This window comes from Bacillus cereus group sp. BfR-BA-01310 (genome assembly GCF_022664325.1).
GTDB classification, from domain to species: Bacteria; Bacillota; Bacilli; order Bacillales; family Bacillaceae_G; genus Bacillus_A; species Bacillus_A paramycoides.
Window position 1 is genome coordinate 1 of the sequence record NZ_JAKUHD010000012.1, and the last position, 57,671, is coordinate 57,671.

A 57,671-nucleotide genomic window follows, 5' to 3' on the forward strand; every position below is an offset into this window, starting at 1 on the left:
AGTACGTTCTAAATATATATTTTTTTGTTATAAGTTAACACAAAATTTCGTTCTGGGGGTACTATAAAATTTTAGCTTGATAGCGATGTGGTACTACCCCATGCCCATCAACTTAAGAAATTGGTTGTTCCCCAAAACGAAAAAAACAAGTTGAATTCTCATAAATAACTGTAAAATAATAAAATTTTACGTTTTTTGGAGACTTCAAAGTATTAGCTTGATGGACATTGGTACTAACCCTAGAAGGAATGAGTTTTTTGTTTTACTACTGATAATGGGTGTTATGTAAAAGAAGACCAGTACATAACAAAGAAATCTTTATCATATTTTACTATAAATAATTTGTATATTATGTAAAATAAAGAGGTGCCTGGAATAAGGTATCTCTTTATTTTGTTAGTATGTTTAAAAATTTTGTATATGGTAGGTGTAAAGATGTTAGGTAATTTAATCCATTCAATTTTAGTTTTTTTAGAAGGGCTTGGTTATTGGGGAGTTATGCTTGGACTAATGATTGAAATAATCCCAAGTGAAATTGTGCTAGCTTATGCTGGATATTTAGTATCATCAGGAAATATATCGTTTTTCGGTGCTGTTGTATTCGGTACAATTGGTGGAGTTATAGCACAGCTATTTATATACTGGATTGGTCGTTATGGAGGAAGACCAGTACTTGAGCGTTATGGAAAATATATTTTCATTCAAAAAAAGCATATTGATCATGCGGAAGCATGGTTCAATCGTTATGGAACTGGTGTAATATTTACAGCACGTTTTATTCCTTTTGTGCGCCATGCTATTTCAATACCTGCAGGTATTGCTAAAATGTCACATGTTAGATTTATTACACTTACTACGCTTGCAATTATTCCTTGGTCGGCATTATTTGTATATTTAGGTTGGAAACTGGGTGAAAAGTGGGAGAATATAAATGAAGTAGCAGGACCCTACGTTAAATATTTTGCTATTATTGCAGTGGCTCTTGCTGTTTTCTATTTTGTTGTAAAAAAATTAATGAGAAGACGTGGCTAGTAATTTATTATTAGGAATCACCATATATTTCTATTAACTTAGGATGAATTTATATCTACAATTCATAGAAAGCGTTATTCTTTTTGTAGAAGTATACAGAAAGGATAGCGTTTTTGTATGTCTATTTCTGTATCTGATGGATTACAACTCTTCGCTCAGGAAATTCGTAATCAAATTGTAGAAGCAGGAATAAAAGTTTGGGATTGGACAATAGACTCAAATGATTGGAAATTAAAAGATAATCCAACTCAGATTATAGAAGATGTAAAAAAACAGACAACAGAAGATGTAGAAGTTGTTTTAATGCATGAAAAGGCGCAAACATTACAAGCTCTTCCTGAAATTATTAAATTTTATAAAGAAAAAGGATATGAATTTGTTATTTACAATGATGCGGATCATTTCCGACTAAATTTCCAGAAAGATCAACGTCTATAGTATTTACATGGTTATCTTTAAAAAGTGGTTTTTATCAGTCAAAATGTTATCTAATTTTACTAATAAAAGCACTGGTGATTTTTTATTACTAAATCAATAACTAAGCCAAAAGTCGATTTCCTATACGATAAAGAAATCGGCTTTTTTGTTTATATACTATATTACAATTGTCCCTTTATTTTCTCCGGAATATCCTTTTCAGAAATGACCTCATAAGAATAAACATACCTGCCTTTCACATGAATTTTTAAGTAAGTTTTTCTTATAAAGTCATTAGGAGTGTTAGTTCCTACTGTATATTCTTTCTCATTCCTTGATTCATCAACACATTTTAATGAGTACATAGCTCTTCCATTATGATTATAATCCGGAACGCCATATCCCTTCGCAATGGCGTATACATTTTTTTCTTCAGCAATCGGATTAAATCTGTCCAAATCCCCGCGTAACATGAAAGGTAGTAAGTATATAGGAAGGCTTATTCCTATTATGCAAAGTGCAAATTTCTTCATTATTGTTTCTCCTTTTGCGTATTTACATTTTTCAGTATAGAAAAAACTTCTTATGAATATAGAGGGAAATTCCTTAAGTTTTTCTTAAAACAGGTTTTTAAAGTACGGTTATTTTAACCAAAATTTTCATGGAAATACCTTTTAAAAGAACATAAGTTCGTATATAATAAGAACAAACGTTCTTTTGTTAGGAGTGATTCCCTTGTATGATTATTCTCTATTGCCAAATCGAATTATTCTTTGTGTAGATCTTCGTAGCTTTTATGCGAGTGTTTCATGTATTAAAAGAGGACTTGATCCACGTTATACAAAATTGGCTGTCGTAGGAGATGTAAATCGGAGTGGGTCGATCGTATTAGCGGCAACACCACCATTAAAAGCATTAGGAATAAAGAAGATGGCACGTTTGTACGAAATACCAAATCGGCCAGATATTATTATTGTGAACCCGATTATGCATACGTATATGAAGTGTTCAACTTACATAACAGGTTTAGCTTTGCAATATGTTGCACCGGAAGATTTTCATCAATATAGTATTGACAACAGAATAGATGAGTTTTTCATGGATATGACTGCAAGTATTCATTTGTTTGCGAGTAACCCGTGCGAGTTCGCATTAAAGTTCAAGCGAGAAATATATGAACGTACAAGGATTGAAAGTACGATTGGTATCGGGCCGAATTTATTATTGAGTAAAGTAGCAATGGATATTGAAGCAAAAAAGAATAAAGATGGAATAGCGCATTGGACATATGACGATATACCCGAGAAGTTATGGAGTATTAGACCGCTCAGTAAATTTTGGGGTATATCGTATAAAACAGAAATGAAATTGAATCGAAAAGGTATACATACAATTGGAGAATTAGCGCAGTATCCTTTGAAATATTTAAAGCAATCTTTCGGTGTAATAGGAGAAGAATTACATCTACATAGTAACGGGATTGATTTTAGCAGAATCGCAGAGAAATATGTTCCAGCGACAACATCTATAGCGAAGAGCCAAATATTATTTCGTGATTACTCGATAGCAGAGTTCGTCGTTATTTTATTAGAGCATGTAGAAGAAGTTTGTTATAGGTTGAGAAGAGAAAAGAAATGCGCTCAAACAATCCATTTTTCAGTTGGATATAGCAAGGAATATGGCGGGGGAATAAGAAAGGCACATACGTTAAACCGGGCAACAAATTTAACGCTGGATATTTATAATGTTTGTACATATTTTTTATACGAGCGTCATACAGGGGAGCCGATTCGATCGATAAGTATTTCGTTAACAAATTTAATAAATGAAGGAGAAGAGCAAATTTCACTTTTCGATAACATTATACAAAGAGAAAAAGAAATGCGATTAACGAAAGTCATGGACGAGATTCGAACACGATTTGGTAAGAACAGTATTTTACGGGGGATTTCCTACACGAGCGTCGCAACAGCAAGATATAGAAACACATTATTAGGAGGTCATAAATCGTGAAGAATGCTAATATGCCAAAAGGAAGAGGTATGGTAAAGTGGCAACCGTTTGCTAGTATGCCAGAGCAGTTCGTAGCTATTAAAGAAATGATACATGAGCAAACGAAAGTCCCGCGTCCAATCTTAACGCAGGATGCAAAAGAAATGATTGAAAATAAGCTATTATGTTCATTTTTAGGTGAGGAAGAGGTTTTACTTACATATTATAAAGATGGCTATCTATATAAAAATTACATAACAGTAGCTGATATAAATCCATTAAATGAGATGATTACTTGTACTGATACTTTTCGTAATAAGAAGATTTTTAAGTTTGTTGATGTAATTGAGATTGACTAGAGTGGGAATCTATCTTGGTTCGCTTTACATAAAGAAGTGAAGTGTGCCGTATGAGAGAATCTACGTCTTTTATATACGGCCGTCCTAAGTATCACAAAAAACACGTTCATTTTTCACAAATTTCACACAAAAAATTGGTATTCTTTTTTATAGTGATAACTAATAGCTTTGAGAGAAGTGAACTGTATATGAAAAAGATTTGTTCTTCTCTTTTTTTATTGTTAGTTTTTTGTAGTCTAGGAGTAAGTATTCATGCTGAGTCTACATTGCAATCAAAAATTGATGCGGCTTCCCCATATGAAACAATTAAATTAGAAAGTAGAACTTATAATGAAACGATAAAAATATCGAAACCGATTACAATACAAGGGGATAAAAATACTAAAATAATCTCTTGTGGTAAGGATCCTATTATTACAATGAAAAAGGAAAACATTATTCTTAAAGATTTGAAAATAGAACAATGTAATGATAATACAGATCAGCCAGCGATATTTGTATCGGGAGATAAGCACTACATCAGTGGATTGGAGGTTCACGCGTCATACATGGGGATTAAGTTAGAAGATGCTAGCAATATAAAAATTGAGAACAGTAGGATTGTTGGACAAAGACGGGCTAATGGAATTGATTTATGGAAATCAAATCGCACTCTTATTGAGAACATCAAAATCCAAAATGTTCGTGATGGCATTTATTTAGAACAAAGCGACAATAATACAATAAAGGACAATACAATTTGGCAGTCGCGTTATGGTATTCATCTTATGTATTCTGATAAAACGGTTCTTGAAAATAATACATCAAAAGAAAATACAACAGGTGCTATGATTATGGGAACAAAGGAAACATCTGTAGTAGGAAATCACTTTATTGATAATAAAAGTAATGTTCATGCACAAGGTATATTATTATATGATGCTACAAAAACAAAAGTTTTACAAAATGAAATTGCTAATAATAGAGTCGGGATATATGTAGAAAAGGCAAGTCATAATACGATTATGAGTAACTCGATTTCTAATAATTTTATTGGTTTACAATTTAAAGATGCCAGTGCAAATGAATTAACTCAAAATGTAATGATAGGGAATGTTAATGAGTCACAAGCTACACAAAGTAGGGAAAATAACATTTATAAAAATTATTGGGACGCTTCTTTAAAAGTAGATACAGATGGTTCAAGTACTAGTAAAATTCCATACAAAGCAGATGCTTATTTTCTTTTGCTAACACAAGATATTCCAGAATATCAGTTGTTCTTTCAATCACCAGGGATGCGTATTTTGCAAAGTTTCATAAAAATTCCAGAGCAATCTTTATTGCTAGACAAAGAGCCTAGTATGAGGCCCGAAATTGTTCCGCAAAAAGGCGGGGAGATGGGATTTCAGTTTAACATTTTGGTTGTAAGTGTAAGTATGTTACTAATGGGAAGTATATTGTTCTTTTTAGGGAGGAAAAATTGATGAAGGTAAAGTATACGTTATTTGCTATTTGTTTATGTTTTGTATTTGCTGTAGTAGGGTGTGGTAAGAAAGAAACGAAGCCGGTTGCTATTAATGAAAAAAATGATAAGTGTGATGTTTGTAATATGGCAGTAATGGATAATCAATTTGCAACTGAGGTTATTTTAGAAAATGGAAAAGCATTAAAATTTGATGATATTGGTTGTATGTATAAATGGATGGATGAACATAAAAATGAAAAAACACAAGAAAAATTTGTAAGAGATTACAATACAAAAGATTGGGTTGCAGTGGATAAATCTACATATGTATATGATAAATCAATTAAGACGCCAATGGCTTATAATGTAATTTCTTTTAAAGAGAAGAAAGATGCAGAGAGCTTTGTAGAAAAACATACTGGGAAAATCCTTTCTTATAAAGAACTAGCAGAACATAAATGGGAAATGAATAAAGAGATGATGGGAAAAGAAAAGAAAGATCATGGTAGTGGTGGACATTCTCATTAAAAAGAGACTATCGTTATGAACAAAATAGTTAGAAAAAGACAACCAACTATGGTTGTCTTTTTCGGTAGAGAGGTGAGTAGGTATGTGGAATATATTGTATTCAGAATGGCGTAGTGCAGTAAGAGGTAAATTTGCATACATGTTTTTGTTTCTTTGGATAACTATGTTTTCGTTACTATTTGTTATGGAAAGAAATACTCCGTCTTTAGCAGGTTATACAAATGTAACGGGGACAATGGTAAACCTTATTTTATATATTGTGCCTTTACTTATGTTAATTATAGGAGCATTTTCTATTGCAGGTGAGGTGGAAAATGGGAAATGGAGACTCTTATGTACGTATCCTTTGCCGAGTACTTCATATGTAGTAGGTAAAACAATCGGTCAATTTATAGCGCAAACAGCTATTTTTTCAATGAGTTTTGGTGTAAGTATAATAATTGGGTTAGTAAGCGGTAGTAATTTTGATATGTTTTGGTTGGTAGCAACGTATATCTTCTCTGTTTTACTAATCTATTTATTTTTATTACTGGGAATAACAATTGGTTCTTTTTCTATAACAAGGTGGCAAGCTTTAGCGATAAGTATTGGAGTTTGGTTCCTTCTTATTATGATGTGGCCAACGGTGTTAATTAGTGTCCTTAATTTGGTTCCATATTCAATAATTGCACCATTAATAAAAATATTATTGTTTTGCAACCCAGCTGAATTCCTTCGAATTATATTTGTAATTCAATTAGGTGGTGGAGCAATATTTGGACAAGTATATGATCAACTAGTAATGTTTTTGCAAAGTAAAGCTATTATTTGGGTTCTATTCATATACTTTATTACCTATACAACCGTGTTCTTGCTTGTGGCAAGCTGGAAAATGGAGAGGAGAAGAAAAAAATGACAGTATTAAATCTTAACGAAGTATGTAAACGATATAAAAAGAAAATAGCATTATCTCCAATTTCATTTCAAAGCAAAGAAGGAGAGTGTATCGTATTATGTGGTGGGAATGGAGCGGGGAAAAGTACGCTCCTTGATATAATAGCTGGAATTAAAACTCCTACATCGGGTACAGTTCAATTAGGTAATATAGAATTACAGAAAGATAGAAAACAGTATGTGAGTAAAATAGGCTATATGCCAGATGATTTTCATGCACAGCAAGACATGACAGTTCAAGAATTTTTGTTGTTTTATGCCGCCTTTCGAAAAATAGGAAAAGAAAAAGTACAAGCCATTATTAAAACAATAGGATTAAATGAAAAACAAAATGAACGCTTACATAGGTTATCTAAAGGGATGAGACAGAGGCTTTTATTTGGACAAGCGTGTCTCGGAAATCCTAAAATTTTAATACTAGACGAACCGACAAATGGGCTGGATCCGTATTGGGTAGATGAGTTTTTAACAATATTAAAAACATTAAAAAGAAATGGTACAATGATTATTTTTTCCACACATATGATGGATGTAGCTGCTGAAATTAGTGATCGGATACTCTTTATGAAAGAAGGAAAAATCATAAAGGAAATAAAAAATGATGGAGACTTAGAAAATTTAACGATAACATTACTAAAAATGCATAGGAGATGAATAAATTAGGGAACAGCTACTTTAAGAATGGTAGCTGTTCCCTAATTTATTAATAGCTATCTATATAGAAATTACATAACAGTAGTCGAAATAAATCCATTAAATAAGACGATTATTTGATGTTTTCATAATAAGAGGGTTTTTTAAGTTTATTGATGTAATTGAAGTGAATTAGAGGGGGAGAAATAAAATAATTATCTCTTCCTAACTTAATTATACCACGTAATTAACGGTCAAAATAGACTGTTTATTCTCATTTACTCTTGCTACAATCAATAGCACACGAATAGTAAGGAGAGGTGCCAAATGAGTTCTTTCGTTCTCGATTTTCAGGAAATACAAAAAACGCAGCTTTCGCTCGTTGGTGGAAAAGGATTGAATTTAGGGGAATTATCAAACATTCAAGGTATACAAGTGCCAGAAGGATTTTGTGTTACAACGGTAGGATATGAAAAAGCAATCGAGCAAAATGAAGCGTTTCAAGCTTTGTTGAATCAATTAACAAGGCTAAAAATTGAGGACCGAGATCAAATTGGTGAAATCAGTAAGAAGATTAGAGAAACCATTATGGAAGTAGAAATTCCTTCTAATGTAGCGGAAGTGGTAGCTCGTTATCTCTCTCGTTTTGGAAATGAACATGCTTATGCAGTACGTTCTAGTGCTACTGCTGAAGATTTACCATATGCCTCGTTTGCAGGTCAACAAGATACGTATTTAAATATCATCGGAAAAGAAGACATCTTGCAGCATGTAAGAAAGTGTTGGGCTTCTTTATTTACAGATCGAGCGGTCATTTACCGAATGCAAAATGGTTTTGAACATAGTCAAGTTTCTATATGTGTTGTCGTTCAAAGGATGGTTTTCCCGCAGGCTTCGGGAATTTTATTTACTGCTGACCCGATTACTTCTAATCGAAAGGTGCTATCAATTGATGCCAGTTTTGGACTTGGTGAGGCATTAGTATCAGGACTGGTCTCTGCTGATAATTATAAAGTAAAAGAAGGGGAAATCGTCGATAAGATGATCGCAACTAAAAAATTGGCTATCTATGCCTTAAAAGAGGGCGGAACAGAGACAAAACAGATCGATCTCACTCAGCAAAAGATTCAAACACTTACGGAACAACAAATATTACAACTAGCACAGATCGGCAGACAGATTGAAGCTTATTTTGGTTGTCCGCAAGATATTGAATGGTGTTTAGTTGATGATACATTTTATATTGTCCAAAGTCGACCTATCACGACTTTATATCCAATTCCAGAAGCAAATGATCAAGAAAATCATGTATATATATCGGTTGGTCACCAACAAATGATGACTGATCCTTTGAAGCCATTAGGAATGTCTTTATTCCAGTTAACATCCTTTGGACCGAGGTTTCAAGCTGGGGGAAGGCTGTTTGTTGATGTTACACAAAGATTGGCTTCGCCTGCTAGTAGAGAATCTTTATTAAATACAATAGGGGAATCGGAGCCACTTATAAAAGATGCATTAACGACTGTAATAGAGCGAGATGATTTTATCAAATTGTTACCGGATGATGAAAAAGAAAAGCGTCTTGGTAAAAGTGTGCCACCTGCAAGTTCACAACCACAAATCGAAAACAATCCGGCAATCGTTACGGATTTAATAAAGAATAGTCAGGCATCAATCGAAGAGTTAAAAGAAAACATTCAAACGAAATCAGGGTTGGATGTACTTGATTTTATTTTAGAAGATATCCAGCAATTAAAGAAAATATTATTTCACCCGCAAAGTATGGCTGTAATTATGGCAGGTATGAATGCTTCATCATGGATGAATGAAAAGATGAAGCAATGGCTAGGTGAAAAAAGCGTAGCAGACACACTTTCTCAATCAGTACAAAATAATATTACGTCAGAAATGGGTCTAGCATTATTGGATGTTGCAGATGTGATTCGGCCGTATCCAGAAGTCATTGAGTATTTACAGTATGTAGAAGATGACAGCTTTTTAGATGAACTAGTTCAGTTTAAAGGTGGGGAAAAAGCTCGAGATGCAATTTATGCTTTTCTGAATAAATACGGAATGAGATGCAGTGGAGAAATCGATATTACGAAAACGCGCTGGAGTGAAAAGCCAACTACAATTATCCCGATGATTTTAAATAACATAAGAGACTTTGAAGCTGGTGCTAGTAAGCGGAAATTTGAAGAAGGGCTGCAGGAGGCTTTGAAAAAGCAAGAAGAGTTATTAGACCGATTGCAGCATGTACCAGATGGCGAACAAAAAGTAGAAGAGACGAAGCAAATGATTAGTAACATCCGAAATTTTATCGGTTATCGTGAATACCCGAAATACGGCATGATTAATCGCTATTTCATATATAAGCAGGCGTTACTGAAAGAAGCTGAGCAACTCGTGCAAAATAGCGTTATCGATGAAATAGAAGATATATACTATCTGACTTTTGAAGAACTCCACGAAGTCGTCCGCACGAATAAACTGGATTACGAGGTTATTAATAAACGAAAAAATGAGTACAAATTATATGAAAAACTAACGCCCCCGCGTGTTATCACGTCTGATGGTGAAATTATTATAGGTAAATATAAACGAGAAAATCTACCAGCCGAAGCAATAGTAGGTTTGCCTGTTTCTTCTGGAGTGATTGAGGGGAGAGCTCGTGTTATTTTAAACATGGAAGATGCGAATTTAGAAGATGGAGATATATTAGTTACTTCCTTTACTGACCCTGGCTGGACACCATTGTTTGTGTCTATAAAAGGGTTAGTCACCGAAGTTGGTGGCCTGATGACACATGGAGCAGTGATTGCACGTGAATATGGATTACCCGCAGTAGTCGGGGTAGAGCATGCTACGAAACTAATAAAAGATGGGCAACGAATTCGGGTACATGGAACAGAAGGGTATATTGAGATACTGTAGTTGTGCCTTAGATAAATAAAGAGATCATCCACTAAATATAGTGGATGATCTCTTTATTTTTTTAAGCCAGCTGCTATCACCTGAAACTGAAAATAAAAATGAGCATGTGAATTGGATTTCTTTGAATGTCTCTGTCGTAGAAGAAAACATACATGCCACGATTCGAATTCATATGCAAGAAGCAACCATAGAATTAGATGTACCTTTTACTCCGCAAGTGCTCTTACAAGTCATGCAGACGATGAAACAACAATGATATCAGAAATCGCAATTGAAAAAGTATATATTGCAATTATATACAGAAATTTTAATAGTTTTATCAGCTTTCATCAATATATTCCCGAAATATCGATTAATCAGAATAGATAGCAATCTAAAATATAGGATATTTTCAAAAATATTACAAATTAAGACAATATCTTGTAAATTTATAGAATTTTCTTTATTATCAAAATATTGTTACGTATTTAAGATTAGGGAGGAATAGGGATGAAGAAAAAGCCTTTTAAAGCGCTATCTACGCTTGCGGCGGCAGCTGTGCTTAGTTGCACATTTGGGGTTGGTAGTCAATCTGTTTATGCGGCAACGCCGTCTAAAGTGGGATCTTTAAGTCCAATTGATGAAAATTTAATTCAAGAGGATCGTTTAGCAGACGCGTTGAAGCAGCGTGGTGTAATTAGTGAATCTGTGTCGAAAGAAGACACATTAAAAGCTGTTGAAAAATACGTAGAGAAGAAAAAAGGCAGGAATGCTGGAAAAGAACCAGCAGCGGGGGACAGTGTCTCGAGAGAAGCTTCTGACTTTTTGAAAAAAGTGAAAGATGCAAAAGCAGATATGAAAGAAAAAGCTGAACAACCTGCTGGTGGTCCGGTAGCTGGGCAAGAGCAGGTTAAAGGTGGATTAAACGGAAAAGTACCAACTAGTTCAGCGAAGCAAAAAGAATATAATGGGCCTGTTCGTAAAGATAAAGTACTTGTATTGCTAGTAGAGTTTGCTGACTTTAAGCATAACAATATTGATCAAGTACCAGGTTATATGTATTCAAATGATTTTAATCCAGAACATTATCAAAAAATGTTATTTGGTGATGAGCCATTTACACTCTTTGATGGTTCAAAAATCCCAACATTTAAACAATATTATGAACAGCAATCAGGCGGCAGTTATACCGTCGATGGAACAGTAACAAAGTGGTTAACAGTTCCTGGTAAAGCAGCGGATTATGGTGCAGATGCTGGCGATGGCGGTCATGATAATAAAGGACCAAAAGGACCTCGTGATTTTGTAAAAGAGGCATTAGATGCAGCTGTAGCAAGCGGTATGGATTTATCAGAATTTGACCAATACGATCAATATGACAGTAATGGAGACGGAAATAAAAACGAACCAGATGGTCTTATTGATCACTTAATGGTCATTCACGCTGGAGTTGGTCAAGATGGAGGCGGTGGTAGATTAGGTGACGACGCAATTTGGTCACATCGCTGGAACCTTGGAAACCCATATCCAATTGATGGAACAAAATCAAAAGTTGATAACTATGGCGGTAAAATGGCTGCATACGATTATACAATTGAGCCAGAAGACGGAGCAGTTGGTGTATTCGCACATGAGTTTGGTCATGATTTAGGTCTTCCAGATGAGTATGATACGCAATACTCTGGATCAGGTGAGCCGATTAACTCTTGGTCTGTTATGAGCGGCGGCAGCTGGGCAGGTAAAATTGCAGGTTCAACGCCACCAAGTTTCTCTCCGCAAAACAAAGAGTTCTTTCAAAAGAACATTGGCGGAAACTGGGCGAATATTGTAGAGGCTGACTATGATAAATTAAATCGCGGTATCGGTTTTGCGACATACTTAGATCAAAGTGTAACGAAATCAGCTCGTCCTGGTCTGGTTCGTGTTAACTTACCAGATAAAGATGTAAAAGGTATTGAGCCTGCATTTGGTAAGAAATATTACTTTAGTACAAAAGGCGATGATCTTCATACGACACTAGAAACGCCAGTGTTTGATTTAACAAATGCAACAAATGCGAAGTTTGATTACAAATCATTGTATGAAATTGAAACTGGTTGGGACTTCCTTGAAGTACATGCAGTGACAGAAGATGGTACGAAAACGTTAGTGGATCGAATTGGTGAAAAGAATGTTAAAAATGGTCTAGACACAACAGAAGGAAAATGGATAGATAAATCATATGACTTAAGCAAATTCAAAGGTCAAAAAGTAAAATTAGTATTCGAATACATTACAGATGGCGCTACGGCACCAAGTGGTTTTACTCTTGATAATGCAACATTAACTGTCGATGGAAAAGTTGTGTTTTCTGATGATGCAGAAGGTGAACCACAATTTAAATTAAACGGTTTCGTTGTATCAGACGGCTTTTATAAGAAGAAACATAACTACTATTTAGAGTGGAGAAACTATGCTGGTGCTGATGAAGCGTTAAAATATAGCAGCGGTGTACCGTACAATACAGGTCTTGTTGTATGGTATGCAGACTCTAGCTTTACAGATAACTGGGTTGGTATTCATCCAGGCGAAGGTTTCTTAGGTGTTGTTGACTCTCACCCAGAGGCAATTGTTGGAACGTTAAACGGTAAACCAACTGTTAAAAATAGTACACGATATCAAATTGCAGATGCTGCGTTCTCCTTTAACCAAACACCAGCGTGGAAAGTTGTATCTCCATCACGCGGAACATTTGAGTCTAAGGGATTACCAGGTGTAACGAAGTTTGATGATTCGAAATCTTATATGAACAACTTAATCCCAGATGCAGGGCGTAATGTACCGAAACTTGGATTGAAATTTGAAGTCGTTGGACAAGCAGATGATAATTCTGCAGGTGCAGTTCGTTTATATCGTTAATAATGGAAAAGCTGTTGAAGGGGATTCCTTTCAACAGCTTTTTTCATAGAAACATACATTTCAAGTTATTAATAAAATAATAGTAACTACTCAGCCTAGAAGTTTGGTAAAGGGTATTATTCCAATGAAAATACGCTTACATTTATATGAAAATTACATAACAGTAGTTGATATAAACCCATTAAATGAGACGATTACTTGTACGGATGTTTTTCGTAATAAAAGAATTTTTAAGTTTATTGATGTAATTGAGATTGATTAAAACATGTTTCTATGCAGCTGGCTTATTTCTTTAAGCCAGCTGCATAGAAAGGACCATGAATTGCGATTGTTGATAAAATATGAGCAATTTCCTTTGGTGTTTCTTTTTGTCCATTATTTAACCATTGTTGAATGACACCTATATGAGCAGATGCCATATAAGAAGCTAAGTATTGGCTTGGAACAAGTAAATTCTCCTTATTAATGAGAGCACCATTCGTATCTTCAAATAGTGTTTTCCACATAAAGTCTTTCAATTTTGTTTGGAAAGATAAATCTCCTTTTGGACTTAATACAGCTTTCATAAAATCACTATTTTCATTTAGAAATTCAAGAATAGAAGCGATAAGTACAAACGGCGTCGTTGGGGAAGGATTTGATCCAAGGTCAGCAATAACTTCTGGAAATTTCCGTTTTGCAATGCTAGAAAACTCATGCATAATTTCTTCTTGGCATTTCGTCATTAAATCGAATTTATCTTGATAATGTGTATAAAAAGTACCTCGATTTATGTTCGCTTTCGTTGTAATATCTTTCACTGTAATTGCTTCAAAACCTTTTTCCTCAATTAACTCCACTAATGCATTTCGTATGGCAGTTTTTGTGCGAATAACACGCAAATCTAAATTACTATCGCGCAAAGCATGTCCCTCCTTAATTTTAGTCAACACATTTCAAAAATGTGTCTTATAACCGACACATTTACGATTTTTGATTATTGAATAAGATTTAGCTCAAACATATAATTCAAAATATAAATAAACAACACGTTGTTCATTTATTGTAACTAAAATTAAAGGAGGAGAACAGAAAATGTTTAAAAATAAGCTTTTATATTTGTCACCAGTCATTACGCTGGTCGTTGTTTTTATTTTTTCATTAACATTATTTCCAACAGTTCAACCTAAGCCGAAAAACTTGCCAATAGCAATTGTGAATGAGGATCAAGGAGTGGAAATTCCGAATCAAGCGAAAATGGATATGGGGCAAACAATCGTTGATACGATTAAAAAAACATCGAAATCAGATGAAGAACCTGCGGTAAAGTGGGTAGAAGTAAAAAATAAGGAATTAGTTCAAAAAGGTTTAAATAATCAAGAGTATTACGCAGCATTAGTCATTCCGAAAGACTTTAGCGCAAAACAAGCATCGTTACGAACACCACAGCCATCTTCGCCAGAGGTAGAAATATATATTAATCAAGGGATGAATATGGCTGCTTCAACTATGGCAGGGCAAATGTTAAATGGCGTAGTTGATAATATGAACAATAATGTTCGTACACAACTATTAGAAGGGTTTAAAGCAAAAGGAACTACATTAACAGCAGATCAAGTTTCAAATGTAGTAACACCAATTACGAAGAAAGTGACAAATGTAAATGAAATCGGAAAAAATAGTGCGAACGGTAACTCGCCAATTTCTTTATTCCAACCGTTATGGATTGCAAGTTTAGCGAGCGCAGCAATCATCTTTATTGCCATTAGTAAAATGCCGGTAGGTACAAGAAAAGAAAACTTTGTATTAAAAGTAAAACAAATAGTAACAGGAGCAGTTGCAGCGCTTGTAATTGGATTTGGTCTTACATGGATAGCGGATGGAATGGTAGGATTAAATATCCCGAATTTCTCGGATACGGCTTTATTTTTATCCATTACTTCTTTTAGCTTCTTCTTAATGATTTCTGCGGTACTTTCATTAGTCGGACTAAAGGGAATCGGGTTATTCGCTCTATTACTATTCTTTGGAGCACCGTTATTATCGTTAGCACCTGAAATGTTGTCGTCATTTTATCAAGATTGGGTGCACTCATGGTTGCCAATGCGGTTTATGATCGAAGGACTCAGGGAAATATTCTTCTTTGGAAAAGGGTTAAGCTGGAATACACCTGTTATTGTGCTCGTTTGGATTGGTGTGGCAAGTATGGTTATCATTTTAGCAACTGCTTTCAAACGTAGTGCAATAAAGGAGCATAAAACTGAATTAAACGCTTAAAAGATAAAGAACGTTTCACTAGTAGTGAAGCGTTTTTTGTGTGAAATCATTATAGAATGTTTAATCGATAGGAAACGAAAACAGTGATAACTAGGCTTTTTCAATATTTTTAAAGGGGGATTGGAGTAAAGGATTATAAGAATGGGTCCATCCTGTCCCTGTATATATACATGCTCCTACTATTTCAAATTGCATAAAATGTTATGCGAAATAATGGAGGGGATACGATGTATAATTCGAATTATCATGACTGGTATAGACAGAATGATAAGCTGATTAGTGATATTGAAAAAGCAATTAATGGAGAGTATAGCGCTATAAATTGCTATGCTAAATTAGCTAACATGGCTCCAAATGAGGTGGAACGAAAACAAATTCTTGAAATCCGTAATGATGAAATAAGACATTTTCATCATTTTGTACAAATCTATACGAATTTAACTGGCAGACAGCCGAAACCACAGATTACAGAAGATTGCCCTAATACGTACTTACAAGGATTAGAATTCGCTATACAAGATGAACAAAAGACAGTGGATTTTTATTTAGAAATTTCAGACGAAACATCGGATGCGCATCTGAAAGAGTTGTTGCGTAGAATAGCTGCCGATGAACAAAATCATGCGGTATGGTTTTTATATTATTTTGTGAAAACGAAGTGAATTACTAAAAAAATAAATAAAAGAAAAAGCACCTCAGTTATGTTTAACCGCTGAGGTGCTTTTATATATTTAATTTAAAACTGGAGCGAACCATTGGGAATTACTTGCTTTTCAACGAATAATATGCTTGATTAGGTAATAATTACTGTTTTTATTTGAGAAAAAGAGATGATTATTCATGGTCCATAAAGAAGGTGCAAACAAATGAAAAGAGGAATTACAGTAGATATTCCAGGTGGATACGATAATCTACTTTGGAAAGTGTTAAAGCCAATTGATATTACTGCGTTTGATTGGAAAGTGGGAAATGAGGAGTCTTATTTAATAGTGGGGAATGGATTAGGTCCAGAATTATTTTCAGAAGATAACGAGGTCATGAAAGGCTCAGAATTAAAAAAACTATTAAAGGACAACATATATTATCTTATATTTGTAGATTTAAAAGCATATCCAAAAGGAGAAGTACTAGGGGAAATTGAAACATATGAAGAATTTAAAGAGAGTATGTGTGAAGTAGTCGTTCTAGTGGCGGATGGTGATTACATACAAATTTATGCGAAAGACCAAGAAGTGATTGAAATGATGTATGAAAACGCACTTAATCAAGGGTTATATGTAGAATACATTACAGATGAAAACGACGGTAGAACGCGTTTGTCAGTATGGTAGTAATATGAAAGGGGAACAGAAATATGGAGAGAAATACAGTTCCAGAATATACAATTCGAATTGCCACTGAAGATGAAAGTGAAAGCATTATTACTCTATTAAAAGAAGTAGCACAGTGGTTACAAGATAAAGAAGTGGATCAATGGCAGTATCTTTTAGGAGAAGAAGCTACAGCTGAAATACTAGAAGGTATAAGAGAGAAATATACGTATGTTGTTTTAAAAGAAGATGAAATTGTCGGTACGGTTACAGCATCTCCTAAACAAAATGAATGGGATGAACGTATTTATGGTAAAGAGGAAGTTTCGGATTCATTATATATTCATAGATTTGCGGTGAAACGGGAGTATAAGGGGAATGAAATAGGAGAATGGATTTTACAGTGGATAGACGAGAATGTACAATGTGATAAAAATTATTTAAAGTTAGATTGTGTTGGGCATAATCGTACGTTGAATGATTTTTATAAACGATGTAGTTTTGAATATATCGGTAGTACGGATGGACTTAGTAAGTTTCAAAAGAAAAGAGGAAAGTGAATGAATCCAATTAACACAGAGTTAGCTAAAAGGTTAGTACAAGAACAGTTTCCTGAATGGGCACATTTAGAAATTAAGCCGGTAAAATGTAGCGGGCATGATAATAGAACGTTTCATTTAGGGAAACAGATGAGTGTAAGATTACCAAGTGATGCAGCGTATGCACCGCAAGTAGAGAAAGAAAACAGGTGGCTTCCTATATTAAGTAAGGAACTTTCTTTACCAATTTCTGCACCAATTGCGAAAGGGAATCCGTCTGAAGAGTATCCGTGGCCTTGGTCTATTAATAAATGGATAGAAGGAGAGACGGTTACGAAAGAAAATGTTCGTGACTTAGATGAATTTGCAGCGGACTTAGGAGCATTTTTAATAGAATTACAATCAATTGATGCGAGTAACGGCCCAAAAGCTGGAGCACATAATTTTTACCGAGGCGGGCTTATATCTGTATACGATGAAGAAGCGAGAGTAGCTATTGAAAATAATAAGGACGTTTTTGATGAAACATTATTAAAGCACCTTTGGGATTTAGCACTTCGGTCAACATGGGAACGCACACCAGTTTGGGTTCATGGAGATATAGCGCCGGAGAACTTACTCATTAAAGATGGAAAGCTTTGTGCCGTAATTGATTTTGGTATTTTAGGAGTAGGAGATCCTGCCTGTGATGCAGCGATGGCATGGACGTTTTTTGATAAAAATAGTAGAAACGTATTTAAAGAAGTATTGTGTATGGATGAAGAAACTTGGAATAGAGCGAGAGGATGGGCGCTTTGGAAGGCGTTAATTACATATGATGCGAATAGAAATAGTAATAAAAGAATGGCAGAAGAATCTTGTCGTGTGATTCAAGTGATTGTGGATGATTATGAGAGGTAATAGAAAAAGCCTATTTTGAATCATATGATCAAAATAGGCTTTTTACATTATTAATCGATACTTAAAGCTTTTTTACCCATTTGATTATAACTGTGCTCAAATCGGGATTTTACCATTGGTTGGTCTTTTTTACCTTCTAATGGGTCATTATAGTAAATGTTACGATCATCTACACCAGTTATGATAATAGTATGTGCATTTCTGTATCCATTTACGGTCTTTCCTTGAGGTGTTTGCCAAGTATGTTCTAGTTGCGGAGAAGTTATTTTGTTCCCTACCCACGCTACAACTGGTTTACCATTACGTACATAACTTTCTAATACAGAGAAATCCTGTCCTGTTAAATCTGTACCTCTTGCATGTTTATCAAGTAATTGTTTCAATGGTGCTGGATTAATAGAGTAACCATAGCTCTTTCCACTTACGTCACCAACGAATCCGATGTCTGGATCACCCCAAATTGTAACTTTTCCGTTTCCATCAGTCTTGCGTCGCGTTGTATCAAATGGCATTTGATTAGCGAATTCTACTTTATTTAATGAACGTCCTGTGTAGTATTCTAAAAGCATTTGTAGTGAAACAACTGTACTTCCTTTTTGTAGTTCCGGTAATTGATTAATGGCAGGAACATTTAAGAGAAGTTTTGGACGTAAGAGATAAGACATATTTACCCATTTTGGTCCTTTGTCTGTACGAATTTGTACCCATCCGTCATCTCCCTTAGCTAATTCTTCTACGCCACCTTGTGGAGCGTATTTTCCAGATACTCTAGAAGAAAAATTAGGGCTATCGTAGGCGAAAAATTCTCTCGGTATGTATGTAAGTTCTTTTCCTTCACCCTCTTCTAAGTATGGATTCATCCATTGAAGACCTTCGCTAGTGCGAATTTTTAACCAAATGCTATTCTCTTCAACGACTGTTACAGTTTGAGGAGGATATTTACCAACCACATATCCTGTTCTTGACGGTCTATCAAAGGTAACAAAATTTTTATCAATATAAACTTGTTTTTCTTGTAATGGTGTCCACTTTAACCCATGATCCGTAGCGATTTTAATCCATCCATTTTCAGATTCATCGAATACAGTAACGGTTTGTGGTGCATATTCAGCAATTATACCTGAATGAAGAGAGGATTCAGGGTATATAAAATAGCTTTGTTTCATAGTAACTTGCTTTAATTTAATTTCTTTATCTTTTGATTGATCTGTGCGAGCAACTAAACTTGCAGCTTCTGCACGGGTAATAGTGTTATCTGGATACCAATGACTACCACCATAACCAGCTGAAATACGAAGAGCAACAAGAAGATTTGCCGACTTTTCACTCCAATGTCCTTTTAAATCTTGAAATACAGTAGGTAATAGATCAGTAGTTTTTTTGTCTAAGTTATATGAATGAACAAGCATAGAAGCCATAGCAGCTCTTGTTAGTTTTCCAGAAGGATTGAAATTCCCATTACCTACGCCTTTAATAATCCCAGCTTTTTCAACTGCAGCAATATAAGGAGTAGCCCAATGGTCTTGAGAGTCCTTAAATGATGGTTTAGCTGAAGTGTCTATTTGTAAGTTTAATATTTTTGCCATAATAATTGCGGCAGAAGCTCTATCGATTTCAAGGTTAGGTCCAAATGTACCGTCTGGCAGGCCAGATAAAACTTTTTTCTTTACTAAATAATCAACGGACGGCTTTGCCCATCCAATAACATCCGGAAACTGATAGTAGTAATCGTCTTCGTCTTCGTGAATTGCAGGCTGTGCATTACTTTTTTGTGTTACAGTTTCACTCACAGCTAAAGAACTAGATGGAGCGATGAAAGCGCCAAGAAGCAGTGCACTTGTAATAGTTATTTTTAGTGTTTTCAATTGTACATTCTCCTTTTATTTTATGTATGCTAAGTTAATGAATAAATTAACGAAAGGAAATGATTTGTTACTAATTATATGCTTTTAATATGTATATGTAACATTCCTGAAGAACATTATATGCTAATTTTCGGAGACTGACAATGAAAAAGTAAGATTATTACTCGTTTAATTTTCATTTAACAAAGAAGGAATTTGATATTATTATACAGAATATTTAGATAATAGGAGGTGTCGAATTTTGAGTGAAATTGAATTAAAAAGTAATGTAATTAAGACAGGGCGAGAGAGGGGGATTATTCTTCGGTTTGTACTCGCTAGTCTAGTTGGTGTGTTTATGTTTTTCGTACCAGTTACGATTAACGGTGCATCGTCTATTATGATTGATCATATCGTATCTTGGATAAGAGCTACTGTTCCTTCTGTAGTACCTTATTATGCACTGCTTGTTATGGTAATCGGTGCGATTTATCCATTTTATACGAAGAAATGGAATGCATCTATTGTAGACATTTGTTTTTCTATTTTAAAAGTAGTCGGTGTTGTTTTTGGTGTACTATATTGTTTAAAAGTGGGACCGGCTTGGTTCTTTGCGCCAGATGTTGGGCCATTTTTGTACGAGAAGTTAGTTATATCAGTGAGTTTACTCGTTCCAATTGGTTCGGCATTTTTAGCGTTATTAGTCGGATACGGATTGCTTGAGTTTATCGGTACGTTTTGCCGTCCGATTATGAGACCGTTATGGAATACACCAGGACGATCAGCAATTGATGCGGTTGCTTCCTTCGTTGGAAGCTATTCACTTGCGCTTCTTATTACTAACCGCGTGTATAAAGAAGGGAAGTATACGACAAAAGAAGCAGCAATCATCGCCACAGGTTTCTCAACAGTGTCCGCAACATTTATGATCATCATCGCAAAAACATTAGATATTATGCATCTATGGAATATGTACTTTTGGACTACGCTTGTTGTAACATTCATTGTGACTGCTATCACCGTAAGAATCCCGCCACTTAGCAAAAAGCCAGATACATATATTACGAAAGAAGGGTTCCCAGAGCCCGTTTATAAAGAGAAAATGTTAGAGAGAGCTTGGGAAGATGCATTAGAAGTATCAAAAACTGCACCGAGTATTATGAAAAATATCGCAGTGAATTTAAAAGATGGATTTATTATGACGATGGGAATTTTACCATCGATTATGTCAGTAGGGTTAATTGGTATCGTCTTAGCAAAGTTTACGCCAATATTTGATTGGATTAGTTATATTTTTTACCCATTCACTTGGTTACTACAACTTCCAGAAGCGGAACTAGCTGCTAAAGCAGCATCAGTTGGTATTGCAGAAATGTTTTTACCTTCACTTTTAGTTGTAAGTGCACCGCTCGTGACAAAGTTTGTAATTGCGGTTGTTTCGGTATCATCTATTTTATTTTTCTCCGCATCAATTCCTTGTATATTATCGACAGATATTCCGTTAAAAGTATCTGAACTTATTGTTTTATATGTGCAAAGAACGATTTTAACATTGCTTATTATTACGCCGATTGCGTATATGTTGCTATAAATAGTTAATATTAGGTTTTCGTTTCTGAATATATGCTATTTTCTGATTTTTCAATTTATAAAATGGCATAATGTTAATTATGTTCTAAAGTAACTCTAGATGATTTTTTCATAAATAACGAATTAGCTAAGTATATAATCATACCAATACTTGTGATTAATACTCCTGCGAGTAGAAAAACGCCGCTTACTTTTATCCATAGGGCTAAAATTGAACCCAATGTAGGTGAAATGACCATAGCACCGTGTACCATTGCATTTGCGGTACTAAAAAGAGGCACTTAAGAGCGTTATGGACATGGGTATGTTACAAGGTATCACTGAAACATGGGATCGTTTGAACGAGCGATTGGAGTCGCTGAAATAGATTTTTGTACCGTAATTTTATTTTCGGTGATAATAAAGTTTAAAGCATTGAGTTTAATAAAAATTTTTGTAAGGGAGAGCTAAAATAAGTGATTAATAATGTTGGTCAAATTATGTTGTATGTGAATAATCAAGATGAAGTGAAGGAGTTTTGGACAGAGAAAGTAGGGTTTAGTGTCATCTCAGAGGAAGATAACGGTCAAGGAATGCGATGGATTGAAATTGCTCCAACTAAAGAAGCTGAAACAAGTATTATTCTTCATAATAAGGAGCTAATTGCTAAAATGCAGCCGGAGTTAAATCTTGGCACACCTTCTTTAATGTTCTTCTCAAAAGAATTCGATAGTTTATATAGTGATTTAGTAAATAAAAACGTTACAGTCGGAGAAATTGTAAATATGCCTTCAGGTAGAATATTTAATTTTGCAGATAGCGAAAATAATTATTTTGCAGTAATGGAAAAGAAGTAAATTCAAATTATGAGTGCGATGCTGGAATAAAGGCATCGCATTTTTATTTATCATAAAATGCAATTTATGAGGTATTTGGGGTAAACCTTTATTTTTAATTTATATTATATTTCTGTAATATAAGCACTTTGTGTTAATGTGTAATAATAAATTAATATAAAATAGTATGATATAGTTACAACAAAGGGGGGGGAATGGAAATTATTTACGAAAGAGCAAAGTTACGGTTAATGGATAGCAATGATGTCGAAAAAATGTTTTCAATCGTGGAAGGAAATCGAGATATTTGGGCGTATTTAATCTCTAAAATGAATACTGTTCAAGATATGCAGCAATATGTTCAAAAGGCGATAAAAGCTTATGGGGCAGGTAAGGATTTACCATTTGTAGTTGTTGATCAAAAGACAAATGAAATTGTAGGATGTACACGCTTATATAACATTTCAGTTGAAGATAAGACAGTTGAGTTAGGACAAACGTGGTATGACCCGAGTGTACAACGTACGAGTATAAATACAGAGTGTAAGTATATGTTACTTGAGTATGCTTTTGAAAAGTTACATATGCTGAGGGTTCAAATTAAGACTGATGTAAGAAATGAGAAAGCACAAAGAGCAATTGAAAGGCTAGGTGCAGTAAAAGAAGGCGTACTTAGAAATGAAAGAAGATTGCCAAACGGACATGTGAGAGATGCTGTTGTGTATAGTGTTATTGCAAGTGAATGGCCAGTTGTGAAAGAACGGTTATTAGAAAAGTTAGAGTCGTATAAAGAAAAATTATAATTCATAATAGGAAAGGTATATGGATCGTGTAGATGAAAAATATGCCTTTTTTCTTACAAAACTGTTACTTCTTTTAGTTACTTTTGTTTCATCATTCCATTATGAGAAAAAATTCGTTACAATGTAGTTGTATGGTAATAAACTTATAAATTACACAAATGTAATGAAAACCGCAAACGAAAAATGAATTGATAATCCTCAATTTTAAATGAAAACCCTTTAATACATATATAACAAGAAAAATTCCTTCTTTTAAACAAATTCAAACAAAATGATTTGATATATACGTTTTTATATAGAAGTATGGATGATGTACGGAGGCAATTATTAATGAAAGAAAATAAGAAGAGTAAGAAAAGTAAGAAAAGAAGAATCTTGCAAGTGTTCTTGCTTATGATTTGTTCTATTATTTTATATGTAAGCTATGCCGCTTACGATATTTGGAGTTACCGCTTTAAAACAGAAGATGATGTGAAGACGGATGCTGGAATCGTACTAGGAGCAGCTTCATGGAACGGAAAACCATCTCCTGTATTTAAAGAAAGAATCAATCATGCGATTTCTTTATATAAGAACGGAAATATTAAAAAGATTATTTTTACAGGTGGTACAAAGTTTGAAGCAGAGCTTGAGGAAGCGCGTACTGCTAGAGTATATGCATTGAAACAAGGTGTAAAAGAGGAGGATATTTTAATTGAAACAAAATCCCTTTTCACTGAAGAGAATTTAAAAAATGCAAAGCAAGTTGGAATAGAGAATGGAATACGCACATATACGATCGTGAGTGATCCACTTCATATGAAACGCGCAATGAGAATCGCAAAACATATTAATATTGAAGCATATGCATCACCGACTCCAACGTCAGCATATAAAACGTTAGATACAGAAATCCCATTCTTTTTTAAAGAATTATTCTCGTATATTGGATATGTAACCTCTTTGCCATTAAAGGCATTGAAAGGGGATTAATATAAGAAAAGAATCTATCTTTATATAGGAACTTTTCTTATTGTTCAAAAACATTGTATTTTTATCGGAATAGTGAAACAATAGAGAGGTAGCTTCATATAATCATAATGACAAAATGAACGGTTTATGAATCGAACATAAAGGAGATTATAGTATGGCACTCTCATTTGTTGAAACAGAAGAACAATCTTTAATTATTGAACAAATAAATAAATTGATTCCGAAGTTCATGGAAAGGGAGCATCAACTAAGTGAATTAGGGTCATTTCCGTATGAAAATATTAATAATTTGAAAGATATCGGATATACAAAATTAACGTTGCCAAAAGAATTGGGAGGCAATGCGATTTCCTTATACGATTTTGTTTTATTTCAAGAGAAGATAGCAGAAGGCTGTGGTGCTACCGCATTGTCAATTGGATGGCATCTCGGTATTGTAAAGGAATTAGCGGAAAACCGTTCTTGGAACGAGGAGATGTTCATTTGGTTTTGTAAGGAAGTGCGTAATGGTGCACTTTTTAATAGAGCTTCAACAGAACCGAAGACAGGTAGTCCTACGCGCGGCGGGAAACCAGAAACAGTAGCAACTCAAAAAGGTGATAAGTGGATTATAAATGGAAGAAAAACTTTTACGACGATGGCACCAGTGCTAGATTATTTTATTATTTCAGCAAGTATTGAAGGCCGGGAAGAAATCGGGGAGTTTGTCATTTCAAAGAATACGTTAGGTGTATCAATTGAAGAAACTTGGGATAGCGTTTCAATGCGAGGGACTGCTAGCCATGATCTTGTATTACAAAATGTAGAGATACCGGATCGTTTTTTTACTGATATAAAGGGTTCAAAGGTTAAAACGAAGGGAATTGGTTGGTTACTTCATATACCAGCATGTTATTTAGGAATCGCACAATCGGCAAGAAATTATGCAGTTCAGTTTGCGGAATCATACAAGCCAAATAGTTTAAATCATGCTATTAGTTTATTACCGAATGTTAGAAGATTAGTTGGAGAATTAGAACTTGAGCTTATGCAAGCTCGTGTCTTTTTATATCAAATTGCGAAAAAATACGATGAGGCAGAAGATAAACTTTCATTGCAAGCAGAACTAGCGGCAGTGAAATATGTTGTAACAAACGCGGCTATATCTATTGTAGATAAAGCAATGCGTATCGTCGGAGCGAAAAGTTTATCAGAAAAAAATCCGCTTCATCGTTATTATTTAAACGTCAGAGCAGGATTACACAATCCGCCGATGGATGATGCGACATTGTCTATGTTGGCGGATGCGGCGTTTCGGTCGTAGTTTAAATTAGAGGCTGTTTCAGAAGAACGTTCAATCGATCTTTTGGAATAGTCTTTTCGTCGTTTTTTTATAAATAAGAGGTGTGGTTGATTATTTAAATTCACAGAATAATTATAAAGGAGAGAGGAGGTGTTACGAAGAAAAAATCTTGTTTCTTTATAGATGATTAACGGGGTTTCGAAAGGGCTGCAAGTGATTCAGACGAATGACTCGCAGCTACCTCAATCATAGAACATGTCTAATGAACCCGTTGAAACTTATACTGGAATACTTGAAACGCAAAGGAATTTTACAATCGAATCTGTTTTATTCACCCAATTGTGAGGTGTTGTTGAATCTAGGAAAATACAATCATAAGGATTCAAAACATGCTCCTCATTGTCAATGAGGAGCGTCAGTTGTCCTTCTAGAACGTATAGAAATTCTTGCCCCGAATGTGAATAAGAATCCTCTTTTTTAGCACCTGGGTTAAGCAATACTAAAATAGGATTAAATAGTGGATTTTCAATGTTGCCCGCTAAATCCCTATAAAAAAATTGGTTATGTAGAGTGTTCGTCTTACTAATGATGTTTCTCATAACTGTTGGTGTTGCCTGCTTTCCAGACTCTGAAAAAAAGTAGCTCGGATTGACACCGAGTGCTTCAGAAATTTTTTTCAATGATTCGAGCGTTATAGATGATTTTGATCGTTCGACTTGCGATAAAAAGCTGATTGAAAGATTTGTCTGATCAGCAATTTGTTTTAATGTTAACTTACGCTCTTTTCTCAAACTCTTTATTTTTACTCCAATTAAATCGTTCACTTTTCTCCACTCCTGTAACTGATATTAATCATGATTACTATTCTAGGAAAATTTATTTAGTGGGGTGCTGGATGTAACCTCAAGATGAAAAGAAATTCACTTTGAAATGAAGTGCCACTTAAATAGTAAGTGATAATAGTTAAAAAAAAAAGAAAAATATCTTTAAAAATATTCAGAAAATTACATTTACATTAAAAAATCAGTGTGTTATCATCATAAATAATTGAAGTGTTACTTCAAATTTGATTTTAAAATTGAAGTAATATATTACTAAAAAATAAACACTTAAGGAGAATGAAGATGAATTTTCATGGTATTTTAGTTCCGTTGGTCACCCCGTTTAAAAATGATAAAAGTTTAGATGTAGATACTTTAAAGCAATTGACTAACATATTTATTGATAAAGGTGTTACTGGTTTAGTGGTGTGTGGCACGACTGGCGAATATTACGCCTTAAACGAAGTAGAACGTGAAACTGTTTTAAAAACTGTGGCAGAAGTGGCTAAAGGTCGCGTAACTTTAATTGCAGGTATCAATGATTTATCAACCGAGGGGGCGGTTAACCGTGCCAAGCAAGCGAAAGAATTGGGCTATGAAGGCTTAATGTTGTCACCAACTCCTTATAGCCTGCCTGACCAAACGGGTGTGATTGCCCATTATGAAACTGTGGCATCAGCAACCGATTTACCGATTATCATGTATAATTTTCCTGCGCGCATTGGCATTGAAATTGAGTATGAAACTGTGGTGCATCTGTCTAAAAATCTGAAAATTGTCGGTATTAAAGAGAGCAGTGGTGACTTTAGTCGTGCTTTACGCTTACTACAAACCCCATTTGAGAACTTTGAAGTAATTTGTGGCTGTGATGATCAACCTATAGACTTTTTCTTCTGGGGTGCGAAAAGCTGGATTGCTGGTGCAGGGAATGTGTTCCCAGAAGAGCAAGTTTCCATGTTTAATGCTGCGCAAGCTGGTGATTGGGACAAGGCTCGACAAATTATGTGCGGAATCTACCCAGCTATTCATTCAATGGAATCTGGTAACTACAACCAAAAAGCCAAACTAGGCTGCTTAAAAGGTGAGATTAACGTTGGCTCGGTACGCCTCCCATTATCTGATTTATCAGAAAAGGAAAAGGTGGAATTCTTAGCTTTCTTTAATAAATAATCTGGAGGAGAGACAAATGACTGTATCAAGAGAACAAGTTTTTGCCCTTGCTAAAGAAGGAAAGCTATGGGCAGGCAACTTAATTGATGGTTTTACGAGTACTGCCGACAAATTAGAAAACCGCACTCCCATCGACAATAGCTTAATTGGCTACATTGCCGATGGTGATGAGCGGGATGTAGATGCGGCCGTTAAAGTAGCGAGGGAGACATTTGAAGCAGGGATTTGGAGTCAATTATCCCCTAATGAGCGTAAGAAAGTGATGATCCGCTGGGCACAATTGCTCGAAGAACATAGCGAAGAACTGGCTGCCTTAGATTGTATAGATGCTGGAAAACCGATTACTGAATGTTTAAATACTGACATGCTAGCAACGATTGATACATTTTATTGGTACGCTGAAGCAATTGATAAACTCTTTGGTAAAGTAGCTCCTACGGGTAAAGATGCTTTGGGTTTGATTGTTACTGAACCGATTGGCGTTGTTGGTGCGGTATTACCTTGGAACTTTCCCGCGCAAATGTTTGCTTGGAAAGTGGCACCTGCATTAGCTGCAGGGAATTCTGTTATTGTAAAACCAGCGGAATTAACTTCACTCAGTGCTTACCGTATGATTGAACTTGCTTATGAAGCAGGTGTTCCAAGAGGCGCTTTAAGCTTAGTTTGTGGTTTAGGCGAAAAAGTAGGCGAACCATTAGGGCGTCACATGGATGTAGACATTGTATCATTTACCGGATCAACGGAAGTCGGCAGGTATTTCTTAAAATATTCAGCAGAAAGTAACCTTAAAGAAATTGTCTTAGAGTGTGGTGGCAAAAGCCCACAGGTCGTGTTTGAAGATGCTGACTTGGATGCGGCTGTTCCGCATATTTTATCAGCTGCCTTTTGGAATATGAGTGAAAACTGCAGCTGCGGTTCCCGTTTGATCGTACATGAATCTGTCAAAGAGGAATTATTAGAAAAATTAAAGTCTGGCTTAACAAGCTGGAAATTAGGTAACCCGATGGATGAGTCAGTTGCCATTGGCCCCATGATTGAAGAAGCACACTTTAATAAAGTGAAGTCGTTCTTGGATATTACGCTTCAAGAAGGAGGGAGCCTAGTTGCTGGAGGGAAAGTTCACAGTGATGTGGGCAGCGGCTGGTACATAGAACCAACTATTTTCGAAAATGTAACCGCTAACATGACGTTGTTCCAAAATGAAGTATTTGGTCCGATTTTAGCGGTTAGTACGTTCGAAAAGGAAGAAGAAGCAATTGCCCTTGCTAATAACACCTCTTACGGGTTAGCTGCTTCTTTTTATAGCCAAAATGTACAGCGAACGATGCGTGTGGCACGTGCCATTAAAGCTGGAACCGTTTCTGTGAATGGTTTTAGTGAAGGGGATATCACCACCCCATTTGGTGGCTTTAAACAATCTGGCTTTGGTGGCAAAGATAATGGATTAGAAGCTTTTGAACAATATGTGATGACAAAAGTAATTTGGTACGTTCATTCATAATAATCTGAATCTGCTATTTTTGGGGGAGTAAACATGGGGAAAACAGATAATAAGCAGCTAAAAAAAGTTGTTGTTGCATCGATGATTGGATCTGTGGCTGAATGGTATGAGTTTTTCTTATATGGAACCGCTTCTGCTCTCGTTTTTGGAGAATTATTTTTCCAACAAACGGGAAGTGCTATTGATGGCATCCTGGCTGCATTTGCTCTCTATGCGGTAGGCTTTTTAGCTAGACCTATCGGCGGACTTGTTTTTGGTCATTATGGTGATAAATTTGGGCGTAAAAATTTATTACAGCTTAGTTTAATTATCGTTGGAATAACGACTTTCTTAATGGGATGTATTCCGACATTCAGCAGTATTGGGTATTGGGCTCCGATCTTACTCGTTACTTTACGTTTAATTCAAGGATTTGCTTTTGGTGGAGAATGGGGTGGAGCTGTTATTTTAGTATCTGAGCACAGCCCTAGTGATAGACGTGGATATTGGGCAAGCTGGCCACAGGCAGGCGTACCATTAGGGAATTTAATAGCAACAATTATCCTATTACTTTTATCTAAAAATTTAAGCCCCGAGCAATTTATGGACTGGGGTTGGCGTGTAGCATTTTGGTTCTCTGCTGTTGTCGTCCTAATTGGTCTTTGGATTCGTAAAAGTGTAGACGATGCCCCTATTTTCAAAGAGTCACAAGAAAAACAAGCTCAATTAGAAAAACAGCAATTAGGTATTATAGAAGTGATTAGAGATCATAAAAAAGCGATTATTGCTGGTATTGGAGCTCGTTTTGCAGAAAATATCTTATACTATATAGTGGTCACTTTCTCTATTAGTTATTTAAAACTTGCGGTTAATAAAGATACTTCACAAATTTTATTATTAATGTTTGGTGCTCATGCAATTCACTTTTTCCTCATCCCATTAATGGGACACTTAAGTGATGTGTGGGGACGGAAGCCAATTTATATGACAGGAGCTGTTTTAACTGCATTTTGGGGATTTATCGGGTTTCCAATGATGGATACAGGAAATGATTGGTTAATTATTACTGCCATTACTATTGGTCTATTCATACAATCGATGACGTATTCACCATACTCCGCATTAATGACAGAGTTATTCCCAACGCACATCAGATATACAGCTTTGTCTTTATGTTATCAAGTAGCACCAATTTTGGCAGGATCATTGGCACCATTAATTTCATTAAGTCTCCTAAATAAATTTAATAGTTCTATCCCAATTTCAATTTATTTAGTCATCTCAAGTATTATTTCAATCTCATGTATCATGTTAGTAAAAGAAACAAAAGGTAAATCACTCACGTTTAAGAAAGCTAAGTAAATATTTTCGTAAGCCACATACAATCGCTTTATAACTGTTGTTTTATAATAAAGATTGATAAGAATGGCCTCTTTGAGCAGCGTGTCTCTAAGAGGTCTTTTTATTTTTCTGATATTTCAAGAGGTGTATCGTTTGAAAAAATCTTTCTTTTCATTCTTCTTTTTATAGTTTTATAGGAGAAAGCTAGGTTTCTTATTTCTACTACTGTATAATGAGAAAAAAGCACGAAAAGAGGTTATCTCATGCTAGAGGTTATTGCAACTTGTTTAGAAGATGTGAAGCGAATTGAAAAGGCTGGTGGAAATCGAATTGAACTCATTTCATCGTATACAGAAGGTGGTTTAACACCGAGTTATGCCTTTATAAAAAAAGCAGTAGAAGCAGTACAAATACCGGTTCATGTCATGATTCGTCCGCATGCGAAGTCTTTTATATATACGGAAGAAGAAATTGAAATGATGAAAGAAGATATTGAAGTTGCTCAAAATCTTGGGGCTGCTGGTGTTGTATTAGGTGTATTAAATGAACAAAATGAAGTTGATGCACAGAAATTAGCAGATTTATTATCTGTTATAGATGGAATAAATGTAACGTATCACCGTGCGATAGATGATACAGAAAATCCGGCAGAAGCGATGAAGGTTTTGAAGAAATTCAATAAAGTTACTCACGTGTTAACTTCAGGCGGACAAGGAAATGTAGTAGCTAATATTCCGGTGCTTAGAGAGATGCAAAAGGAAAGTGAAGGGAATATACAGCTTGTTGTTGGAAGCGGAGTAACGAAAGAGAATGTAAAACAATTGCTAGATGAAACTGGAATCGCGCAGGCACATGTAGGTACAGCTGTGAGAGAAGGTAAATCATGTTTTTCTGAAATTGATCCAGGATTAGTACAAGAGTTAGCAGTTTTAATAAAATAGTTGTCATGTTAGAAAAGAGGGGAAAAGATGGAGAAAAATACGAAAAAAGAAGTAATCTCATGGATTAAAACGATAGGGATTACACTTGGGATTGCTTTTATCGTTCGAGGGATATTATTTACGCCTTCACTAGTACAAGGTGAGTCGATGATGCCAACTTTAGAAAATAATGAGCGAGTTCTCGTTAATAAGATTGGTTATAGTATTAATGGATTAGATCGCTTTGACGTTATTATCTTCCACGGAAAAGAAGGGTATGATTTAGTAAAACGAGTAATTGGTTTACCAGGTGATACAGTTGAGTATAAAAATGATGTTTTATATGTAAACGGAAAAGCGATGGAAGAACCGTATTTAAAAGAATATAAAGAAAAAGCAGCTGGTCGTATATTAACTCCTGATTTTACGTTAGAACAAATTACAGGGAAAACGAAAGTGCCAGAAGGCCAAGTATTTGTTTTAGGAGATAATCGTGAAGTTTCTAAAGACGGTCGTATGTTTGGATTTATTTCAGAAGATGAAATTGTCGGAAAAGGACAAGCTGTTTTCTGGCCATTGAAACAAGTAAGAGCGTTATAAAGTGTAGAGAAAGTATGGGAGAGGTATTCTTCCATACTTTTTTATTTGTTCAAAAATATATTGATAGAATTTAAAGAATATTTTATAATTTTTAATTATATATTTGTTTCGAAAAACGGAATTCATGTTCCGAAATTCGGAACATAAAGGAGATAGGATGAATATAAATAAAACGGCAGTTAAGACAATGGATATTTTGGAGTTGTTTTATGAACATGAGGAGCTAAGTTTAACAGAGATGGTTCAGCTTACGAATATGCCAAAAACATCTGTTTATCGTTTAATTGGTTCGTTAGAAGAGATGGGGTTTTTACAAAAAACAGAAAAGAGTAAGTATCGTCTCGGAGTCGTTTTTTTACGATTTGGTCAACTTGTTTCACAAAGGTTATCGGTAAGAAATATTGCTCTTCCATATATGAAAGAGCTTAGAGATAGTTTAGGACAGGCAGTTAATTTAATTATTCAAGATGGTAATGATGCAATTTATATTGAAAAGATGGAAGGAGCTCAGCCGGTACGTGTTTATACGGCGGTTGGAAGAAGAGCTCCACTGTATGCCGGCGCGTGTCCGAGAATTTTACTATCGTATTTTTCTGAGGAAGAGAAAAGGAAATATGTAGAGGCAATAAATTTAAAGCAATTTGCAGATGGAACGATTGTTAATAAAGAGCATTTGCTAGAAGTATTACATATGGCGAAAACGGAAGGGTATACAATTAGTTATTCTGAATTAGAAAATCATACAGCGGCCATAGCAGCGCCAATTTTCGCAAATGATGGAACTGTTGTAGCGGGTATTAGTATTTCAGGATTAGCAATTGAATATAGCGAAAGTAACATTCCATATTTTATTGCGAAAGTGAAAGAAACAGCGTACCGCATTTCGAAAGAACTCGGCTTTTGGGAGTAGAAAGAGGGAATGGGATGAAATTTTCTACGTTAGGAGATCAAGCAATTATTGTTACATTTGGTGAAGAAATCGGGATGGACATATATGAAAAAGTACAGCGATTATTTCAAGCACTGCAGCAACATCCATTTCCAGGGATGATAGAATGTGTTCCGTCATTTACTTCATTAGCGGTGTACTACAATTTGTTCGAAGTATGGAAGAAAAATGATAGAAATATAAGACCATATGATTACGTATGCCAGTACATAAATGGGCTATATGATACTTATAAGGAAGAAGTGAAAAGGGATGTGAAACATATTTCTATACCAGTTTGCTACGGGGGAGAATATGGGCCAGATTTAGAAGAGGTCGCGTATTATCATGGGTTACAAGTAGAGGATGTTATTCGAATACATAGTGAAACGACGTATTTTGTGTATATGTTAGGTTTTACACCTGGGTTCCCTTATTTAGGAGGATTACCGAAAGAATTAGAAACACCTAGAAAAGAAACACCACGGTTACAAATCGCACCTGGTTCAGTAGGTATTGGCGGAAATCAAACAGGTATTTATCCGCTTGAAACGCCGGGCGGATGGAATATTATTGGCCGAACACCAATCCTTTTATTTAATCCGAAAGAAGAAACACCTACCTATATTCAAAGCGGTATGTATTTACGTTTTATCCCGATAACAAAGGAAGAGTACGTATCGTTAGAGGGGGCTAAAGAATGGATGTAGAGGTTTTGCATGCTGGGATGTTTACAACAGTCCAAGATTTAGGACGTTACCATTATCAACAATATGGTGTACCTGTTGGAGGCGCTATGGATAAGAGCGCACTCAGGATGATTAATATGTTAGTTGGCAATGAAGAGAATGAAGCTGGACTCGAAATTACGATAATGGGGCCTAAATTGTTAATAAAGAAAACGACTTTATTAGCGATTGGCGGGGCAAATATGGAACCGTTATTAAATGGAGAACGTATTCCGTTATGGCGTCCCGTGTTAGCTGAAGAGGGAAGCATGCTTTGTTTCGGAAAAGCGAAAAGCGGGTGTAGGGCGTATGTGACCTTTGCGGGCGGTATCGATATTGATCGTACGATGGGAAGCAAAAGTACTTACATACGTGCTGCTATTGGCGGTATGGAAGGGAGAATGCTGAAAAAAGGAGACTATTTTCAAATTGGTACACGACCAGAAGTTGCGAGTCGTTTCATACAAAACTTACAAGAAGAAAAGCGTATAAAAACGAAGTGGGCAATTTGTAACAAGGCGTTACCAAAATATAAGAAGCATCCTACTCTTCGCGTTATAACAGACTTTGAATATGATCAATTTACAGAAGAAAGTACAAAGTCGTTTTTTACGAAAGAGTATAAAGTGTCCAATTATGCTGATCGTATGGGGTATAGGCTTGACGGAGAAGTTTTAAATAGAGTTGAAGAGATAGAAATTTTATCGAGTCCAGTTACATTTGGAACAATTCAAGTACCGAATGGTGGACAGCCTATTATATTAATGGCAGATAGACAAACGACAGGCGGCTATCCGAGAATTGGAAATGTCATTTCAGTAGATTTACCTCTTCTAGCGCAGTTGAAACCAGGAGACTATGTAACTTTTGAAAAAATCTCTATGGAAGAAGCTGAACAATTATATATAAAGCAGGAAGAAAATATGAGTCTAGTAAAGAAATTCATCGCTTTACGAAGCTGAGATTAGGAGGAAAACATCGTGACTACAATTGATTTAAACTGTGATTTAGGAGAAAGTTTTGGAGCTTATAAAATGGGGAATGATGATGAAATCCTTCCGTTCGTTTCCTCAATAAATATTGCTTGTGGCTTTCATGCTGGTGATCCGATCGTTATGCGGCAAACAGTTGAAAAAGCATTACAACATAATGTAGCAATCGGGGCGCATCCCGGATTTCCTGATTTAATTGGATTTGGGAGAAGGAACATGCACGTTTCACCAAGTGAAGTATACGATTATGTTTTATATCAAATTGGCGCATTGGACGGGTTTGTTAAAGCTGCTGGAGGAAATATGCATCATGTAAAGCCGCACGGTGCCCTATATAATATGGCGGCAACTGATTCGGAAATTGCGGATGCAATCGCAAAGGCAATTTCTCATATAAACCCTGAACTATTACTTTACGGATTAGCGAATAGCGATGCATTTACGCGAGCGGCCGAAAAGTATAACGTAACTTTCGTACAAGAAGCTTTTGCTGATCGTACGTATAAGCAGGATGGAACTTTAACAAGCCGTACAGAAGAAAATGCTCTTATAAAAAATGAAGACGAAGCAATAAACCAAGTACTTCAAATGGTGAAAGAAGGGTATGTAGAAGCAGTTACTGGAGGGAAAGTAGCACTTCAGGCGCAAACGATATGTTTACATGGAGATGGAGAGAAAGCAGTACAATTTGCGGGGAGAATATACAGAACATTCGAACTTAACGGTATTTCTATAAGTGCACCAAAATAAAAAATGAGGGGAAGTGTTACAAATGGTGAAATTAATTGGAATTTTACTTGTTGCGGTTGGTTTTTTATTTAGATTAAATACACTGTTAGTAGTTATGGTTGCAGGTATTGTTACTGGTATGGTTTCAGGCTTAAGCTTTTATGATGTGATCAGCATGTTCGGTAAATTTTTCGTAGAAAACAGATATATGTCTATGCCAATATTGTTAACTTTACCTGTAATCGGGATATTAGAGCGTTATGGGCTAAAGGAAAGAGCAGAGGCACTTATAACGAAGTCAAAAGGAGCTACAACTGGAAGAGTATTAATGTCATATTTTACGATAAGAGAATCTTCAGCGGCACTTGGACTTAATATTGGTGGTCATGCGCAAACAGTGAGACCACTTGTTGCACCAATGGCAGAGGGAGCTGCGCAAGGTAGGTATGGTAAACTTCCTGAAAAATTAAGAGAGAAGATTAAAGCAAACGCAGCAGCTGCGGAAAACACAGCTTGGTTTTTCGGAGAAGATATTTTTATCGCAACTGGTGCCATTTTATTAATGAAAGGGTTCTTCGATTCAGTAGGAATGCATGTCGGTGTATGGGATATGGCGCTTTGGGGAATTCCGACTGCGATATCTGCCCTTATTGTGAGCTGGATTAGGTTTAGAAGGTTTGATAAGTATATAGAGAAAACAATGAAGGCAGAAGAAAAACAAGAGAAGGAGGTTATATAAGATGAACGTAATAACAATGGATACAATTTATTATATATTAGGTATAATCGTTGCATTTATCGCTGTTCGGATTGCATTTGATCGTGAGCATCCAAACCGATTTGGTTCTAGTTTATTTTGGGCATTGTTTGCAGTTACATTTATATTTGGCAATGTAATCCCTTCGTTTTATGTTGGCTGTATTGTACTTGTCATGGTCGTTTTAGCTTCATTAAATAAAGTAACAAAATCTCAGGAGAAAGAAGTACCAGTACAAGAACGTGTGAAACATGCTGAGAAATTAAAAAATAAAATTTTCATGCCTGCACTTTTAATACCTATTTTTACAATTATCGGAACGCTAACGTTAGGAAAAATCAAATGGGGAAATGTCGCACTTGTTGATCCTGATAAAGTGACATTAATTGCACTAGCATTAGGAGCGTTACTCGCTTTCGTAGCGGCGATGAGCATCACAAAGGCGAAAATAACAACGCCTGTTCAAGAAGGAAGTAGATTATTACAAGCTGTTGGCTGGGCTGTTATTTTACCACAAATGTTAGCGGCGCTTGGCGGTATTTTCGCGAAGTCTGGCGTTGGACAAGTTGTTTCTGATTTAGTCGGACAAGTATTACCGACAGAGTATCCGTTCGTTGCTGTTATGGCATATTGTTTAGGAATGATGCTGTTTACAGTTGTAATGGGGAATGCATTCGCAGCATTTGCAGTAATTACTGGCGGAATCGGTTTACCTCTAATTGTACAAATGCATGGGGGGAATCCAGCGATTATGGCAGCACTCGGCATGTTTGCTGGATATTGCGGAACGCTGATTACTCCAATGGCGGCAAACTTTAATATCGTTCCGGCGATGCTTTTAGAACTGAAAGATAAAAATGCTGTCATTAAGGCGCAAGTACCAATTGCTATTTCGATTTTCATTATAAATATGTTTATAATGTACGGTCTTGTATATCGTTTCTAATTAGGAGAGTGAAACAATGAAAACAGTATTACTAACGGGATTTGATCCGTTCGGCGGAGAAAGCATCAATCCAGCTTGGGAAGTCGCAAAAAGTTTGCATGAACAAACAATCGGAGAGTACAAGATTATTAGTAAACAAGTTCCAACCGTATTTCATACATCAATACAAGTATTAAAAGCGTATATAGAAGAGCTGACTCCTGAAATTATTATTTGCATTGGACAAGCTGGGGGCAGGGCAGATATTACGATAGAGCGTGTAGCAATTAACGTTGACGATGCAAGAATTGCTGATAATGAAGGGAACAGGCCGGTGGATATACCGGTTGTAGAAGAAGGCCCTATTGCGTATTGGTCCACACTTCCGATGAAAGCAATCGTAAAAAGACTTCGCGAAGAAGGTATACCAACTTCCGTTTCACAAACTGCAGGTACATTCGTTTGTAATCACTTATTCTATGGTCTTATGCATGAACTAGAGAAACATGATAAGAAAATAAAAGGTGGTTTTGTTCATATTCCGTTCCTACCAGAACAAGCGAGTAATTATCCAGGGCAACCGAGTATGTCACTTTCTACGATTCGTAAAGGGATACAATTAGCAGTTGAGGTAACAACAGAAGTGGAAATAGATATTGTTGAATGCGGGGGCGCGACGCATTAAATAAAGCGAATTGTACAACACCTTCTGTAAACAACTGGTATAATATAGTGTATGAATATACATAGAGGTGATTTTTGTGCAGCAATATGAGGAAGTACGTTCGATATTAGAAAAAGCAAAGAAAATTACAGTGTTAACAGGTGCTGGTGCAAGCACGGAAAGTGGAATCCCTGATTTTCGTTCAGCAAATGGATTATATGCTGATGCGAATGTAGAGATGTATTTATCAAGAGGCTATTATAATAGAAATCCGAAAGAATTTTGGAAGCATTATAAAGAAATCTTTCAAATTAATACGTTTCATCAATATGAAGCGAATCGTGGGCATCACTTTTTAGCAGAGCTAGAGGAACAAGGAAAAGACATAACGATTTTAACGCAAAATATTGATGGTTTGCATCAATTAGGTGGAAGTAAACATGTAATTGATTTACATGGAACACTTCAAACTGCGCATTGTCCGAAGTGTAAAGCGGGATATGATTTACAGTATATGATTGATCATGAAGTGCCGCGCTGTGAGAAATGTAATTTCATTCTAAATCCAGATGTTGTTTTATACGGAGATACGTTACCACAATATCAAAATGCGATAAAACGTTTATATGAAACAGATGTACTTCTCGTAATGGGAACGTCATTAAAAGTACAGCCTGTCGCTTCATTCCCAGAAATGGCAAAGAGAGAAGTAGGGGCAACAACAATTTTAGTAAATGAAGAGTTAACAGGACAAGAATATAATTTTGATTATGTTTTTCAAAATAAGATTGGTGAATTTGTAGAAAGCCTATCTTCAATGAAAGAATAATGATTTGATTAAAAAACTGAGGTGAATGGTGGCCACCTCAGTTTTTTTGTATGAAATATATTCATGTTATTGCTTAGTAAGGGGAATGGTAATAAATAGGGTATGAACACAGAAAACTGAAAATTAAATCTTTTCTTTCTTTTGTAATTAATATAAAATTCTATATATATCATATAAATAAATTTGATACATAATGATGTATTTGCGTGCAATGTAGTGAACGTATTTTTTTCATGCAGAGAAATGTTAATAGAATGAAACGAGGGAGCAAAATGAGACAGAAAAAGGAGAAGCAGAAACAGTCGAAAAAGAAAAAGACTCATATTCCATTTCGATTAAATGTATTATTTTTTGTCGTATTTCTTTTATTTTCAGCTATTATTATTCAGCTAGGTAAAGTACAAATCATTGATGGAGAAACGTATCGAAATGAAGTGAATAAAAAGGAAGATGTAACGGTGAGTACACCTGTACCTAGAGGGAAAATGTTTGACCGAGAAGGAAAACCTATTGTTAATAATAAACCGTTACGAACAGTTACATACACGAAAATGAAAGGGGTAGACTCGAAGGAAGTTTTAAAAGTAGCAAGAGGATTGGCACAGTTAATCGAAATGCCACAAGAAGATATGGACAAGTTAACAGAGACAGATAAAAAAGACTTTTGGATGCAGTTAAATGAAGAGCGTGCAGCAAAAAAAGTAACAAAAGATGATGAGAATACATTTAGAGAGCGGAAAATAGAAGGAAAAGACTTAGATAAAAAAGTGGAAGAATTGAGAAGGGAAAGAATTACACAAGAAGAATTAAATGAGCTTTCAAAAGAAGATATAGAAGTACTAGCAATTAAAAGTAAAATGAATGCGGGATATAAAATGACACCCCAAATTGTCAAAAAAGATGTTAGTCAAAATGAATACGCAGTAGTTAGTGAAAGGTTGTCGAGCTTGCCAGGCGTAGATACGACTGTAGATTGGGAGCGTGAATACCCAAATGACAAAATACTCCGTTCTGTACTTGGTAGTGTTTCTAGTGAGAATGAAGGATTACCGAGGGAGCAATTAGACTATTATTTAGTACGAGATTATAACCGAAATGATCGTATCGGTAAGAGTTACATCGAAAAACAATACGAAGATGCACTGCATGGGACGAAAGAACAGTCTAAAAATATTACTGATAAAGCGGGAAATATTATTCGGACTGAAAAAGTGACAAAAGGAAAAAGTGGAAACAATTTAATATTAACAGTTGATATGGATCTACAGAAGAAAGTGGAGGAAAGTCTTGAAAAAAATTTAAGGGCATTTCATTCTTCAGAACCGATGATGGACCGTGCGTTCGTCGTTATGATGAATCCAAAAAATGGCCAAATCTTATCATTGGCAGGGAAGAAAATTGTAAATAAAGACGGTGGAATGCAAATAGAAGACTACGCTTTAGGAACGATGATAAGCTCGTATGAGTTAGGATCAACGGTGAAAGGAGCTACGGTATTAACGGGATATCAAACAGAAGCGATTAAGCCATATACACATTTCTTTGATGCTCCAATGTTCTTTAAAGGAAGTTCGAAGCCGAAGAAATCGTGGAAAGACTTTGGAGATATTGATGATTTAAGAGCATTGCAAGTATCATCCAATGTCTACATGTTTAATACGGCCTTAAAAATTGCAGGGGTTGATTACGTAGCAAACAATCCGTTAGATATTAAACAAGATGCATTTAATAAAATGCGTTATTATTTTAGACAATTTGGTTTAGGCGTACCAACGGGTATAGATTTACCGAATGAATCGATAGGTCAAATAGGTAGAACAGATAATATACCAGGTTTTTTACTTGATTATGCGATTGGACAATATGATACATATACGCCGTTGCAACTAGTGCAATATATGTCAACAATTGCAAATGGTGGTTACCGGATGAAACCACAAATTGTGCAGGAAATTAGAGAGCAACCAAATAGACCAGAGGAAGTAGGAAAAGTCATTCAATCGATGGAACCAGTCGTGTTAAATCGGGTAGATATGGATCTTACATATATTAATCATGTAAAAGAAGGGTTTAGAAGAGTTTTCCAGGAAGCTGATGGGACAGGTACTGGAACTTTTAAAGGTCTACCGTATAAACCGGCTGGAAAAACAGGAACAGCAGAGACGGTATATGGTGGGGAAAGTGATATTGGAAGAGATGAGAACAATAACCGAAAAAAATGTTATAATTTAACTCTCGCCGGTTATGCACCATATGACGCTGATCCGGAAGTAGCTTTTTCTGTTGTTGTACCGTGGGTGAATAATGATAAATCAGGTATTAATTCTGCAATTGGTAAAGAAATTTTGGATGCGTATTTTGATTTGAAAGCACAGAGATCAGGTGTAAGTGCAGTCCCGGTCGCACAACAGCCGAATAATGTACAGTAAAAAACGAAATTAAAATTGTAGTATATCACTGCACAGATGAAACCATATTGTGCAGTGATATATTTTTGAGCTGAAAAGTGTTTTGATAAGGTGGGAATACATATGAAAAAGGAGATCAAGGGCGGCTGGGGAAAGTACATACTATTTATATTTGTTTTGGTAGTAGTGTATCAGTCTTTTACTCTATGTAAGGTTGAAGGAAAATCGATGCAGCCGACTCTACATGAAGAAGACTACGTATTTGTAAATAAAGCCGCTGTACATTTTTCTAACTTACAGCACGGAGAAATCGTCATTATTAAAGAAGAAGATGGATCGAAATATTATGTAAAACGCGTAATAGGACTTCCTGGTGATGTCATTAACATAACGAATGGAAGTGTATATGTTAATGACAAAAAGCAAGATGAACCGTATATAAATAAAGACCTATATAACAATACACAAGTGTTTTACAACTTTCAAAAGACAAAGATTCCACCAAATAAGTTATTTGTAATGGGAGATAATCGTGAGTATAGTAGGGATAGTCGAAATGGCTTAGGATATATTGAAGAAGATAACGTTATTGGCAAGGTGGAATTTATATATTATCCTTTTTCGAAAATGAAAATACTAGACTAGTTTAGTCTAGTTATTTTATTTTCGAAAAAAACAACGAATGAATTAGATGAACCTTTTCATCCTCAAGTGCTCCTGTTAGGGTGATGATAAGTAACGCTTTTATATTAAGTTAACGGTTAGGAAATAGAAAGGGTATGATAGTATGTATAAGTACACAATATGCTTCATTAGAAAAGGGGATAACATACTCCTTTTGAATAGGAATAAAAAGCCGACAATGGGAATGTGGAATGGTGTTGGCGGTAAAATTGAGGATAATGAAACCCCATATGAAGGAGTAATTAGAGAAACGTTTGAGGAAACGGGAATTCAGATTCAAAGTGTAACGTATAAGGGGAATGTTATCTTTAAAGATAAAGACGAGCCTCGGGATAGTGAGGGAATGTATGTATTCCTTGCTGATTTACCAGATGGAGTACATATGGACACACCATTAAGCACGGCTGAAGGAATATTAGAATGGAAGTCAATCGATTGGATATTAGATGGTGATAACAGAGGTGTAGTTAGCAATTTACAAAGATACTTACCGATATTATTAAAAGAGGATAACAAATTAGAGCATACCTTTATTTATGATAACAGGAATATCATTGATTACATAACTTCTATTCTGACAGAAGATGATACGAAAAAACGACATGTAAAACATCTCGTTTCTCAATAGGAGAAGCCCCGTTAAAATACTAAAAAAAGCCAAATCCTTTATTGGAATTTGGCTTTTTTGCAGGGAATGCTAATTCAAGTTTTACTCTACATAATTTGCTTTAATGATAAAGCGGTGTTGCTTTACATCGAAATATCCTTTTTGCAAGATCATTTCATGTATGCGATACAATTCCTCATTATAGCGTTCGATAGTAAAATCAGGGATTTGCCACGGAATTGCTTTTAAATAATAAACGACAGCGCCGATATCATAATAGCGCTGAAGAGGGAACTCTTCCTTCGCTTCTATAATTGTAAATCCACTTTGCTTTAATTCACTACATGCTGTTTCGAGTGACCAACTTGCAAATTCTGAATTAAGCGGTGCACCGAACAGCTCATTAATATGGGCACAATCAAGACCACCAACTTGTTGTGTAAGAAATGTTCCATTAGAGGAAAGAATTCTTTTCACTTCAGAAGCAGAATATGATTCATGTTGATTCATAACTAAATCAAACTGACCGTCTTTAAATGGCAAAGCGGTATCATCAGTTACCTCTACAACTGTAACACCTAAAGGCTCTAATTTCTTTCGGGCAATTGGTACGTTTGGAGCGTAGCCTTCAGTAGCACAAATAGTTGACGGAAACGGTTGTAGCATAGATAAAAATTCTCCGCCACCAGTACCCATATCTAACATTGATTTTGCACGCTGCATAAGTTGGAAAGCGGTACTGCCGTATGACCATGATAAAGGTTCGCTCTTCATTCGACCTGTTTCTGAAATGAAAGAAAAGTCCCAGCCACTAAAATTTGTCTTTGCACTTTCTAATAGTGCTGAAAATAATGGATCACGTTTCATATTATTGTCCTCCTATTTCGATAATGAATGATATAGTAAGAAATGAGAAAGGGAGGACTTCTTATTAAAATGAAGCGGTCTTACGTTTCGTGTTCGAATAGATTCATATTAAATTCGCTCCTCGCGAGAATAGTTATTTATATATTCGGGATAGTCGAGTGGAAATCCTTTGAAATTATAAGGGAAGGCAGTTGTTTAATGAAAAATTGGATGGAGTTTACAGACAAAGAGTACGATCAAATTTGGGACAGGGTATACAGTGAACTTGAGTTTTCACCGAGTGATGTTACATTTCCATCATTTAAAGTGCCAAGTCCTTTTGTTACATATGATATTTCTCAGTATTTCGGTGAGTCGGTAGATTTAAATGTATATGACAATCTGGAAGATAAAGCGTTACAAGCTTTTAGAGAGAATACAGAATTAGATGAATACATAATGGCACTTGATTGGCAACATGAATGTTACTGGATAAATCCACATTTAAGGTTCGATAGAAATGAATTTGATGAGTGGACAATCCCAATTTTTCCAAATGGAGATTACTATTTCTTTATTCAGAAGGACTATAAGTGGGGTTATTTAGGTCATCCTTGGGAGAAGAGTATAACGATATTTGGAAAAGAATTAATAGAGAGCTTTAAGCAAAATAAACCGGAAATGTTTTATAAGATCTTAAGACAAGGTTAATGTGTATCTCTAATTTGAATATAAAAGATGCCAATACTTCAATACGAAATATTGGCATCTTTTTATTTTTTTATCGACAATCCATACACCAACGTCTCACTCGGAGTCGTAATACTAAAACCAGTCGTCTTATAATCAAGTTTTAACGTATCACCAGTATAATCTTTTGTGAATGAGTCCATTTGTACAATAAGCTGTTCATCTTCATATACAACGTCATTTGCATTATATGTATCCCAAATTAGATCAACATCAACAAAAATACTACAAGAGTTTGTCATTGTTCCTCTAATGCGAATAATCTTTTTGTCTTCACGTTCTAGCCTCTGTATAGCTGCTTTTGCTTCATCAGTAATACGAATGTTCATTGGATCCCAACCTTTATTTATGTTTCTTCTATTATTGCAAAAACAGAAGAAATAGGGAAGGAAGAAGCATTGCAATAAAAAACGAGCAAACAATATTGTTTGCTCGTTGTACTTTATTTCAGTTCACATTTATCAAGTGGAATCACTTTCGTTTTCTTAGTAAATTTATATCCTAACCATAGTATTAAGAAGAGCGGTAAACCGATGTAAGAAACAAGTACACCGTTCCAATCGATAGATGCTCCCATAAATGCTCCGTAGTTTTGACCTAAAATAACGATCACACAAAGTGTAAATGCAAAGATTGGACCGAACGGGAACCATTTTGCTTTATATGGTAAATCTTTTAAATCTTTTCCTTGGGCAATATATGCTTTTCGGAAACGGTAATGACTAATAGCGATTCCTACCCAAGCAATAAATCCTGACATCCCAGAAGCATTTAATAACCAAATGTATACAACACCGTCACCGTATAAAGAAGCGATGAAAGCGACGCTACCAACTACTGATGTTGCGATTAATGCGTTAACAGGTACACCGCGGCTATCTAATTTACCTAAAAACTTTGGTGCTTTTCCTTGGCGAGCTAAATCCCAAAGCATACGAGTTGATGCGTACATTCCAGAGTTACCAGCAGATAAAACGGCAGTTAAAATAACAGCGTTCATAACAGAAGCAGCAAAGGCAACGCCCGCTTTTTCAAATACAAGTGTAAATGGACTTACTGTAACATCACTTGCTGCAAGGCTATCAGTCGTATAAGGAATTAATAAACCAATAACGAGAATTGCTAAAATGTAGAATAATAGAATACGCCAAAAAATAGAACGAATTGCTTTCGGAATATTACGTTCTGGATCAGACGTTTCACCAGCAGCCACTCCTAATAATTCAGTTCCTTGGAATGAGAATCCAGCGGCCATAAATACACCGATAATTGCCATGATTCCGCCGTTAAATGGTGCATCTGCAACAGTGAAGTTTTTAAATCCAATAAATTCGCCGCCCATAATTCCAAAAATCATCATAAAACCGACAATTAAAAAGATAATAATAGTAACTACTTTAATAAGTGCGAACCAATATTCAGATTCACCAAATCCTTTAACAGATAAATAATTTAAGAGAAAAATAATAGCTAAACAAAGTCCACTCCAAATAAGAGAAGGTGTATTTGGGAACCAAAATTTCATAATTAATGTTACGGCCGCTAGTTCAGCAGCGATCGTAATCGCCCAGTTATACCAATAGTTCCATCCAAGTGCAAAACCAAGTGATGGATCAACAAATTTTGTTGCATAAGTACTAAAAGATCCAGTAACAGGCATGTAAGCTGCGAGTTCTGCTAAGCTTGTCATTAAAAAATAAACCATAATCCCAATTGCAGCGTATGCAACTAGTGCACCGCCGGGACCAGCTGTATGGATAACACTACCGCTGGCAAGAAATAGTCCGGTACCGATTGTACCACCGAGAGAGATCATCGTAAGGTGACGAGATTTTAATCCACGTTTTAATTCACCTTGTCCTTGTGTAGTTTGCGTTTTAGAGGTAGCTTGATTCGTTGCGCTATTCATGTTCAACACTCCTTTTCTTGTAAGATAGGAAGGAGCGGGGGGAGAAAAATACAAAAAACCGCCAAAAGAATTAGGCGGAACGTTTCACAAATAACCACCCCATCATACCCTTCCGTTAAGATAGCACCCCACGTCTACACGGTAATTTTGTAAACGTGACAGTTCTGTTCCTTTCGGAGACAGCCCCAGCCCATATTTCCAGAGAAGAAATATAAACTTCGGCAACTTTTCCTTTCAAACGGAGTCGATGACATTCTCTGTGTCTCGGCCGTTATACTCTTAAAAGTTGCAACCTCTACCTCATCGGATTGATGAGGATTTATTTATTGCTATGATTTTTAATATATGGCAATTGTAATGACTTTCTGAAAATATTGCAAGGAATTTTGTAGGGAAAAGTCAAAAATTATCGGTTATTGTATAGGAAACGCTTGCAAAACTCCACCCGAACCTACTATTATGTAACAATAAGCAAAGAAAAAATTGTTATACAAATGTTTCGCAAAAAATAATGAAAAATCCTCTAAAATTAAAAGAAAATTCAGAAAATATAATTCGACATAAACATCAAAAGGGGATTAGTTCTTTATTTTGTTTCAAGAATAAACATATGTGCGTGTTAAAAAGAATGAATATTCTTTATATTTTATGATAAAATTGAAGTATTGTTTAATGGAAAAGGGGACATCGTTATGAAATTAGAAACGGAAAGATTACATATTATCTCGTGTACGGAAGAGTGGGTTCAAATTGCGAATAATCAAGGATACAATAGTGGTCCGCATATTTTAGGGCATGTAGAAAATGTGAAACAAGATGCGGCTTTATTACCGTGGGGCGCTTGGTATGTTATTCGAAAAGAAGATGACATCGTTTTAGGTGATATAGGATTTAAAGGGGCACCTAATGAGAATCATACAGTTGAAATTGGTTACGGATTTATTGAGAAATATTGGAATAAAGGGTATGCAACAGAAGCGGTTCGTGAATTAATGAAGTGGGCTTTTCAAACAGGAGAGGTGGAAACGATAATAGCAGAGACGCTCCTTGATAACTATAGCTCTATTCGTGTATTAGAGAAATTACATATGAATAAAGTAAATAGTACTGAAACAATGATTAATTGGAAGATTGAAAAATAAAAAATACCGCCCGAAGCAAATCGGGCGGTATTTTGCACAATTATGGTAGCATTTGTTTTTGATCTGTCGGATAGCCTATCGTCGTTTGTTTCGAATGATTTGAATGATTACGGACAGAAATGAAAATAGAAATAATAACGACTAGACCAACTGCAACATAAGAAAGTGTAATAATAGTTGGATCAACTTTAAATGATGTAAGTAATGTACGTATATTCGTAAAGATAATAAGGCCACCGACGAGTACGCCGAGTAAATGTGGAGGAACGATGCGTACTAACCATGCTGCAATTGGCGCTGCAACAACACCACCGAGCATTAAGGAAAATACCCAAACCCAGCTTACTTGTTCCCAGCCAAGTGAGATGAAGAAGCCGATTGTTGCAGCGAGTGAAACAGGAAATTCGCTCGTATCTACAGATCCAATAACTTTTCTAGCTTCATTGCCTCTTGCAAGAAGAACAGGTGTCGTAATAGGTCCCCAGCCACCACCGCCAGTTGAATCAACAAATCCTGCAAAAAGGCCAAGCGGCACAAGTTGTTTCGCAGACATACGCTTATTTGAAGCAACAATTTGTTTTTGAATGAGGAATCGTAATAAAATATAAACCCCTAAAGTAAATAAAAATAAGGAAATGTATGGTTTAATTACATCGCCAGGTAAATTACTTAAAAAACATGCCCCGACAAAAGCACCGATCGCCCCTGGTAATGTAAGTCTAGAAACTGTATATTTATCAACGTTTCCGAATCGTATATGAGATGCACCGGAAGCGGCAGTAGTGACTACTTCAGCTAAATGAACCGATGCAGAAGCAACAGCTGGTGCGATACCAAACATTAATAATAAAGAGGAAGACGTTACCCCATACGCCATTCCAAGCGCTCCATCAATCAATTGAGCGAAAAACCCAATAATAGCAAAGACAATTAATTTCTGCATAAATAATCCCCCTGTAATAATAAATAAAAAAGGCACTTTTCCCGTGTGAGAAAAGTGCCTTTGGTTTTTCCAATCAGCAAGATATAAATTTGTTTCATTATAATACACATTAATCATATAAATCAACTAGGTTTTTAAGTTTTTCGAATTGAATGAAAGAAAGAGAAAATATACAATAAAAGGATGGAGAGAAAGGGGAGAAAGAATATGTTAGCATTTGATCATCTCGTTCACGCAGTTCATTGTACGCCTGAGGAAGCTGCAAAACAAATGCAGTCATTAGGTTTTCATACAGTGCAAGGTGGACAGCATACAAACTGGGGTACTTGGAATAGTTTATGTTACTTTGATTTATCATATATAGAATTTTTAGCAGTCCAGCACGAAGAAAAAGCGAAAGAAGCAGAAAATCCATTAGTGCAGGAAACGGTTGTTAAATTGCAAAATGGAGAAGGAATGCTACAAATCGCAATTCGAACAGATGAAATTGAAAAATTAGCAATTAATTTAAGCAAGCATGGTTTGCAAACGATAGGACCATTTGAAGGAAAACGAGTGAGAAAAGATGGTCGTCTTTTAGAATGGAAAATGTTATTTGTAAAGCAGGAAGAGGACGGACCAAAATTACCATTCTTTATACAGTGGAATGAAACGGATGAAGAAAGAAGAATCGATCTACGTAAAACAGGGACGATTACGGAACATAAAAACAAAGTGCAAGAAATAAAAACAATTCATTATGCGGTGAAAAACGTTCGAGACACAGTGCGGAAATGGAAAGAAGTAATGGGATTAACAGTAAGTTCAATCATAAGAGATGAAGAGTGGAATGCAGAGTGTCAAAGTGTATTATTTGGTGGTATTAGTGTGCAGTTTTGTGAACCGGTAGGGGTAGGGCTAGTGCAAGAACATTTCATGCAGTATGGAGAATATCCGTTTGCGGTGGAGTTTAAAGGGGAAGGAAAACAGGAGCATCAAGTACTAGGTAGTATGTACATATATTAATAGAGGTGAGTTTTGTGGAGACAATTTTAAAAGCGATAGAAAGAAAACTAGACTGGCCTCTTATTTTAAGAGCGACTGTTATTTCAAAAGGTTTTTCGTTCGATGAGAAATATAAAATTGAATTAGAGAGTGGAGAAACGTATTTTATAAAAGTATGTGATTCTTCATATTTTGAACGGAAGCAGGAAGAATATGAATATATGCAGCGAAATCATAAAGATTTATTAAAAAATCGTCCAATTGTATTTTTACATGACGATTTTCATCCAGCCAATATAATGATTGAACATAATGAATTTAGGGCTGTCATTGATTTTGCTAGATTCGATTTTGGGGATCCAATTCATGATTTTTATAAAGTAGCGTTATTTACGACTAATATAAGCGTACCATTCGCTGTAGGACAAGTTCACGGTTATTGCGGAGGTGAACCATCGCTGCATTTTTGGAAATTGTATTCGCTATACGCAGCAATGATTTTCCCATCCGATATAGTATGGACAAATCGAACTACACCACATTTAGTAGATGATATGAAAGAGAGATTGAACCAAATTTTAGAAGAGCATAACGATTTTTCTTCTTATGTTCCGAGATGGTATCAATCATTGAATACGAATATAGTAAACGATAAATGATGGAGGGATTCATTTGGATAAAATTGCGGTAATTTCAGATATTCATGGTAATATTCCAGCATTAGAATCCGTACTGAAAGATATTAAATTAAGAGGAATAGAGCGCATTATTTGTCTGGGTGATTTAGTAGGAAAAGGACCTCATTCAAGCGAAGTAATTGAAATTGTTCGTAAAGAATGTGAACAAGTTGTTATGGGGAATTGGGATGACTTTATTACAAAATCGACTGAGTTTGAAACGTTAAAATGGCATCAAAAACAATTGTCAGAGGAACAAAATGAGTATTTAAGAAATCTACCATTTTCTATCGAATTTTTTATGAGTGGAAAACTTATCCGTATGTACCACGCCTCGCCAAGAAGTTTGTATGAAAGGATTCAACCGTACGCTTCAAGAGAAGAACGTGTTAGTATGTTCGAAAATAGCGATTTGACGGAAAATATAGAGGGGGAAAGAAAACCGGATGTCGTTTGCTATGGTGATGTTCACCAAGCGTACGTTCAAAATTTCAGAGGGAAAACGTTATGTAATGCTGGTAGCGTAGGAAATCCACTTGAAATAACACAAGCATCCTATTTAATCTTTGAAGGAATGTACAATGAAAAAGAAGCAGCGAGTTTTTCCATTCAACTCGTAAGAGTACCGTATGATATTGAATTAGCCATTCGACTAGCTGAAGAGCTCAATATGCCAGAAATTGAGGAATACAAGCAGGAGTTGCGAACTGCTTTGTATCGAGGGTTTAAGGGAAAGTAAGTAAGGGAGAAATAAGCCAATAAAAATATATCAACGATTCGACAAAAGGTATCGACTCACAGACAAATAATTACAAAATTTATTTATCATAATTATATTATGTAAACAATGTTCAGGAGGTAATGTCGTGCATCGCCAAAAACGAATGAAAGAAATTGCTGATCATATTTTAGCGTTAAATTTAACTCATCCGTTAAGGGTTGGAGTAAGTGGTATTACAGCCTCAGGAAAGACAACATTTGCAAACGAACTAGCAGAGGAAATGAAAAAACGGGGAGTGCAAGTAACACGCGCCACTATTGACGATTTTCATAACCCAAGAGCGATTCGATATGCGCAAGGAAAAGAATCAGCAAGAGGGTATTATGAAGATGCACATGATTATACAGCTTTTAAAGAAAGATTATTAATGCCTTTAGGACCTAAGGGAGATTTAAATTATGAAACGATTTCTCATAATTTAATAACGGACATCCCTGTACATAACGCGCCTCTAGTGGCTCCGCCTAATATGGTGCTAATAGTAGATGGAACATTCCTATTAAAAAAAGACATTGAGCATTTATTTGATTATAAAATTTTTGTAGATACCGATTTTGAGATTGCGAGAAAACGTGGTGCAAAGCGAGAGACTGAAGCTTTTGGGAGTTATGAAGAAGCAGAGAAGATGTTTTTGAGCAGGTATCATGCGGCTTGTAAAATGTATATAGAAGAGCATAATCCGAAAGAATGTGCGGATGCTATATTTCTGAATAGTGATTTTGGAAATCCAGATGTAATATTTCATGAACGGACGTAATGCACAGTCAGAAATATATGTATAACCTTTTATTTATTGTTATAATTAAATTAATTTTATGAAAAAAATTACAGGGGATAAAGCGAAAATAAGTTAAAAAACGTAAAAAGGGGACAGGACATATAATGACGGAAGTACAAGAATTAAAAGAAGAACTACAACAAATAAAAAATAACAATTATGCTGTACCAGAAGACGTAGATGCATATCCATATGCACAATGGATGCTAGATTATATTGGATCATCTGATGCTGAATTACGTGATGATTTGATTTATAGTACGCTTCACACATGGATTACAAATGATGTATTTAGACAAAAGGAATTACGAGGATTAATGTTACAAGCAATAAGTCCTGATTATTTATTTTATAAAATTGGTGAAAAGGGAACAGACTCTGTTTTTAAACGTGCGTTTTCTGCTTTAATTCCGCCGCTTATTTTATCTGTTCATGAAAGAGAACCATTGTTAACTGAAGAACAACTGTACAGTGTGGCAGAACAAGTTTTGGAATATGTATATTTAGAAGAAGATGTAAGAGGTTACGTAGAAGGAAAAGGATGGGCGCACTCTACGGCACATGCGGCTGATGCGTTAGATGCTTTAGCACGTACGATACAAAATCGCGAGTTTTCATATGCGATACTAGCTGCAGTTCGTCAAAAGGTTCGATTGAATGATTACGTATACATAAACTTTGAGGATGAGAGATTAGTAACGCCAATTATGTCATTACGTAACCAAAATCTTTTAACTGAAGAAGAGTGGAGCAACTGGCTACATAGTATAGCAATTGTTGAAGACATCCGAAATCCTCAAAATGCTATTTTAGTACAAAATATTAGAGCGTTCTTAAGAAGTTTATATTTTACAGCTTTAGAGAAAGAGGGATCTACTATTTTTACAGATGATATATTGGAGACTTTGAAGAATTTGCGTAGATATTAAAAAATGTCGAATTTATATACTTGTTGAAATTGAGGACTTGGAGGATACATTTTGAAGAAATATGAGTTTAAAAATAACATTCCAACATTGGAAGAATATAAATATTTGTGTGAGTCTGTCGGATGGACTGATTATATGAATTTTGAAGTGGCGGAAACATCACTTCAAAATTCAATTTACTGCATTACAGTCAATGATAATGAACAAATTGTAGGCATGGGGAGAATTGTTGGTGATGGGGCTATCTATTTCTATATTCAAGACATAGTAGTTCATCCAGATTATCAGAAGAATGGTATTGGGAAAGAAATAATGAACATGTTGGTTGAATATTTAAATCAAAATGCCCCGGATAAGGCATTTGTCGGTTTGTTTGCATCACAAGGTAAAGAACCATTCTATGAAAAATTTGATTTTCAAGATTACTCGCCAAACATGACGGGGATGTTTACTGTAATTTCAAAAAAGTAAACATTAACAGTTTTAATTCCTAATTAGATTGAAAAAATTATGATTTGGGTTATCTCATTGGGGGAGTGTATTTTTGTTAATTTGATGGGTATAGTACATAAAACTAATAACTTCAAAACATACTAATAAAATGTTTTGGAGGTGAGTTTTATGGATAAAAAAGATTTTCAAAAAGTTTATAATGATTACTTACATCAAGGAGAAGAGCAGGCACAATTGGAAGTAGCCCGGGAAGTCGATTCAGGAGCAGAACAAATTGTTGCAGTTCGTAAAAATGATGAAGGTGATTTAATTGCCTTTAAAACAAGTAGTGGACGAGAATTAGATTATATTACTGCTCTTGATGAAGCAAAATCAGGGAAGTTAGCTCATGTGGACGTATTCCATAAGTATGGCAGGGATATTATACGTAGTGAACCTGATGGAACGAAAGAAAATAATTTAGATAACTTACCTGATTTTTAAATGGGTAAACCTCAAGAAGAGAATGTTCATTTGGATATTCTCTTCTTTACTTTGCTCAGTTTTCCCTACAAATAGAAGATTCATTTCAAAGTGAAATCACTTGTTTAAACAGCTCTCTAAATTTTTCTTTATCTTCAGCTGTAAATGGTTTTGGCCCCTTTGTACGCTTTCCGCTTTTTCGTACCATTGCACTTAAATAACGTGTTTGTAATAATTGGTCAATGTTTTCATTTGTATACTTATACCCTTTATGATGAAGAACTACACAGCCTTTTGCTAAAGCGAGCGAAGCAAGACCATAATCTTGCGTAACGATTAAATCTTCTTTCTTTGCTAGCTGCATAATCCGATAGTCTGCAGCATCTGCTCCAGAATCAACATAAATTGTTTCCACACCTGCTGGCTGTTCCGCATTAGAAAAATGAGAAAAGCTAGTAACGAGGGTAACCGGAATGTCAGCTTTCGTAGCTTCAAAGATAATAATATCTTTTACAGGACAAGCATCTGCATCAACGTAAATTTTCATTTTTATCACTCCTATAAAGTGAAAATTTAATCGGTGGGGGTTTAGTTCATTCCACACTGATTATTAATCGAACCAATCGTGCATTAACGGGCAGCCCGACTCCTACCAAACTTCTTCGTTCCAGCTGAATTTTGAGGTAGGGGTCTTATTGCCCGCAAATAGCGGGATAAATAGGTTCGTGTTGATAATAATGGTAGATTTAGGTTTTGTCAAACGAGGATTTAGTATTTAAACTTACAAAATTTGTATATCTTTAAAAGTATATGCTAACATATAGTTAGTGGAAAAATAATAATTTTCAGAAAGAAGGAATTGAATGATTTATAAAGCAGATAATAATGTAAGGGAAAAGCTAGTTGAGATGTTTGATGATTTCGATAGTACGATTGTACTTTCATATCTCCAAGGGCATATGGGAAGTGCATGGGTAGACGATCTTGTAAATCCAACTGTTGCTCAAATAACTGTAGGGATTTTTGTGTTTTATGCTGGGAATCCGAACGTAGAAGAAGCGGAAGAATTACTATACAATCTTCCTGATTTTACTCTCGCTATTGTTGATTCGATTGAATGGAAAGAACGGATAGAGGCTATTCATAAAGGATCAATTGAGAAGTTTCAAAGGTTTAGATTTAATAAGAACCCCGGCGATTTAGATAGAGAATACATTCGGGACCTATTGACTACATTACCTCAAGAATACGAAATGAAAAGAATCGATAAAAATATAGCAAAGTCTTCTTCATTCAATGCACTATCAGAAGATTTTATTAGTCAGTTTGATTCAATTGATGACTTTATTGATAGGGGCGTAGGGTATGCTATTTTAAATAAAGGGCAAGTTGTTTCTGCTGCAACATCATTTAGTATATTTGATGATGGAATCGAGATTGAAATTGTTAGTCACCCTGAACATAGAAGAAAAGGTTTAGCCACGCTTGTAGCATCTGCACTAATGTTAGATTGTCTAGATAGAGGGAAATACCCTAGTTGGGATGGAGCAAATTCTGAATCTGTTGAACTAGCAAAAAAGCTGGGTTACACTTTTAAGGAATCTTATGATACATATTTTATTGAAATAAAAAAATGAACAAGTTCAAGTACATAAACTAAAGTGTTTTTTAGTTTATGTACTTAGTTAAAAATTAATTAAATTATGTTGACGAAAAGTACAATATTTAAGGGTGCTACTCATTTTTCACAAACCAAAATAGCCTCACGCAAACGAGAAATCCCTTCCTCAATTTGATCAATGTTTACTTTTCCATAAGATAAACGAATATAACCATCTTTAGCGCCGAAAATGCTACCCGGCATAAAGGCAATTTCTTGTTTTAAGCTTTGCATAATGAGTTGTTTTTCGTTTATTGGTTCGTTTAATTTTCCCCATATGTATATACCGCCGGTCGGATTAGAGAAAGAAATTTTATCTTGTAGTTGCTCGTTTAGAGAGCGGACGATAATGTCTCTTTTTTCTGCTAGTTGCTTTCGTAAGGGCGCTATATGTGACTGGAATGGAACGGTTTCGAAAAATTGTTGCATAAGCCACTGGGGGAAAATGCTCATTCCTAATTCCATTTGGTGCCGTGCATCTGATAATCGCTCTACTACAGACTGCGGAGCGACAAGCCAGCCAACTCGTAAACCTGGTGCAATCATTTTTGATAAGGAATGTACATAAATGACTGTTCCGTTTTCATCAATTGATTTTAAAGTAGGGCAAGGTTGTTTGTTTTCTAAAGTAAGCAAACTTGACGGATCATCTTCAACGATTGCAATTCGTAAGTCCGCACAAAGTGACAACAGTTTTTTTCTACGATTTGGATGCAGCATCGTTCCCGTAGGATTTTGGAAATTTGGATTTAAAAAGATCATTTTAATACGATGTTTTCTATATAACTCTTGCACATCGTCTGGATTAATACCGTGCTCATCGACAGGTAATGGGAAAATACGAATACCTGCTGATTGGAATAACGGTAATGAATAACAGTGAGATGGACTTTCGAAAGCGACGGCATCACCTGGATTTAATAAACATTGTACGATTAGGTGAAGTGCTTGCTGTGCACCAGATGTAATCATAATCGACTGTTCGGTCGCTTCAACTTTTAAATATTCCTTCATATATTTTACTACCGCTTGTCTTAGCGGGAGATAGCCTTGCGGGTGATCGTAACTTAATGACTGTGTTAAAGGTTGTTCTCGTAAAATCGTTTGTAACTGATCATGAGGATAGAGATTACAACCAAGCTCTCCGTTTGCGAAGTCAATGATGTTTTCATTTTGCTGTATTTGCGCCCGAATGTGACGAAGTAATGGTAAGTTTGGTAAAAAAGTACCGCCCTCTACGAAACCTCTCCAGTTCGGCGTTAATGTTGGAGAAACGCCCCACATATGTGTACTCACACGTGTTCCTTTACCGGTCGTGCTTTCTACAATTCCCATAGCACGAAGCTCATTATAAGCAGTCGTTACCGTACTTCGATTTACATTTAACTGTGTAGCTAATTTCCGTTCTGAAGGGAGGAAGCTACCTGGAGGAAGCTCTCCGTACGTAATACGTCTTTCAATAAAGTCAACAACTTGCTGATAAATTGGGATTTTACTGTCACTATCTAGCTTCCATTCCATACAAACGCCTCCGCATCTCTTATATACATTAAGTATAACAAATTGGCTGGGTAAAAAAACAGCCAATTGGACGGTGTTATATCCAACCAATTTTACTATGCTAAATATGGAAGGGGAGATTCGGATGAAACGATGGCAAATGGAGTGGCTCCTAGTAGCAGTTGCTTTAGTATGGGGAGCAAATTATACAATTGGAAAGTATGGCGTGGCATTTATGTCATCCATTCAATTTAATAGTTTACGATTTTTAGTAGCATCACCGGTATTATTACTTATTACATTTATTATGGAACGCTCACTTCGTATTGAAAGAAAAGATTGGCTACGATTATTAGCAGTCGGTATCGTTGGAACGACAATGTATCAAACGATGTTTATGTTATCTGTAAAATATACTTCGGCAACGAATGCCTCATTATTAATTGCGATGTCACCTATTTTTACAGGGATATTAGCAGTATTGCACAAACAAGAACGTTTTTCGATGAAAGTACAAATTGGTTCTATATTATCCTTTATTGGTGCAGCACTCGTTTTATTAACAGGGCATACAGGAGGAGCAACTTACGAGTATGCGTGGCTCGGAAATTTAATTGGATTAGTCGCAGCAATTGCGTGGGGATGGTATCCAATTTTGGCACAACCTCTCATTACAAAATACTCCGCAATGAGAGTCACATCATGGTCAACATTAATTGGAATTGTACCTCTTGTTGTATATTGTTTATTCAATGTAAATACATTAACATGGCCAGTAGACATGCTAAGCTGGGGATCTCTAGCATATTCAATCGTCTTTGCGACAATCTTCGGACTTGCAATGTGGTATGTCGGAATTAGTAAAATCGGCTCAACGAAAGTAATGGTATATATGTATCTTGTACCATTGTTCGCAGTTATCTTTGCGGCTGTAACAATCGGGGAGCAAATCAATATGATGCAACTAGTTGGCGGTCTTATTATCTTCATCGGTTTATATGTTGTAAAAAAAGGTGGAATCAAAAAGCCAGCTCTCAATTTGAAAAAAGTAAGTTAACAGTGAAAATGATCTCTTTCAAATAGAAGGAGATCATTTTTATTTTTGCAATAAAAGTGCTTGTTCAACAGCCCATTTTTGATGATCATGAATTAAATGCTCTATAGCAAGTAGTGGAGACATCCATTGTAAAATATGGTCCTCTTCATGTGTTTCAACTTCATATATTTTTTGACCGATGTAAAAATAACCATCATTTAAATAATATGTATCTTCTTTTTCTGAATAAAAATATCGTGCTGCATTACCGATATAGTGATCAATTTCAATTCCCCAGCCTAATTCCTCTAGTAATTCACGATGTAAACATGCTTCTTTCGTTTCCGTACCTTCCATACCACCACCTGGTAAAAAGAAATGGTCTCCTTTTTTGATAATAGCCACTTTTGAACAAGTATTGTTAAAAATAACTGCATAACAACTAGGTCGTAATACATATTGCTCAGTAGGCTTTTTATAACCAAAAGTAAGTTTAGACATCATAAAACACATCACCTCTCTATAAAATACATAAAAGGAATAATAAGGTAAAAATAGAATTGTGTAAGTATAATCTGATTAGATTGGAGTGATAACAAAATGATAAATCGAAAGTGTTCACGATGTAAAGAAATATCAGGTACATTGCACGGTGGTAAAAAAATTAAGGAAGAATTTTTATGTGAGGACTGTTTGCAAAAAGGAATTGCGAGTGGAGAAATCGAATTATCACAAGTGGAAGAAAAGCAAACTTCGTATCTTTCTATAAAAATAT

Annotated in this window: 59 protein-coding genes, 4 pseudogenes and 1 riboswitch (1 of these 64 running past the window's edge); of the genes and pseudogenes, 52 read left to right on the plus strand and 11 right to left on the minus strand. The window is 35.5% G+C overall.

Going from position 1 to position 57,671, the window contains the following annotated elements; all coding sequences use genetic code 11:
• The first annotated feature begins 435 nt into the window (after positions 1-435).
• Entirely contained in the window at positions 436-1,032 is a 597-nt protein-coding gene (gene uptA, locus MR109_RS20335; RefSeq protein WP_242273664.1) for an undecaprenyl phosphate transporter UptA, read from the plus strand.
• Between the two features lie 147 nt (positions 1,033-1,179).
• Positions 1,180-1,470 (plus strand): annotated as a pseudogene (locus tag MR109_RS20340) (polysaccharide deacetylase family protein); the annotation flags it as partial.
• A 161-nt stretch (positions 1,471-1,631) separates the two neighbouring features.
• Here MR109_RS20340 and MR109_RS20345 read toward each other — a convergent pair.
• Entirely contained in the window at positions 1,632-1,982 is a 351-nt protein-coding gene (locus tag MR109_RS20345; RefSeq protein WP_071719120.1) for a YxeA family protein, read from the minus strand.
• Positions 1,983-2,184: 202 nt separating this feature from the next.
• Between MR109_RS20345 and MR109_RS20350 the strand changes: the two genes are divergently transcribed.
• From MR109_RS20350 to MR109_RS20395, 11 genes and pseudogenes are all read left to right on the plus strand, one after another.
• Complete coding sequence (locus MR109_RS20350) at positions 2,185-3,462, plus strand: Y-family DNA polymerase (protein WP_242273665.1); 1,278 nt, start codon at positions 2,185-2,187, stop codon at positions 3,460-3,462.
• Complete coding sequence (locus MR109_RS20355) at positions 3,459-3,800, plus strand: YolD-like family protein (RefSeq protein ID WP_025147805.1); 342 nt, start codon at positions 3,459-3,461, stop codon at positions 3,798-3,800. The genes MR109_RS20350 and MR109_RS20355 overlap by 4 nt, the downstream gene beginning before the upstream one ends.
• Before the next feature lie 188 nt (positions 3,801-3,988).
• The gene (locus MR109_RS20360; RefSeq protein ID WP_242273666.1) at positions 3,989-5,266 is read left to right on the plus strand and encodes a right-handed parallel beta-helix repeat-containing protein; all 1,278 of its coding nucleotides are present in this window, start codon (positions 3,989-3,991) and stop codon (positions 5,264-5,266) included.
• Positions 5,266-5,775: a nitrous oxide reductase accessory protein NosL gene (locus MR109_RS20365; RefSeq protein WP_025147807.1), complete on the plus strand. Its 510-nt coding sequence runs from the start codon at positions 5,266-5,268 to the stop codon at positions 5,773-5,775. The genes MR109_RS20360 and MR109_RS20365 overlap by 1 nt, the downstream gene beginning before the upstream one ends.
• Positions 5,776-5,857: 82 nt before the next feature.
• Positions 5,858-6,670 carry an ABC transporter permease gene (locus MR109_RS20370; RefSeq protein WP_242273667.1) on the plus strand — a complete coding sequence of 271 codons (813 nt, stop codon included), beginning with the start codon at positions 5,858-5,860 and terminating at the stop codon, positions 6,668-6,670.
• Positions 6,667-7,362, plus strand: coding sequence for an ABC transporter ATP-binding protein (locus MR109_RS20375; RefSeq protein ID WP_025147809.1), 696 nt, complete (start codon positions 6,667-6,669; stop codon positions 7,360-7,362). The genes MR109_RS20370 and MR109_RS20375 overlap by 4 nt, the downstream gene beginning before the upstream one ends.
• A 57-nt stretch (positions 7,363-7,419) precedes the next feature.
• Positions 7,420-7,537, plus strand: a pseudogene (locus tag MR109_RS30090) (YolD-like family protein); the annotation flags it as partial.
• Between the two features lie 131 nt (positions 7,538-7,668).
• On the plus strand, positions 7,669-10,275 hold the full coding sequence (ppsA, locus tag MR109_RS20380; protein WP_242273668.1) for a phosphoenolpyruvate synthase: 2,607 nt from the start codon (positions 7,669-7,671) through the stop codon (positions 10,273-10,275).
• A 106-nt stretch (positions 10,276-10,381) separates the two neighbouring features.
• Positions 10,382-10,531 (plus strand): hypothetical protein, encoded by a 150-nt coding sequence (locus tag MR109_RS20385; RefSeq protein ID WP_242273669.1) that lies wholly within the window; start codon positions 10,382-10,384, stop codon positions 10,529-10,531.
• A gap of 233 nt (positions 10,532-10,764) precedes the next feature.
• Positions 10,765-13,152, plus strand: coding sequence for an immune inhibitor A domain-containing protein (locus MR109_RS20390; protein ID WP_242273670.1), 2,388 nt, complete (start codon positions 10,765-10,767; stop codon positions 13,150-13,152).
• A 139-nt stretch (positions 13,153-13,291) separates the two neighbouring features.
• Positions 13,292-13,414 (plus strand): annotated as a pseudogene (locus tag MR109_RS20395) (YolD-like family protein); the annotation flags it as partial.
• 22 nt (positions 13,415-13,436) lie between these two features.
• Here MR109_RS20395 and MR109_RS20400 read toward each other — a convergent pair.
• Positions 13,437-14,054, minus strand: a complete 618-nt coding sequence (locus tag MR109_RS20400) for a TetR/AcrR family transcriptional regulator (RefSeq protein WP_242273671.1) — start codon at positions 14,052-14,054, stop codon at positions 13,437-13,439.
• A 172-nt stretch (positions 14,055-14,226) separates the two neighbouring features.
• Here MR109_RS20400 and MR109_RS20405 point away from each other — a divergent pair, with 172 nt between their 5' ends.
• From MR109_RS20405 to MR109_RS20425, 5 genes are all read left to right on the plus strand, one after another.
• A complete protein-coding gene (locus MR109_RS20405; protein ID WP_242273672.1) occupies positions 14,227-15,408 on the plus strand; it encodes a YhgE/Pip domain-containing protein in 1,182 nt (393 codons plus the stop codon).
• 227 nt (positions 15,409-15,635) lie between these two features.
• Complete coding sequence (locus tag MR109_RS20410) at positions 15,636-16,070, plus strand: ferritin-like domain-containing protein (RefSeq protein WP_048375205.1); 435 nt, start codon at positions 15,636-15,638, stop codon at positions 16,068-16,070.
• A gap of 204 nt (positions 16,071-16,274) precedes the next feature.
• A complete protein-coding gene (locus tag MR109_RS20415; RefSeq protein WP_071719127.1) occupies positions 16,275-16,739 on the plus strand; it encodes a DUF2691 family protein in 465 nt (154 codons plus the stop codon).
• A gap of 23 nt (positions 16,740-16,762) precedes the next feature.
• Positions 16,763-17,278 carry a GNAT family N-acetyltransferase gene (locus MR109_RS20420; protein ID WP_242273673.1) on the plus strand — a complete coding sequence of 172 codons (516 nt, stop codon included), beginning with the start codon at positions 16,763-16,765 and terminating at the stop codon, positions 17,276-17,278.
• Positions 17,279-18,157 (plus strand): aminoglycoside phosphotransferase family protein, encoded by an 879-nt coding sequence (locus tag MR109_RS20425; RefSeq protein ID WP_242273675.1) that lies wholly within the window; start codon positions 17,279-17,281, stop codon positions 18,155-18,157. It abuts the gene before it with no gap.
• A gap of 50 nt (positions 18,158-18,207) precedes the next feature.
• Here MR109_RS20425 and MR109_RS20430 read toward each other — a convergent pair whose 3' ends face one another.
• Positions 18,208-20,022 (minus strand): S-layer homology domain-containing protein, encoded by a 1,815-nt coding sequence (locus MR109_RS20430; protein ID WP_071719130.1) that lies wholly within the window; start codon positions 20,020-20,022, stop codon positions 18,208-18,210.
• A 241-nt stretch (positions 20,023-20,263) separates the two neighbouring features.
• Between MR109_RS20430 and MR109_RS20435 the strand changes: the two genes are divergently transcribed.
• The 6 genes and pseudogenes from MR109_RS20435 (at position 20,264) to MR109_RS20460 (ending at position 25,484) form a co-directional block, all read left to right on the plus strand.
• Positions 20,264-21,592 carry a YjiH family protein gene (locus MR109_RS20435; protein WP_071719131.1) on the plus strand — a complete coding sequence of 443 codons (1,329 nt, stop codon included), beginning with the start codon at positions 20,264-20,266 and terminating at the stop codon, positions 21,590-21,592.
• A gap of 270 nt (positions 21,593-21,862) precedes the next feature.
• A pseudogene (locus MR109_RS20440) lies at positions 21,863-21,958 on the plus strand (SRPBCC domain-containing protein); the annotation flags it as partial.
• Positions 21,959-22,046: 88 nt separating this feature from the next.
• Positions 22,047-22,427 (plus strand): VOC family protein, encoded by a 381-nt coding sequence (locus tag MR109_RS20445; protein ID WP_002172570.1) that lies wholly within the window; start codon positions 22,047-22,049, stop codon positions 22,425-22,427.
• A 194-nt stretch (positions 22,428-22,621) separates the two neighbouring features.
• Entirely contained in the window at positions 22,622-23,209 is a 588-nt protein-coding gene (locus tag MR109_RS20450; protein WP_071719134.1) for a GNAT family N-acetyltransferase, read from the plus strand.
• 303 nt (positions 23,210-23,512) lie between these two features.
• Positions 23,513-24,181 (plus strand): YdcF family protein, encoded by a 669-nt coding sequence (locus MR109_RS20455; protein WP_374202580.1) that lies wholly within the window; start codon positions 23,513-23,515, stop codon positions 24,179-24,181.
• A 154-nt stretch (positions 24,182-24,335) separates the two neighbouring features.
• A complete protein-coding gene (locus tag MR109_RS20460) occupies positions 24,336-25,484 on the plus strand; it encodes an acyl-CoA dehydrogenase family protein (protein ID WP_242273676.1) in 1,149 nt (382 codons plus the stop codon).
• Between the two features lie 257 nt (positions 25,485-25,741).
• On the opposite strand, the gene MR109_RS20465 is transcribed toward MR109_RS20460, so the two are convergent.
• Positions 25,742-26,287, minus strand: a complete 546-nt coding sequence (locus MR109_RS20465; protein ID WP_071719136.1) for a helix-turn-helix domain-containing protein — start codon at positions 26,285-26,287, stop codon at positions 25,742-25,744.
• Between the two features lie 300 nt (positions 26,288-26,587).
• On the opposite strand from MR109_RS20465, the gene dapA reads away from it, so the two are divergent.
• The 16 genes from dapA (at position 26,588) to MR109_RS20545 (ending at position 42,067) form a co-directional block, all read left to right on the plus strand.
• The gene (gene dapA, locus MR109_RS20470) at positions 26,588-27,454 is read left to right on the plus strand and encodes a 4-hydroxy-tetrahydrodipicolinate synthase (protein WP_242273678.1); all 867 of its coding nucleotides are present in this window, start codon (positions 26,588-26,590) and stop codon (positions 27,452-27,454) included.
• Positions 27,455-27,470: 16 nt separating this feature from the next.
• A complete protein-coding gene (locus MR109_RS20475; RefSeq protein WP_242273679.1) occupies positions 27,471-28,955 on the plus strand; it encodes an aldehyde dehydrogenase in 1,485 nt (494 codons plus the stop codon).
• Positions 28,956-28,988: 33 nt separating this feature from the next.
• Positions 28,989-30,296 (plus strand): fosfomycin efflux MFS transporter AbaF, encoded by a 1,308-nt coding sequence (gene abaF, locus MR109_RS20480; RefSeq protein ID WP_029952877.1) that lies wholly within the window; start codon positions 28,989-28,991, stop codon positions 30,294-30,296.
• 242 nt (positions 30,297-30,538) lie between these two features.
• Complete coding sequence (locus tag MR109_RS20485; protein ID WP_242273681.1) at positions 30,539-31,216, plus strand: copper homeostasis protein CutC; 678 nt, start codon at positions 30,539-30,541, stop codon at positions 31,214-31,216.
• Positions 31,217-31,243: 27 nt separating this feature from the next.
• The gene (lepB, locus tag MR109_RS20490; protein ID WP_242273682.1) at positions 31,244-31,795 is read left to right on the plus strand and encodes a signal peptidase I; all 552 of its coding nucleotides are present in this window, start codon (positions 31,244-31,246) and stop codon (positions 31,793-31,795) included.
• 157 nt (positions 31,796-31,952) lie between these two features.
• Positions 31,953-32,705, plus strand: a complete 753-nt coding sequence (locus MR109_RS20495) for an IclR family transcriptional regulator (RefSeq protein WP_242273683.1) — start codon at positions 31,953-31,955, stop codon at positions 32,703-32,705.
• Between the two features lie 14 nt (positions 32,706-32,719).
• Complete coding sequence (gene pxpB / locus MR109_RS20500; RefSeq protein ID WP_242273684.1) at positions 32,720-33,433, plus strand: 5-oxoprolinase subunit PxpB; 714 nt, start codon at positions 32,720-32,722, stop codon at positions 33,431-33,433.
• Positions 33,424-34,413 (plus strand): 5-oxoprolinase subunit C family protein, encoded by a 990-nt coding sequence (locus MR109_RS20505; RefSeq protein WP_048375231.1) that lies wholly within the window; start codon positions 33,424-33,426, stop codon positions 34,411-34,413. The genes pxpB and MR109_RS20505 overlap by 10 nt, the downstream gene beginning before the upstream one ends.
• 18 nt (positions 34,414-34,431) lie before the next feature.
• The gene (gene pxpA, locus MR109_RS20510; protein WP_242273685.1) at positions 34,432-35,193 is read left to right on the plus strand and encodes a 5-oxoprolinase subunit PxpA; all 762 of its coding nucleotides are present in this window, start codon (positions 34,432-34,434) and stop codon (positions 35,191-35,193) included.
• A 22-nt stretch (positions 35,194-35,215) separates the two neighbouring features.
• On the plus strand, positions 35,216-35,911 hold the full coding sequence (locus tag MR109_RS20515) for a DUF969 domain-containing protein (RefSeq protein WP_048375235.1): 696 nt from the start codon (positions 35,216-35,218) through the stop codon (positions 35,909-35,911).
• A gap of 1 nt (position 35,912) precedes the next feature.
• Positions 35,913-36,875 carry a DUF979 domain-containing protein gene (locus MR109_RS20520; protein WP_048375237.1) on the plus strand — a complete coding sequence of 321 codons (963 nt, stop codon included), beginning with the start codon at positions 35,913-35,915 and terminating at the stop codon, positions 36,873-36,875.
• A gap of 16 nt (positions 36,876-36,891) precedes the next feature.
• Positions 36,892-37,539: a pyroglutamyl-peptidase I gene (gene pcp / locus MR109_RS20525; RefSeq protein ID WP_098307163.1), complete on the plus strand. Its 648-nt coding sequence runs from the start codon at positions 36,892-36,894 to the stop codon at positions 37,537-37,539.
• Positions 37,540-37,606: 67 nt separating this feature from the next.
• The gene (locus MR109_RS20530) at positions 37,607-38,347 is read left to right on the plus strand and encodes an NAD-dependent protein deacylase (protein WP_082148017.1); all 741 of its coding nucleotides are present in this window, start codon (positions 37,607-37,609) and stop codon (positions 38,345-38,347) included.
• Positions 38,348-38,601: 254 nt separating this feature from the next.
• Positions 38,602-40,776, plus strand: coding sequence for a peptidoglycan D,D-transpeptidase FtsI family protein (locus MR109_RS20535; protein ID WP_176547758.1), 2,175 nt, complete (start codon positions 38,602-38,604; stop codon positions 40,774-40,776).
• A gap of 102 nt (positions 40,777-40,878) precedes the next feature.
• Positions 40,879-41,400, plus strand: coding sequence for a signal peptidase I (lepB, locus tag MR109_RS20540; RefSeq protein ID WP_071719146.1), 522 nt, complete (start codon positions 40,879-40,881; stop codon positions 41,398-41,400).
• A 142-nt stretch (positions 41,401-41,542) separates the two neighbouring features.
• Positions 41,543-42,067, plus strand: a complete 525-nt coding sequence (locus MR109_RS20545; protein WP_242273686.1) for an NUDIX hydrolase — start codon at positions 41,543-41,545, stop codon at positions 42,065-42,067.
• Between the two features lie 81 nt (positions 42,068-42,148).
• Here MR109_RS20545 and MR109_RS20550 read toward each other — a convergent pair whose 3' ends face one another.
• Positions 42,149-42,913 (minus strand): class I SAM-dependent methyltransferase, encoded by a 765-nt coding sequence (locus MR109_RS20550; RefSeq protein ID WP_242273687.1) that lies wholly within the window; start codon positions 42,911-42,913, stop codon positions 42,149-42,151.
• A gap of 198 nt (positions 42,914-43,111) precedes the next feature.
• Here MR109_RS20550 and MR109_RS20555 point away from each other — a divergent pair, with 198 nt between their 5' ends.
• The gene (locus MR109_RS20555) at positions 43,112-43,603 is read left to right on the plus strand and encodes a DUF2716 domain-containing protein (RefSeq protein WP_242273688.1); all 492 of its coding nucleotides are present in this window, start codon (positions 43,112-43,114) and stop codon (positions 43,601-43,603) included.
• A 62-nt stretch (positions 43,604-43,665) separates the two neighbouring features.
• On the opposite strand, the gene MR109_RS20560 is transcribed toward MR109_RS20555, so the two are convergent.
• Both MR109_RS20560 and MR109_RS20565 read right to left on the minus strand, forming a co-directional pair.
• The gene (locus tag MR109_RS20560; protein ID WP_002172546.1) at positions 43,666-43,971 is read right to left on the minus strand and encodes an iron-sulfur cluster biosynthesis family protein; all 306 of its coding nucleotides are present in this window, start codon (positions 43,969-43,971) and stop codon (positions 43,666-43,668) included.
• A 113-nt stretch (positions 43,972-44,084) separates the two neighbouring features.
• On the minus strand, positions 44,085-45,551 hold the full coding sequence (locus tag MR109_RS20565; protein WP_025147840.1) for an amino acid permease: 1,467 nt from the start codon (positions 45,549-45,551) through the stop codon (positions 44,085-44,087).
• A gap of 113 nt (positions 45,552-45,664) precedes the next feature.
• Positions 45,665-45,857, minus strand: a riboswitch (Lysine riboswitch).
• A 386-nt stretch (positions 45,858-46,243) separates the two neighbouring features.
• Between MR109_RS20565 and MR109_RS20570 the strand changes: the two genes are divergently transcribed.
• On the plus strand, positions 46,244-46,693 hold the full coding sequence (locus MR109_RS20570; RefSeq protein ID WP_242273689.1) for a GNAT family N-acetyltransferase: 450 nt from the start codon (positions 46,244-46,246) through the stop codon (positions 46,691-46,693).
• A 40-nt stretch (positions 46,694-46,733) separates the two neighbouring features.
• Here the strand turns inward: MR109_RS20570 and MR109_RS20575 are convergent, their stop codons facing one another.
• The gene (locus tag MR109_RS20575; protein ID WP_242273691.1) at positions 46,734-47,636 is read right to left on the minus strand and encodes a sulfite exporter TauE/SafE family protein; all 903 of its coding nucleotides are present in this window, start codon (positions 47,634-47,636) and stop codon (positions 46,734-46,736) included.
• 207 nt (positions 47,637-47,843) lie between these two features.
• On the opposite strand from MR109_RS20575, the gene MR109_RS20580 reads away from it, so the two are divergent.
• From MR109_RS20580 to MR109_RS20610, 7 genes are all read left to right on the plus strand, one after another.
• The gene (locus tag MR109_RS20580; RefSeq protein ID WP_242273692.1) at positions 47,844-48,641 is read left to right on the plus strand and encodes a VOC family protein; all 798 of its coding nucleotides are present in this window, start codon (positions 47,844-47,846) and stop codon (positions 48,639-48,641) included.
• 14 nt (positions 48,642-48,655) lie between these two features.
• On the plus strand, positions 48,656-49,279 hold the full coding sequence (locus tag MR109_RS20585) for an aminoglycoside phosphotransferase family protein (protein ID WP_242273694.1): 624 nt from the start codon (positions 48,656-48,658) through the stop codon (positions 49,277-49,279).
• A 13-nt stretch (positions 49,280-49,292) separates the two neighbouring features.
• Positions 49,293-50,036, plus strand: a complete 744-nt coding sequence (locus MR109_RS20590) for a metallophosphoesterase family protein (RefSeq protein ID WP_242273695.1) — start codon at positions 49,293-49,295, stop codon at positions 50,034-50,036.
• A gap of 127 nt (positions 50,037-50,163) precedes the next feature.
• Entirely contained in the window at positions 50,164-50,835 is a 672-nt protein-coding gene (locus MR109_RS20595) for a nucleoside/nucleotide kinase family protein (RefSeq protein ID WP_242273696.1), read from the plus strand.
• Between the two features lie 125 nt (positions 50,836-50,960).
• The gene (locus tag MR109_RS20600) at positions 50,961-51,785 is read left to right on the plus strand and encodes a DUF2785 domain-containing protein (protein ID WP_242273697.1); all 825 of its coding nucleotides are present in this window, start codon (positions 50,961-50,963) and stop codon (positions 51,783-51,785) included.
• A gap of 51 nt (positions 51,786-51,836) precedes the next feature.
• Entirely contained in the window at positions 51,837-52,256 is a 420-nt protein-coding gene (locus MR109_RS20605; RefSeq protein WP_048375265.1) for a GNAT family N-acetyltransferase, read from the plus strand.
• Between the two features lie 150 nt (positions 52,257-52,406).
• Positions 52,407-52,721: a DUF3892 domain-containing protein gene (locus tag MR109_RS20610; protein WP_048375266.1), complete on the plus strand. Its 315-nt coding sequence runs from the start codon at positions 52,407-52,409 to the stop codon at positions 52,719-52,721.
• Between the two features lie 85 nt (positions 52,722-52,806).
• Here the strand turns inward: MR109_RS20610 and MR109_RS20615 are convergent, their stop codons facing one another.
• A complete protein-coding gene (locus tag MR109_RS20615; RefSeq protein ID WP_242273698.1) occupies positions 52,807-53,247 on the minus strand; it encodes a YaiI/YqxD family protein in 441 nt (146 codons plus the stop codon).
• Positions 53,248-53,563: 316 nt separating this feature from the next.
• Here MR109_RS20615 and MR109_RS20620 point away from each other — a divergent pair, with 316 nt between their 5' ends.
• A complete protein-coding gene (locus MR109_RS20620) occupies positions 53,564-54,337 on the plus strand; it encodes a GNAT family N-acetyltransferase (protein WP_242273699.1) in 774 nt (257 codons plus the stop codon).
• Positions 54,338-54,438: 101 nt separating this feature from the next.
• Here MR109_RS20620 and pdxR read toward each other — a convergent pair whose 3' ends face one another.
• A complete protein-coding gene (gene pdxR / locus MR109_RS20625; RefSeq protein ID WP_242273700.1) occupies positions 54,439-55,881 on the minus strand; it encodes a MocR-like pyridoxine biosynthesis transcription factor PdxR in 1,443 nt (480 codons plus the stop codon).
• Between the two features lie 124 nt (positions 55,882-56,005).
• Between pdxR and MR109_RS20630 the strand changes: the two genes are divergently transcribed.
• Complete coding sequence (locus tag MR109_RS20630; protein ID WP_242273701.1) at positions 56,006-56,917, plus strand: DMT family transporter; 912 nt, start codon at positions 56,006-56,008, stop codon at positions 56,915-56,917.
• 39 nt (positions 56,918-56,956) lie between these two features.
• On the opposite strand, the gene MR109_RS20635 is transcribed toward MR109_RS20630, so the two are convergent.
• Positions 56,957-57,400, minus strand: a complete 444-nt coding sequence (locus MR109_RS20635; protein ID WP_242273704.1) for an NUDIX hydrolase — start codon at positions 57,398-57,400, stop codon at positions 56,957-56,959.
• Positions 57,401-57,496: 96 nt separating this feature from the next.
• On the opposite strand from MR109_RS20635, the gene MR109_RS20640 reads away from it, so the two are divergent.
• Positions 57,497-57,671, plus strand: the 5' end (the start) of a protein-coding gene (locus tag MR109_RS20640) for a DUF3980 domain-containing protein (RefSeq protein ID WP_098305837.1). Its footprint extends 227 nt past the window's final position; 175 of the gene's 402 nt are visible here — the first part of the coding sequence; its start codon is at positions 57,497-57,499; its stop codon lies off the right edge, out of view.

Bases quoted from the DNA above. Each gene is read 5' to 3' on its own strand.
- dapA (WP_242273678.1), top strand. From the start codon at position 26,588: ATGAATTTTCATGGTATTTTAGTTCCGTTGGTCACCCCGTTTAAAAAT.
- MR109_RS20515 (WP_048375235.1), top strand. From the start codon at position 35,216: ATGGTGAAATTAATTGGAATTTTACTTGTTGCGGTTGGTTTTTTATTT.
- MR109_RS20365 (WP_025147807.1), top strand. From the start codon at position 5,266: ATGAAGGTAAAGTATACGTTATTTGCTATTTGTTTATGTTTTGTATTT.
- MR109_RS20475 (WP_242273679.1), top strand. From the start codon at position 27,471: ATGACTGTATCAAGAGAACAAGTTTTTGCCCTTGCTAAAGAAGGAAAG.
- pxpB (WP_242273684.1), top strand. From the start codon at position 32,720: ATGAAATTTTCTACGTTAGGAGATCAAGCAATTATTGTTACATTTGGT.
- pdxR (WP_242273700.1), bottom strand. From the start codon at position 55,881: ATGGAATGGAAGCTAGATAGTGACAGTAAAATCCCAATTTATCAGCAA.
- MR109_RS20630 (WP_242273701.1), top strand. From the start codon at position 56,006: ATGAAACGATGGCAAATGGAGTGGCTCCTAGTAGCAGTTGCTTTAGTA.
- MR109_RS20455 (WP_374202580.1), top strand. From the start codon at position 23,513: ATGGATGATGTACGGAGGCAATTATTAATGAAAGAAAATAAGAAGAGT.
- MR109_RS20535 (WP_176547758.1), top strand. From the start codon at position 38,602: ATGAAACGAGGGAGCAAAATGAGACAGAAAAAGGAGAAGCAGAAACAG.
- MR109_RS20450 (WP_071719134.1), top strand. From the start codon at position 22,622: ATGGAAATTATTTACGAAAGAGCAAAGTTACGGTTAATGGATAGCAAT.
- MR109_RS20370 (WP_242273667.1), top strand. From the start codon at position 5,858: ATGTGGAATATATTGTATTCAGAATGGCGTAGTGCAGTAAGAGGTAAA.
- MR109_RS20570 (WP_242273689.1), top strand. From the start codon at position 46,244: ATGAAATTAGAAACGGAAAGATTACATATTATCTCGTGTACGGAAGAG.
- MR109_RS20610 (WP_048375266.1), top strand. From the start codon at position 52,407: ATGGATAAAAAAGATTTTCAAAAAGTTTATAATGATTACTTACATCAA.
- MR109_RS20485 (WP_242273681.1), top strand. From the start codon at position 30,539: ATGCTAGAGGTTATTGCAACTTGTTTAGAAGATGTGAAGCGAATTGAA.
- MR109_RS20425 (WP_242273675.1), top strand. From the start codon at position 17,279: ATGAATCCAATTAACACAGAGTTAGCTAAAAGGTTAGTACAAGAACAG.
- abaF (WP_029952877.1), top strand. From the start codon at position 28,989: ATGGGGAAAACAGATAATAAGCAGCTAAAAAAAGTTGTTGTTGCATCG.
- MR109_RS20390 (WP_242273670.1), top strand. From the start codon at position 10,765: ATGAAGAAAAAGCCTTTTAAAGCGCTATCTACGCTTGCGGCGGCAGCT.
- MR109_RS20460 (WP_242273676.1), top strand. From the start codon at position 24,336: ATGGCACTCTCATTTGTTGAAACAGAAGAACAATCTTTAATTATTGAA.
- lepB (WP_071719146.1), top strand. From the start codon at position 40,879: ATGAAAAAGGAGATCAAGGGCGGCTGGGGAAAGTACATACTATTTATA.
- MR109_RS20615 (WP_242273698.1), bottom strand. From the start codon at position 53,247: ATGAAAATTTACGTTGATGCAGATGCTTGTCCTGTAAAAGATATTATT.
- MR109_RS20410 (WP_048375205.1), top strand. From the start codon at position 15,636: ATGTATAATTCGAATTATCATGACTGGTATAGACAGAATGATAAGCTG.
- MR109_RS20520 (WP_048375237.1), top strand. From the start codon at position 35,913: ATGAACGTAATAACAATGGATACAATTTATTATATATTAGGTATAATC.
- MR109_RS20405 (WP_242273672.1), top strand. From the start codon at position 14,227: ATGTTTAAAAATAAGCTTTTATATTTGTCACCAGTCATTACGCTGGTC.
- MR109_RS20345 (WP_071719120.1), bottom strand. From the start codon at position 1,982: ATGAAGAAATTTGCACTTTGCATAATAGGAATAAGCCTTCCTATATAC.
- MR109_RS20375 (WP_025147809.1), top strand. From the start codon at position 6,667: ATGACAGTATTAAATCTTAACGAAGTATGTAAACGATATAAAAAGAAA.
- MR109_RS20575 (WP_242273691.1), bottom strand. From the start codon at position 47,636: ATGCAGAAATTAATTGTCTTTGCTATTATTGGGTTTTTCGCTCAATTG.
- MR109_RS20420 (WP_242273673.1), top strand. From the start codon at position 16,763: ATGGAGAGAAATACAGTTCCAGAATATACAATTCGAATTGCCACTGAA.
- MR109_RS20505 (WP_048375231.1), top strand. From the start codon at position 33,424: ATGGATGTAGAGGTTTTGCATGCTGGGATGTTTACAACAGTCCAAGAT.
- pcp (WP_098307163.1), top strand. From the start codon at position 36,892: ATGAAAACAGTATTACTAACGGGATTTGATCCGTTCGGCGGAGAAAGC.
- uptA (WP_242273664.1), top strand. From the start codon at position 436: ATGTTAGGTAATTTAATCCATTCAATTTTAGTTTTTTTAGAAGGGCTT.
- MR109_RS20495 (WP_242273683.1), top strand. From the start codon at position 31,953: ATGAATATAAATAAAACGGCAGTTAAGACAATGGATATTTTGGAGTTG.
- ppsA (WP_242273668.1), top strand. From the start codon at position 7,669: ATGAGTTCTTTCGTTCTCGATTTTCAGGAAATACAAAAAACGCAGCTT.
- MR109_RS20550 (WP_242273687.1), bottom strand. From the start codon at position 42,913: ATGAAACGTGATCCATTATTTTCAGCACTATTAGAAAGTGCAAAGACA.
- lepB (WP_242273682.1), top strand. From the start codon at position 31,244: ATGGAGAAAAATACGAAAAAAGAAGTAATCTCATGGATTAAAACGATA.
- MR109_RS20580 (WP_242273692.1), top strand. From the start codon at position 47,844: ATGTTAGCATTTGATCATCTCGTTCACGCAGTTCATTGTACGCCTGAG.
- MR109_RS20635 (WP_242273704.1), bottom strand. From the start codon at position 57,400: ATGATGTCTAAACTTACTTTTGGTTATAAAAAGCCTACTGAGCAATAT.
- MR109_RS20600 (WP_242273697.1), top strand. From the start codon at position 50,961: ATGACGGAAGTACAAGAATTAAAAGAAGAACTACAACAAATAAAAAAT.
- MR109_RS20560 (WP_002172546.1), bottom strand. From the start codon at position 43,971: ATGAACATTCGTATTACTGATGAAGCAAAAGCAGCTATACAGAGGCTA.
- MR109_RS20565 (WP_025147840.1), bottom strand. From the start codon at position 45,551: ATGAATAGCGCAACGAATCAAGCTACCTCTAAAACGCAAACTACACAA.
- MR109_RS20360 (WP_242273666.1), top strand. From the start codon at position 3,989: ATGAAAAAGATTTGTTCTTCTCTTTTTTTATTGTTAGTTTTTTGTAGT.
- MR109_RS20555 (WP_242273688.1), top strand. From the start codon at position 43,112: ATGAAAAATTGGATGGAGTTTACAGACAAAGAGTACGATCAAATTTGG.
- MR109_RS20620 (WP_242273699.1), top strand. From the start codon at position 53,564: ATGATTTATAAAGCAGATAATAATGTAAGGGAAAAGCTAGTTGAGATG.
- MR109_RS20415 (WP_071719127.1), top strand. From the start codon at position 16,275: ATGAAAAGAGGAATTACAGTAGATATTCCAGGTGGATACGATAATCTA.
- MR109_RS20545 (WP_242273686.1), top strand. From the start codon at position 41,543: ATGTATAAGTACACAATATGCTTCATTAGAAAAGGGGATAACATACTC.